General features: G+C 59.2%; 43 protein-coding genes and 3 pseudogenes (2 of these 46 running past the window's edge). 15 read left to right on the top strand and 31 right to left on the bottom strand.

The features are described 5' to 3' along the window. Positions 1-432, top strand: partial view of a ferritin-like domain-containing protein gene (locus tag HCN50_RS07130; RefSeq protein WP_171708909.1) — the 3' portion only. 69 nt of this gene lie to the left of the window's left edge; 432 of the gene's 501 nt are visible here — the last part of the coding sequence; its start codon lies beyond the left edge, outside the window; its stop codon occupies positions 430-432. Between the two features lie 583 nt (positions 433-1015). Here the strand turns inward: HCN50_RS07130 and HCN50_RS07125 are convergent. The 8 genes and pseudogenes from HCN50_RS07125 to HCN50_RS07090 form a co-directional block, all read right to left on the bottom strand. Continuing rightward, positions 1016-1279, bottom strand: a complete 264-nt coding sequence (locus HCN50_RS07125; RefSeq protein WP_171708450.1) for a hypothetical protein — start codon at positions 1277-1279, stop codon at positions 1016-1018. 88 nt (positions 1280-1367) lie between these two features. Next, positions 1368-1502 (bottom strand): annotated as a pseudogene (locus tag HCN50_RS33490) (DUF3606 domain-containing protein); the annotation flags it as partial. A 402-nt stretch (positions 1503-1904) separates the two neighbouring features. Beyond that, positions 1905-2987: an alpha/beta fold hydrolase gene (locus HCN50_RS07115; protein WP_171708907.1), complete on the bottom strand. Its 1083-nt coding sequence runs from the start codon at positions 2985-2987 to the stop codon at positions 1905-1907. Positions 2988-4009: 1022 nt separating this feature from the next. Further along, complete coding sequence (locus HCN50_RS07110) at positions 4010-4573, bottom strand: hypothetical protein (RefSeq protein ID WP_171708906.1); 564 nt, start codon at positions 4571-4573, stop codon at positions 4010-4012. Positions 4574-5867: 1294 nt separating this feature from the next. After that, a complete protein-coding gene (locus HCN50_RS07105; RefSeq protein ID WP_311967347.1) occupies positions 5868-7091 on the bottom strand; it encodes an NAD(P)/FAD-dependent oxidoreductase in 1224 nt (407 codons plus the stop codon). 787 nt (positions 7092-7878) lie between these two features. Then, positions 7879-8841, bottom strand: a complete 963-nt coding sequence (locus tag HCN50_RS07100) for a TIGR03885 family FMN-dependent LLM class oxidoreductase (RefSeq protein WP_171708904.1) — start codon at positions 8839-8841, stop codon at positions 7879-7881. A 109-nt stretch (positions 8842-8950) separates the two neighbouring features. Continuing rightward, positions 8951-9727 (bottom strand): succinate dehydrogenase iron-sulfur subunit, encoded by a 777-nt coding sequence (locus tag HCN50_RS07095; RefSeq protein ID WP_171708903.1) that lies wholly within the window; start codon positions 9725-9727, stop codon positions 8951-8953. Between the two features lie 600 nt (positions 9728-10327). Continuing rightward, positions 10328-11392, bottom strand: a pseudogene (locus HCN50_RS07090) (IS110 family RNA-guided transposase). Between the two features lie 514 nt (positions 11393-11906). Here HCN50_RS07090 and HCN50_RS07085 point away from each other — a divergent pair. The 3 genes from HCN50_RS07085 (at position 11907) to HCN50_RS07075 (ending at position 14846) form a co-directional block, all read left to right on the top strand. Then, a complete protein-coding gene (locus HCN50_RS07085) occupies positions 11907-14087 on the top strand; it encodes a PAS domain-containing sensor histidine kinase (protein WP_171708902.1) in 2181 nt (726 codons plus the stop codon). Beyond that, entirely contained in the window at positions 14080-14475 is a 396-nt protein-coding gene (locus tag HCN50_RS07080; RefSeq protein WP_171708901.1) for a response regulator, read from the top strand. The genes HCN50_RS07085 and HCN50_RS07080 overlap by 8 nt, the downstream gene beginning before the upstream one ends. Before the next feature lie 167 nt (positions 14476-14642). Continuing rightward, entirely contained in the window at positions 14643-14846 is a 204-nt protein-coding gene (locus HCN50_RS07075) for a hypothetical protein (protein WP_171708900.1), read from the top strand. Between the two features lie 95 nt (positions 14847-14941). Here the strand turns inward: HCN50_RS07075 and HCN50_RS07070 are convergent, their stop codons facing one another. From HCN50_RS07070 to HCN50_RS07060, 3 genes are all read right to left on the bottom strand, one after another. Next, positions 14942-16120 (bottom strand): PAS domain-containing sensor histidine kinase, encoded by a 1179-nt coding sequence (locus HCN50_RS07070; protein ID WP_171709205.1) that lies wholly within the window; start codon positions 16118-16120, stop codon positions 14942-14944. After that, positions 16113-16901 carry an alpha/beta fold hydrolase gene (locus HCN50_RS07065; RefSeq protein ID WP_171708899.1) on the bottom strand — a complete coding sequence of 263 codons (789 nt, stop codon included), beginning with the start codon at positions 16899-16901 and terminating at the stop codon, positions 16113-16115. The genes HCN50_RS07070 and HCN50_RS07065 overlap by 8 nt, the downstream gene beginning before the upstream one ends. 219 nt (positions 16902-17120) lie before the next feature. Then, positions 17121-18185 carry an alpha/beta fold hydrolase gene (locus HCN50_RS07060; protein WP_171708898.1) on the bottom strand — a complete coding sequence of 355 codons (1065 nt, stop codon included), beginning with the start codon at positions 18183-18185 and terminating at the stop codon, positions 17121-17123. Positions 18186-18435: 250 nt separating this feature from the next. Between HCN50_RS07060 and HCN50_RS07055 the strand changes: the two genes are divergently transcribed. After that, positions 18436-19023: an AAA-type ATPase lid domain-containing protein gene (locus HCN50_RS07055; protein WP_311967342.1), complete on the top strand. Its 588-nt coding sequence runs from the start codon at positions 18436-18438 to the stop codon at positions 19021-19023. A gap of 995 nt (positions 19024-20018) precedes the next feature. On the opposite strand, the gene HCN50_RS07050 is transcribed toward HCN50_RS07055, so the two are convergent. From HCN50_RS07050 to HCN50_RS07005, 10 genes are all read right to left on the bottom strand, one after another. Beyond that, entirely contained in the window at positions 20019-20771 is a 753-nt protein-coding gene (locus HCN50_RS07050; RefSeq protein WP_171708897.1) for an ABC transporter ATP-binding protein, read from the bottom strand. After that, positions 20765-21832 carry a FecCD family ABC transporter permease gene (locus HCN50_RS07045; protein WP_171708896.1) on the bottom strand — a complete coding sequence of 356 codons (1068 nt, stop codon included), beginning with the start codon at positions 21830-21832 and terminating at the stop codon, positions 20765-20767. The genes HCN50_RS07050 and HCN50_RS07045 overlap by 7 nt, the downstream gene beginning before the upstream one ends. Then, a complete protein-coding gene (locus tag HCN50_RS07040; protein WP_171708895.1) occupies positions 21829-23001 on the bottom strand; it encodes an ABC transporter substrate-binding protein in 1173 nt (390 codons plus the stop codon). The genes HCN50_RS07045 and HCN50_RS07040 overlap by 4 nt, the downstream gene beginning before the upstream one ends. Then, on the bottom strand, positions 22998-24227 hold the full coding sequence (locus tag HCN50_RS07035; protein WP_171708894.1) for an MFS transporter: 1230 nt from the start codon (positions 24225-24227) through the stop codon (positions 22998-23000). Before HCN50_RS07035 ends, HCN50_RS07040 begins: the two co-directional genes overlap by 4 nt. Beyond that, positions 24224-26113 carry an IucA/IucC family protein gene (locus tag HCN50_RS07030; RefSeq protein WP_171708893.1) on the bottom strand — a complete coding sequence of 630 codons (1890 nt, stop codon included), beginning with the start codon at positions 26111-26113 and terminating at the stop codon, positions 24224-24226. The genes HCN50_RS07035 and HCN50_RS07030 overlap by 4 nt, the downstream gene beginning before the upstream one ends. Further along, positions 26113-27252 (bottom strand): NAD/NADP octopine/nopaline dehydrogenase family protein, encoded by a 1140-nt coding sequence (locus tag HCN50_RS07025; RefSeq protein ID WP_171708892.1) that lies wholly within the window; start codon positions 27250-27252, stop codon positions 26113-26115. Before HCN50_RS07025 ends, HCN50_RS07030 begins: the two co-directional genes overlap by 1 nt. Then, the gene (locus HCN50_RS07020) at positions 27249-28259 is read right to left on the bottom strand and encodes a PLP-dependent cysteine synthase family protein (protein ID WP_171708891.1); all 1011 of its coding nucleotides are present in this window, start codon (positions 28257-28259) and stop codon (positions 27249-27251) included. The genes HCN50_RS07025 and HCN50_RS07020 overlap by 4 nt, the downstream gene beginning before the upstream one ends. Before the next feature lie 10 nt (positions 28260-28269). Next, entirely contained in the window at positions 28270-29634 is a 1365-nt protein-coding gene (locus HCN50_RS07015) for a Y4yA family PLP-dependent enzyme (protein ID WP_171708890.1), read from the bottom strand. After that, complete coding sequence (locus HCN50_RS07010) at positions 29631-30062, bottom strand: ParB N-terminal domain-containing protein (RefSeq protein ID WP_171709202.1); 432 nt, start codon at positions 30060-30062, stop codon at positions 29631-29633. The genes HCN50_RS07015 and HCN50_RS07010 overlap by 4 nt, the downstream gene beginning before the upstream one ends. 249 nt (positions 30063-30311) lie before the next feature. Continuing rightward, positions 30312-32594 (bottom strand): TonB-dependent receptor, encoded by a 2283-nt coding sequence (locus HCN50_RS07005; RefSeq protein ID WP_171708889.1) that lies wholly within the window; start codon positions 32592-32594, stop codon positions 30312-30314. 1377 nt (positions 32595-33971) lie between these two features. Here HCN50_RS07005 and HCN50_RS07000 point away from each other — a divergent pair. Then, a complete protein-coding gene (locus tag HCN50_RS07000; RefSeq protein ID WP_171708888.1) occupies positions 33972-34265 on the top strand; it encodes a hypothetical protein in 294 nt (97 codons plus the stop codon). A gap of 86 nt (positions 34266-34351) precedes the next feature. Here HCN50_RS07000 and HCN50_RS06995 read toward each other — a convergent pair. The 3 genes and pseudogenes from HCN50_RS06995 to HCN50_RS06985 all read right to left on the bottom strand — a co-directional run bounded on the left by HCN50_RS06995 (position 34352) and on the right by HCN50_RS06985 (position 37748). Continuing rightward, a pseudogene (locus HCN50_RS06995) lies at positions 34352-35697 on the bottom strand (IS5 family transposase). Between the two features lie 255 nt (positions 35698-35952). Further along, complete coding sequence (locus HCN50_RS06990; protein WP_171708887.1) at positions 35953-36753, bottom strand: class I SAM-dependent methyltransferase; 801 nt, start codon at positions 36751-36753, stop codon at positions 35953-35955. A 29-nt stretch (positions 36754-36782) separates the two neighbouring features. Continuing rightward, complete coding sequence (locus HCN50_RS06985) at positions 36783-37748, bottom strand: Bug family tripartite tricarboxylate transporter substrate binding protein (RefSeq protein ID WP_171708886.1); 966 nt, start codon at positions 37746-37748, stop codon at positions 36783-36785. Between the two features lie 131 nt (positions 37749-37879). On the opposite strand from HCN50_RS06985, the gene HCN50_RS06980 reads away from it, so the two are divergent. Then, positions 37880-38857: a LysR family transcriptional regulator gene (locus HCN50_RS06980; protein ID WP_171708885.1), complete on the top strand. Its 978-nt coding sequence runs from the start codon at positions 37880-37882 to the stop codon at positions 38855-38857. Positions 38858-39050: 193 nt separating this feature from the next. On the opposite strand, the gene HCN50_RS06975 is transcribed toward HCN50_RS06980, so the two are convergent. Beyond that, a complete protein-coding gene (locus HCN50_RS06975) occupies positions 39051-39524 on the bottom strand; it encodes a cupin domain-containing protein (protein WP_235976808.1) in 474 nt (157 codons plus the stop codon). A gap of 2247 nt (positions 39525-41771) precedes the next feature. Between HCN50_RS06975 and HCN50_RS06970 the strand changes: the two genes are divergently transcribed. Then, positions 41772-42698 (top strand): alpha/beta hydrolase, encoded by a 927-nt coding sequence (locus tag HCN50_RS06970; RefSeq protein WP_235976807.1) that lies wholly within the window; start codon positions 41772-41774, stop codon positions 42696-42698. A gap of 373 nt (positions 42699-43071) precedes the next feature. Continuing rightward, positions 43072-44841 carry an adenylate/guanylate cyclase domain-containing protein gene (locus HCN50_RS06965; protein ID WP_210264801.1) on the top strand — a complete coding sequence of 590 codons (1770 nt, stop codon included), beginning with the start codon at positions 43072-43074 and terminating at the stop codon, positions 44839-44841. Positions 44842-44943: 102 nt separating this feature from the next. Here the strand turns inward: HCN50_RS06965 and HCN50_RS06960 are convergent, their stop codons facing one another. Both HCN50_RS06960 and HCN50_RS06955 read right to left on the bottom strand, forming a co-directional pair. Next, a complete protein-coding gene (locus HCN50_RS06960) occupies positions 44944-46368 on the bottom strand; it encodes an IS1182 family transposase (RefSeq protein ID WP_171708884.1) in 1425 nt (474 codons plus the stop codon). A gap of 247 nt (positions 46369-46615) precedes the next feature. Then, positions 46616-48169: a winged helix-turn-helix domain-containing tetratricopeptide repeat protein gene (locus tag HCN50_RS06955; RefSeq protein WP_171708883.1), complete on the bottom strand. Its 1554-nt coding sequence runs from the start codon at positions 48167-48169 to the stop codon at positions 46616-46618. A 149-nt stretch (positions 48170-48318) separates the two neighbouring features. Between HCN50_RS06955 and HCN50_RS34195 the strand changes: the two genes are divergently transcribed. Further along, on the top strand, positions 48319-48558 hold the full coding sequence (locus tag HCN50_RS34195) for a DUF1127 domain-containing protein (RefSeq protein WP_171708882.1): 240 nt from the start codon (positions 48319-48321) through the stop codon (positions 48556-48558). 612 nt (positions 48559-49170) lie between these two features. Here the strand turns inward: HCN50_RS34195 and HCN50_RS06945 are convergent. Beyond that, a complete protein-coding gene (locus HCN50_RS06945) occupies positions 49171-49968 on the bottom strand; it encodes an IclR family transcriptional regulator domain-containing protein (protein WP_171708881.1) in 798 nt (265 codons plus the stop codon). Positions 49969-50122: 154 nt separating this feature from the next. On the opposite strand from HCN50_RS06945, the gene HCN50_RS06940 reads away from it, so the two are divergent. The 3 genes from HCN50_RS06940 (at position 50123) to HCN50_RS06930 (ending at position 53283) form a co-directional block, all read left to right on the top strand. Further along, on the top strand, positions 50123-51109 hold the full coding sequence (locus HCN50_RS06940) for a Bug family tripartite tricarboxylate transporter substrate binding protein (RefSeq protein WP_171708880.1): 987 nt from the start codon (positions 50123-50125) through the stop codon (positions 51107-51109). Beyond that, positions 51109-52002, top strand: coding sequence for an MBL fold metallo-hydrolase (locus HCN50_RS06935; RefSeq protein ID WP_171708879.1), 894 nt, complete (start codon positions 51109-51111; stop codon positions 52000-52002). Before HCN50_RS06940 ends, HCN50_RS06935 begins: the two co-directional genes overlap by 1 nt. Positions 52003-52134: 132 nt before the next feature. Continuing rightward, on the top strand, positions 52135-53283 hold the full coding sequence (locus HCN50_RS06930; protein ID WP_235976806.1) for an IS110 family RNA-guided transposase: 1149 nt from the start codon (positions 52135-52137) through the stop codon (positions 53281-53283). Positions 53284-53836: 553 nt separating this feature from the next. Here HCN50_RS06930 and HCN50_RS06925 read toward each other — a convergent pair. Further along, a complete protein-coding gene (locus HCN50_RS06925; RefSeq protein WP_171708878.1) occupies positions 53837-54529 on the bottom strand; it encodes a Crp/Fnr family transcriptional regulator in 693 nt (230 codons plus the stop codon). A 414-nt stretch (positions 54530-54943) separates the two neighbouring features. Here HCN50_RS06925 and HCN50_RS06920 point away from each other — a divergent pair, with 414 nt between their 5' ends. Continuing rightward, the gene (locus HCN50_RS06920) at positions 54944-55189 is read left to right on the top strand and encodes a hypothetical protein (RefSeq protein ID WP_210264800.1); all 246 of its coding nucleotides are present in this window, start codon (positions 54944-54946) and stop codon (positions 55187-55189) included. A gap of 164 nt (positions 55190-55353) precedes the next feature. Here the strand turns inward: HCN50_RS06920 and HCN50_RS34990 are convergent, their stop codons facing one another. After that, positions 55354-55683: a DUF7674 family protein gene (locus HCN50_RS34990; protein ID WP_446471641.1), complete on the bottom strand. Its 330-nt coding sequence runs from the start codon at positions 55681-55683 to the stop codon at positions 55354-55356. 374 nt (positions 55684-56057) lie between these two features. Between HCN50_RS34990 and HCN50_RS06915 the strand changes: the two genes are divergently transcribed. Continuing rightward, positions 56058-56861 carry a class I SAM-dependent methyltransferase gene (locus tag HCN50_RS06915; protein ID WP_171708877.1) on the top strand — a complete coding sequence of 268 codons (804 nt, stop codon included), beginning with the start codon at positions 56058-56060 and terminating at the stop codon, positions 56859-56861. A gap of 198 nt (positions 56862-57059) precedes the next feature. Here the strand turns inward: HCN50_RS06915 and HCN50_RS06910 are convergent, their stop codons facing one another. Beyond that, positions 57060-57671, bottom strand: partial view of a class I SAM-dependent methyltransferase gene (locus HCN50_RS06910; protein WP_171708876.1) — the 3' portion only. It continues 249 nt past the right edge of the window; only the last 612 of its 861 coding nucleotides appear in the window; the start codon falls outside the window, past its right edge — the gene reads right to left on this strand; it ends in the stop codon at positions 57060-57062.

The following is a 57671-nucleotide window of genomic DNA, read 5'->3' as shown; positions in this document are numbered from 1 at the left end:
CGAGAACTTATGGAAAGGCAGTTTGAGCGCCTGGATGAATATCCGGACGTACAAGCCAAAGTGAGAGATCATCTGGCCGAGACTAACGAGCAGCTCAAGAGACTGGAGCAATGCCTCGAAGCGTGCGGTGAGACGTCTTCAACGATAAAGGATACTACCTCATCGGTGATGGCCAACACGACAGCCATGGCCAATGCGATGGCCGGTGACGAGATCCTGAAAAACACCTTCGCAAACGACGCCTTCGAGCATTTTGAAATCGCTGCTTACAAATCGTTGCTGACGTTGTGCAGCCCGGCGAGCCAGGAGAGTGCACGTCCCCTCCTAGAAGCGAACCTCCAGGAAAAAGAGCGGATGGCAGCCTGGCTCGATGCCAATGTGGGCAAGGTGACGCAAGATTATCTCGCGGTCGAGCAGCGCAAGGCCGCCTAGATTTCATAGGCTCCGTCGGGATGGCTCTGCAGAAGCCCTGCATCGTGCTGAGGAACGGTCCCGGCGCGCGGCGAGCTCTCGTCGGAGCCGTCTGACCAGGCTTCCCGCCGGGCAGGGTTCGCCTGAGTTGAGGCATGGCTCGGCCACAGAAATCTCCTTCGGCGAAATGCGCGAATCTGGCGCTCGCCCCATCGTTATCTTTTGCTCAGACTACAAATGCGGCCACTCGGCCCTGATGGATGCTGACTGCTGGCCGGCTAACCTCAGGCTGTCCGACATTGAACAGTTGTTCGTTTGCCAGGTTTGCGGAAAACGCGGCGCCGACGTACGGCCGAGCTTTCCTAACGCTCGCATGGGCCACTAGCGGCGCATGAGATTCGCCGCCAGTGGTGGTCGCTTCTGACCGCATCAGCTGCATAGCTATTTGGCGAAGGAGAAAAGGTTGGAGGCAAATTCTTCTCACAAGTAGTTGGGCCATAAAAATGGCCCCGCGCGAGCCATGCGCCGAGGCAATTCAAGCGGCGTCCTTCTCAGCCAGATAAATGAGCCTATCGGCAAAACAACGTCTCAGAGCCTCCTGAACTCAGGAGTTGCGTTTCTCCCGCGCGTAGAGGTCTTTTGTTGCCTCTTCGGTGATCTGCTTTTCGGCGCGCGTTCTACGCCTGTTCCGCATGATGCCGTAGGCCAACGCCAAGCCCAGAACAGCCGCTCCGATGAACCACAACGCCACCGGCAGGTGAGAGGCGGTTTCGACAGGCTGTCCTTGCGCCGCCAGCTTGCCCGGAAAGAGCGTGAGCAGCATCAAAATGGCGGGAAGTTTCCGTTCAACGTACGAAATCGAAGACATGTCATGATCCTCGCGCACTCTTGAGGATCAATTTCGGCCTTCAGCTATCGTTCCTACCTTCCTAGCGGGCCGCAGGACGCCTAGCCTTCTAGAGTCCGAGCCCGCGCTCGATCCGCTTGCGGCTGGTGCCGACTTTCTTGACGGCCTTCTTCACCGCAAACGCCGACCTTCCCGTCTTCTTCGCCTCGTACCGCACCTCGTAGTTTTGCCTGCCTGTCGCCCGAGGCCAGTGTTCACATGCGAAATGGCCAAGTCGATCGGTGCGCCAACGCTTCTGTGGCGAGCGAAGTCCCAAATTCTTCTATCGAATTGTCGACCAGCTAGAGACCTGCCTACCAAACCGCGAGAGGATCATCATTGCCGGAACTTCGCACACCGTGCCTGCAGAAGCTCCTGACGCGTACGATCAGGCTGTCCTTACGTTTATGGGCAAACATTAACGCCGTAAGTCCGCTTGGGGGTCACAAGCTGCTCTCGAAGGATCACTGATGCGAAGTCCGGACTTTCCTCAGTATGAGACGGCGACGAAGTTAGTCGGCTTGGGGCCCTGACACAGCCAAGACCATAAGCGGAAACTTGATGGAAAAATGTGTGCACCAGAAATTGGCCGACGGGTGACCTCTACTTAACCAGGAATCCCGTCTACGTTTACCGGGTCATTAGACTGCATTTCGCGCGATAAGCCTCGTTGAAGCTTAATACTGTTCACGTCGTTTGCCACTTCGTTGATCGCAGACACGACCCGGGTCGCAGTCTGATGGACCATGTGACCTGCTCCGCGAACGCGGTGAAAACTGCTTTGGGGAATGTCGAGATGCAACCGTGTAGATTGCGCATTGATATCAACAAGTCGGTCTTCATTACCAGCGACGATGACAACCGGCATCGTCAATTTTGCGTATTCATTGCGGAGGTGGACTGCATCCGGAATCAAAAGTGCCGACTCCGCCGCTGACGCGCGAATCTGAGAAGGACGGAGGGCCATCTCTTTCGGAAAGGCGTCAAACTTCTTCGGTACGGACCGCGGGTCGAAGATCTCCTCTACTAAGAGTGGCCATATCACCCGACCTATAATCGGTGCGAGCGTATGGCCCAAGACATCACCCACTATAGGTACTGCTGGGACGGAGAAAGCGACCACGTCAGCGCGCCAAGTCGGATAGTAATATCCCGAGGCAAGCACCAGACCCTGGACCAGTTTCGGGTATTTGAGTGCCAATGCGACCGCGACAGAAGCACCCCATGAGTGCCCCAAGACTATTGCTTGTGAGACGCCCAGGCGACGGAGAGCGCTGTTAATCAGCTCAGCCTGTGCTGCCGGCGTCCAGACAACGTTGCGTGGCCGCTCACTATGGCCGAAGCCAGGACGATCGAAAACAATAACGCGGTGGTTCTTGGCGGCTAAATCGATCAGACCGCTGGACTCGAAATCTTGGATCATGCTGCCATTGCCGTGCAGCAGGACCAATGGCGTGCCTGATCCGCGTTCGACATAGTGGAGCCGCAAGCCGTTCACTTCCAGGAACAGACCAGAGGGGGGATTGCGGGTCTCGGCTTTCTTGGCGAGGTAGCGATTTATCAGGGCTGATATGGCCAAAGCTCCGACGGCGACGGCCGCGGCCACTAAGTAAGGATGCGCTCCGGCCATCGTATGGCCTTTACCGTGGTGGGATGTAGGCGACCGTGTTTTGAGATGAGCTGCGGACATTCTACGCACTCCAGGTGGCATGCAAGAAATCCGGACAACCCAGGAAGTGTTGCAGCGCAGAATGAACGACCAAAACCGTCACCCGTTCCTAAAGCAAATCATAGCACCATGTCCGAAATGGGCGCAGGAAGGCGGCTTCATGGCCATCGCCAAGCCAATCTGGAATGAGACGGCATACCATTGCCTGTAGGCAGACTACCAGTATGGGTCAAAAAGCGCCGTTCGGAAGATTTTCGGCTGCTTCCGGTTTGCCCTGATAAGCCCGTCAATCAAAGAACCCGACCGGACTTCGTTTTTGGGGCCAGACTTTGGGCAAAGCGCCTCTTGGTCCTAAAGCCAAATAGTCGCTCCCTAATCCTGTTCGATCACCCGTCGGCGCGGCGAAACACGCCGCGAGGTTCTTGGTTGGATCCAATCCGCCGATTTTGGAGCGCGACGTCTGGATGCGCGCGCCGTGGGATGAGGCCAAGGCACTTCCGCGGCCTTTGCCCGACAATGCCATCAGGATTGTCGCCCGCCGCGCTGATAAGGAAGACAAGATCGCGGCATGAAATACGCCAGCGCACGCCCCTACGCTGACCCGGAAAAAGCTGCGCGCCGGATCCTCGAAATCGCAAACGCCGTCGAGCCGGTGCAGGGCTCACATCTACATCGAAAAAGTCAACGGGCCCTTTCTGTTTCGCGATGGCGCCTGTCCGGCGGAATACGGCGCCGGCTTAGACCTCGCTCTTTCGCTTGGCTGGCTGGAATTGCACGAGAGCGGAACGTTCGTGAAGTTAACACAGAGCGGAGCTGATCTATTTGCGTAGTGCGTGGACTCGTAAATCCGCGAGGTCCGCTTATCCCCCGACAGCGGCGGAGAAGCGGACATTGCCCGAGGTACGAGAAGGGCCACTACGAGACATCCCTAGAAATGAAAGAGGCCGCCAATAGAGACGGCCTTCAGCTCTCCATCATGATCGGCCTTTTGCTTGTCGTCCCGGACCACCCCGCTTGACCACACTCCGCGTCCAGTGGTGAGTTTACTGCACGTCAGCGATAATAGCGGCCACGCGCCGGGAGTTCCGATCAACGACAATCAGGTTGCTGCCGGCGATCATGTACTGGCTGCCTGCGTGACCGTTGAGCACCTGGGCGGCCTGCGGCGGCAGATCCGCCAGTTCGGTCTGGCGAGGGACCGATGTTCCGATCATCATCTCGAAGTTTGGATGATCTGTCTTCGGTCCTCTTGCGGCGGAGAATATGGTCCGCAGCTCATCGCGCTGCTCTTTGCTGAGTGAGAGCGACTGAGAGCTCTCCTTAATTTTCCGCGCCCGGCCTCCGGTGCTGTCTTCGGCGCCGCTGGGGTCATTCTTTGCATGCGCGCTCTCGGCTTCACGCTGCGTTGGCACGCCGGTGCCCACCGTCGTGCTGGCTGTTCCCTTGTCGGCGCCTGTTGGGGGACGGCCTAAATAATCGGTTATGCCGGTGAGTTGCGGCACCGCAAACCAGGCGAACAGCCCTATGAACAATACGCCCGCGATCACCGAGCTGATCATGAACAGCTTCCGGGTGCCCGCTCTCTCTTCCTCACGAGATAGATTCATCTGCACTCCCCCGTGTTCTTCGCTGCGAGCACTTTAGTTCGTTCTTGCTGTCTTCCTCTTCGCCGGTCCCCTCGCCCCCAAAATCGCAGTCGGGCTCTTGCTCGGCGCTTCCGTCGTCTCGCGCCAGTGTCGCCGTTTTCGCAGCTGTCAAACTGATTGGTTTGAGCCTTATCGCCTACAGTCGTGCCGGCGACACCACGCACTGCCCGGGTCACCTTGGTCTCCGCCGGCTGTCGTCCGCCCCTCGAGCTTTGGGCGACCGCGAAAGAGTAGCTGCCCATCAACAGACCGACGATCACCGCAGCGAGCTCCATGGTGCCTCTGTCAAGAAAACCGACAAAGCACGATCTGCGCGATCGTTCCTATTGGCGTGCGTACAGCAAGCGCGAGTCACCGCTCGACGTCAGCTGATCTGAACTGGCTGGGTTCTGGCATCACATTGCTCCAAGCTGGAGAACGGCCGGAATTTCAAGGGCGCCCGCGCTCAGCCAGCTTCCTCGGGTTTTGAATGAGTGGAGGCAACGTTTGCGGCCTGCCGCAGCTGAAAGTTAGCGCCGGGGCCCGTCAATTGATGCCCTTGTACCACCGCCGCCTTCCCTAGTAGGCACCGGTGGCTTACCAGCCCCGTTGTCGCCTTTTCCACAGCGTGTTTGGTCCACCAGAGATCGCCTGCAAATGTCCTGCCACGCCCGGATGAATGATCCTCTTTGTGACTATGCGGCCGACCGAAACTTTCGCGCCGTGCCTTGGTTGTCACGTATGGGTAACAGCAATTACAACAATCGCGCATCGAGCTCTTCTCCCTCGGCACCTGCTGAGTTCAGCGCAAAGGCTCCTATTGAAACCACCGAGCAGCTCCGCATTGCAATCGATCAGGGGCACGCAGGTGATAAGGTCGACGCTGGGGACCCAGCGGCCGCTCCGCTGGGAACTGACGACGAGGCTGGCGGGAATCCGAACAGTACTGTCCAGGTTCGACTAGCAGCCGCCGAAGAGGTACGTGCGCGCACTACCAAAAATAGACAAAGAAGGCGGGGGATCGGACAAGCGTGGTGGCTAATTGGTTTGTCCCTGGTCCTGGGTATCATGATCGTAGCGTCTGCGCTTTGGGTGCTGCCATAGGCGTGGAACGGAGCAGGTTCGTTGCTTACAAGCATCGCGAATCCTCACCCGGCAATCGAGCGGCACGCGATCTCTCTCGGGCGGCATGGTTGGAGAGCGGCAAGTCACAACGGCGGAATCCGACTTTATGTTAGCTGCGCCGAACGAACAGCCAGACCGTTCGTCGATCCGACTAGCTGATCAGGCGAGCTCCGCGTTGGAATGTGATATATTCCCAAACCCAGTTGATCGCCACGACCGCGCGGTTTCGTGCCCCGATTAAGAAGTAGATATGAGCGACGCTCCAAACGAGCCATCCAAGAAAGCCCCTTAGTTTCGTCCTGCTGAACGCAACAACAGCGGCCTTACGGCCGATTGTGGCCAAATCGCCCTGATGGCGATAGACGAACGATTGGCGGGGCTTGGCGCCCGCCACGATGGCGGTAATATGCCTTCCGACATGTCGGCCCATTTGCTTTGCCGCGGGCGCCAGGCCGGGCACAGGCTCGCCCCCGCCGCGAACTGATGCGGTGTCTCCGATGACAAACACGTTTGAAGACCCGGGAATCAGAAGGAATTCATTCACGGGGACCCTGCCGGCTCGATCGCCTTCAACGCCCAGCCATTCCGCCGCCGGCGACGCCTTGACTCCGGCAGCCCACAGCACGCAAGCCGTTTCGATCCGCTCGCCGCCAGCGAGCGAGACGCCCTGCTCGTCGCAGCTAGTAACCGCGCGTCCCGTTATCACTTCGACGCCGACATCCGTGAGGGTCTTTTCGGTGTAGTCAGACAGATCGGTCGGAAAGGTGGACAGAATACGAGGGCCGGCCTCGGCCAGCACAATCCTCGCCGATTGCGGGTTGATCCTCCTGAAATCCCGAACCAGCACGCTTCGCGCGATCTCCGCAATCGAACCGGCCAATTCAACCCCGGTTGGACCACCTCCGACCACGACGAATGTCATGAACTTCTGGATCTCGGCTTCAGAAGTGCCCTTTTCGGCACGCTCAAAGCCGATCAGAATTTTTGCGCGGATCCGCGTGGCATCCTCGATCGTCTTGAGCCCCGGCGCATATTGCGCCCATTCGGGATGGTTGAAGTAAGAGCTGTAGGCGCCCGTTGCGATCACGAGATAATCGTAATGAAAACTATCGCCCTCCTTCGTCCTGACGATCTTCGAGGTGGTATCCACCGCGCAGACGTCTGCCATAATGACAATGACATTGTCCTGGTCCGAGACGATGGACCGAATCGGCCACGCCACATCGGCCGGCGAAAGTGCGGCGGTTGCTACCTGATACAGAAGCGGCTGAAAGCAATGATGGTTCTTCCTGTCGAGCAGGACCACGTCCACCTCGGCCCCTGACAGAGCTCGAGCCGTTTCGAGACCGGCGAATCCCGCACCGATGATGACCACCCTCGGGCGAGTTTCCCCCGATGTAATCTGCTTATGGTTTGCTGGATTGGCAGCAATGTTGGTCGGGACCGACGCCCGCAACATGGCCTTCCGCGGCGCCGGCCGGCGTTTGGTCCTGTAGTAGGAGTACATGCAAACTGAATGAGCTGTAAGCGTACTGGTTCCTACGGAATTCCTATGATGACGAAGCGCAAACTGGCCTTTATGGTTCTCAGCTTCTCTGGCGCGAACCGCAGCTCCACGCTGAGGCTGGCCGCTCACCTTCACACCTGGAGGTGATCTACGACCTCACCTTTCAAGCCGGCTCCTTAGTGTCTGGAGAGCACATCGCCCGAGCCAGTTGCAGGCTCTTGTGAAAGCCCGTTCCCCGCGCTTAACTTACGTTGGCGGTATGCTGGTTCAGGGCGGCACTTCCTTGTAGGAACATTTTAGATTCGCTGTCGTTTTCGCCGGATGAGTGACAACGAACTTTTTGAGCAATCCTTCACCATTGCTTGGAATGTCCTCGAAAGGACAGGTGAACTGGGTGAACCAATCGACACTTCGCGAATCCTGTCAGATACTATAATCGGCATGATGAGGCGCGGCGAGAAGCGCAGGCTGCTGCTTTCAAATGTCGCAATAGACGAGTACAGGCGTCGTCCGATCAGACCTGTGCAATGACTGACCCGCCTATCCCTCAACACCGTTGCATGACACTGGTCCTCAATCGATCTCGGCGGTACGCCAGCATCGCTGAACGATATGCCCGCTGAATGCGAGCGGCCGTTTCCAGCAGCTTGGCTTTCTACGATCTCAGGGACGGCAGCACTTCTTGGCCGAATGCTTCGATGAACTCGCTTTGGTTGACGCCGACCTGATGCAGGTACAGTTCGTCGAAGCCAAGCTCGACGTATTCCTGCAGCCATGCTGCGTGCCTGCTCAGGTCAGCCGAGATCAACAGCGATTGTCGCATGTCTTCCGGACGAACGAACCTCGTTGCGGTTTCGAAATCCTGCGGGGACCGCAACTCCCAATTCACCTCGCCACCGAGTACGTTGTAGTGCCACTGCTCGTACGCTCCTCGAAGCGCATCCTGCTCGGTTCTGGACCAGTTCAAGCCGACCTGCATCAACAGCGGCTTTCCCTGCCCGCCTCCGCGATGGAACGCCTCAATAACTTTGCTGACCTGGTCGGGTGGTCCATTCACCGTCAGCAGTCCGTCCGCCCACGCTCCGGCGAGTTCAGCCGTGGCTTCCGTCACTGCTGCTGCAAGCAGCCGAGGCGGCTGTTTGGGCAAAGAGTAGAGCCGCGCGTCGACAACGACGACCCTCCCGCGATGAGAAACGGTTTCGCCGCGGAACAATGCCCTGATGATGTCAGCACATTCCCGCATACGAGCGTTCCGCTCGGCTTTCTCCGGCCAAGGCAGGCCAGTGATGTCTTCATTCAGCCGTTGCCCGCTTCCAAGCGCGAGCCACAACCGCTCGGGAAACATCTCAGACAGGGTTGCAGCCGCCTGGGCAAGGATGGCCGGATGATAGCGGTAGCCTGGGGCGGAGATGATGCCGAAAGGGAGCGTCGTTGCTTGGAGCGCAGCCCCGAGCCATGCCCAGGCGAATCCGGATTGCCCCTGCGATCCTCCCCAAGGTCGGAAATGGTCAGATGACATTGCACAATCGAAGCCGGCAGACTCAACCTGATGCACCAGACTGAGAAGTTCAGAGGGGGCAAACTGCTCATGCGATGCATGAAATCCTATTCTTGGCATGAAGATTCTCCTCGGGCGTGCGATTGAACCAACGCGACCGAGAGGCGGTTCTATCAGGGGTCGCTACGGAACTGGTGGAAGCCATTCGATCCGACCGCGGGACTACCGCTTATATTTTCCGTCCCAGCAGCTTCAGTCTTATTTCGGCAATAGCCTGCGATGGATTCAGTCCTTTCGGGCACGCCTTTGCGCAATTCAGAATGATATGGCAGCGGTATAGCCGAAACGGGTCCTCCAGAATATCGAGGCGCTCGCCGGTCGCTTCGTCCCGGCTATCGTTGATCCATCTTGCTGCCTGCAGCAGCGCGGCTGGGCCCAAAAAGCGCTCGCTGTTCCACCAGTAGCTCGGGCACGACGTCGAGCAACAGGCGCAAAGGATGCATTCGTACAGCCCGTTCAGCTTCTCCCGGTCCTCGTGGCTTTGCCGCCATTCCTTTTGCGGCGTCGGTGTCTTGGTCTGCAGCCACGGTTCGATAATCGCGAGCTGCGCATAAAAGTTCGATAGATCAGGTACTAGGTCCTTGATGACGGGCTGGTGTGGCAGCGGATTTATCCGCACCAGATCGTCGTCCAGATCCATAGCCCTGGTACAGGCGAGCGTATTCTGCCCGTTGATGTTCATCGCGCAGGATCCGCAGATCCCTTCGCGACAAGATCGACGGAAAGTCAGTGTGGGATCGATGTTGTTCTTGATCCAGATCAGTCCATCGAGCACCATCGGGCCGCAATCAGTTGCGTCGACAAAGTAAGTGTCGGTCCGAGGATTTCTGCCGTCGTCCGGATTCCAGCGATAAATCCGAAACTCCCGCAAGGCTGCTGACTCCGGTCTGGGCCAAGTCCTTCCGGTTCCAACCTTCGAGTTTCGCGGAAGCGCGAATTGCACCATCTAATATCCTTGTCGAGCCCCGAGGCCATTGGGGCCGCTCGGCACCTGAATGCCCGCCGGTAATCATCGTTCCTATTTGCCGTGATGTTCAGAGCTTGCCGGCAGGTCTCAGGGTAGACCGGAAGCGGCGGCTTGGCCGCCAAAACGGCGCTCATAACCCGTATGTATGGTCCGGCCGTGCGGTGCAAGAAGATTTCGACGATCCGGTAGATACGGTCTTGCATCAATGTATCCGGCCTCTGATTGGAGCGTGTTGTGCTCCGGGCCATCATGGTTATCAGCGCACATGCGATCTGGTTAGCGGACAGGGCTCGTACGGGCCATTTGGGTCACCAGTGTTCGCATGCGCCGGGAAGACCGATCCTCCATCGTCGTTTCATCCTCTCGCAGACCTCGGCGGGTAAGGGTGTTGTTAGGTCATCGATGGCTCCTCATTTAGCGCTGTTCCTTTGTTCGTGCCTGGCGGTCGTTCCTTCGTCCCGGCCTGCGCGCGCCGACGCGCCGCGCGCAGGGATCGTCAAGGCCGGCCGTCGTGTGTCCTGACGTCTTGCTCTCCTGCCGCCAGGCCGCGCCTTGACGGCCCCGCGCACGGCGCGAGGATCAAGCAGGTCGGGACGCCGTCTTCTCCGTCTTGACGCACGCGAAGGCGCGTCCCTTGTTGAGGACCGTCCAGGCGATCCGCGCGAGCTTGTTGGCGAGCGCAATCGCCAGCACGTTGTGGTGCAATCGCTTCTTGGCGGCTTCGATTTAAGAGTTGAGGCCATAGCGCGCTCCCAACACTTGACCTTGACCAGCACAACCCATGCGGCTTGCACGAACAGCGCGCGCAGGTAGCGATTGCCGCGCCTCGATGTGCTGCCGAGGATCGTGCGATCGCCGGTCGATATCTGCTTCGGCACCAGTCCAAGCCAGGCGCCGAAGTCGCGGCCTTTCGAGAACACGTCTCCAGTGCCAATCGCAGCTACCATTGCGCTCGAAATGATCGGGCCAATGCCGGGCACCGTCATCAGTCGCTCGCAAGCCTTATCTTGACGGGCCAGCGTTTCGATCTCGCTAGATAGCCCCTCGATCCGTTCATCCAGCCGGCGCCAGTCTTCCGCCAGACCCTCGATGATGGGCAACATGCGAGGCGAGAGCACATCGGTGCGTGTCGCCAAGATATCCGGCAGCTCGAACCGCAGGGAATGCAGGCCTTGCCGCACGCGATGCCCCGCTCCAGCAGGAACGCGCGGATCTGATTGATGACGCCGGTACGCTGACCAACCAATCGATCGCGGACGCGGTGCGTGCCTGAAGGTCAAGCTGATCGGCGGTCTTGGTCGCGACGAACTTCATGGTCGGGCGTTGGACAGCCTCGGCGACGGCTTCCGCATCCCGGAAGTCATTTTTCTGTCCCTTCGAGTACGGGCGCACGTATTTCGCCGGCATCAGGCGGGCGTCGTGGCCAAGCATTTGAAGTTTGCGGCTGAGATGATGGGCGCCGACGCAGGCCTCCATACCGATCAAGCACGGCGGCAGGTTGGCGAGCCGCGTTTCCACCTGGTCGCGTGACCACTTCTGCCGCAGCACGATGACACCGCGGTGATCATGACCGACGATGTGGAACGAGTTCTTGCCGATATCGATGCCGATTACGGCGATCGCTGCGTTGAGTTTCTGAGACATGGCGTGCTCCTTGTCTTGAGCGCCCCTTGCCAGCTTCTCGTGCTGGCAGGGCCGGAGCACGGCGGGACCATCCCATTAGCGGACCTCAGCTCTCTCCTGCGATCTCATGCGCAACCATCCGGAGGAGAAGCGAAACCGCCGCGTGTGCGATCCTAGACTGTTGCAGCCTCGAACTGCTGCAGTGCCTCGATCAGGAGTTCTGGCGCTTCCTGAGCCTGATTTGCCAGATAGAGCGAGCGCCTGTTGCAACGCCGCCGATTCCTAGTCCCGGCCCAGGAATGCCTAAACCGCTATGCCTCTTGTGAGAGGACGAGGGCTGGGTCTGTGAACCCCACCGGGACCAGCTGGGGCCGCCCGCCGGCCGCTGCGGCGCCGCGGGGAATACGCTAGGAACACAGGGTCATTTTTCGCGTTAGAGGCTTTTGGCGGAGCTTTGTGCCTCATCCGATACTTTCGCACCCGGACCGTCGTCACCTGCTGGCAAGCCGTGCCGACCGTCCAAAGGGAAATACAGATGTCAAATGTGGAAGAATTCCCTCTTTCCGCGCGTAAATTAACGGAATATCAAGCATTTTTGGCCGCCGGACCGGCTGCTTTCGACGCGATCCCAGGCGCCGTCTACCTTTGCGATCGCGACGGTCGGCTAGTCGGTTACAACAGCGAAGCTGCGGTCCTTTGGGGCCGAAAGCCCGATCTGGAAGCACACGAACTCTTCTGCGGTTCGCATCGCTTGTTTCTGCCCGATGGAAAGGCCCTCGCCCACGCCGACTGCCCGATGGCCACCGCGGTAAAGTTGGGCATACCCACCCGAAATGCCGAAGTCGTCATTGAGCGCCCAGACGGATCCAGGCTTACCGCCCTCGTCAACATTCGGCCCCTTCGCGACCACGCCGGCCGTATCGAAGGCGCAATAAACTGCTTCCAGGACATTACTAGCCGTAAGCAGATCGAAGCCGAGGTCCAGCGCAAGACCAGGGAACTTGAGGACTTCTTCGAAAACAGCGCGATCGGTCTTCATATCGTCAGCGGCGAGGGCATCATCCAGCGCGCCAATAAGGCAGAACTCGATTTGCTTGGATACCGGCCCGACGAATACATTGGACACCATATCGCAGAATTTCATGCCGACGCCCCGGTGATCGGCGACATCCTTCAACGCCTGTCCTGCGGTGAGAAACTTAACCGCTATCGCGCGCGCCTGCGCGCCAAGGACGGCTCGATCAAGCACGTTCTCATCACCTCGAATAGTCGCATTGAGGATGGAAAATTCATAAATACACGCTGTTTTACCACTGACATCACCGAGTTGCGTGCAGCGGAAGTGGCTCGGGAGTCCAGCGAGGTCCGCCTTGCCGCAACCTACGAAGCCGCCAGCGTCGGAATAGCTGAAGCTGACGAGAGCGGGAAGCTGCTGCGCGTCAATGACGCATTGTGTAGAATTACTGGTCGCTCTCACAAAGAGCTAATTGGCCTGAATTTCAATGATTATACTCATCCTGAAGATCGCTCCAGGGACGCCGAACTTTATGCAAGACAGGTAAGCGGCGAGATTCAAAACTATTCTTATCGCAAGCGCGCAGTACGGCCCGACGGCACAGTTCGCTATCTCGATATCTTCAGCTCATCAGTGCGCGACGCGGCCGGACACTTTCAGTATGGAGTCCGTGTTAGCCAAGATGTCACTGAAGCCAAACAACTGCAGGATCGCATCCGAGAAAGCGAGCAGCGGATGCGTGATTTGCTAGAAGCCCTGCCTGCCGCCGTTTACACGACCGATGCCGCGGGCCGCATCAATTTCTTCAACAAGGCTGCGGTAGAGATGGCCGGCAGAACTCCCCTGCCTGATGATCAATGGTGCGTGACTTGGAAGCTCTATTGGCCAGACGGCACCCCCTTGCCTCACAACGAATGCCCCATGGCAGTCACGCTCAGAGAAAACCGTCCGGTTCGCGGCGCAGAAGCCACGGCCGAGCGTCCGGACGGCACGCGTGTGCCATTCATTCCTTATCCTACACCTCTACGAGACGCTGACGGCAACCTGGTAGGTGCCATCAACATGCTGGTGGACATCACCGAACGCAAGCGGGCCGAGAATGCACAGAAAGTGCTAATCGATGAACTTAATCACCGCGTCAAAAATACCCTCGCAACCGTTCAGTCCTTGGCAAACCAGACGGCACGCCATTCCAAGAGCCTGAGCGAATTCACCAAGACTTTTGAAGGAAGGATTCTGGCACTCGCTCATGCCCACGACCTGCTTTCTAAACGAAACTGGCAGGACGCACCTTTGGAGACGCTCATTCACGACATCATCGCGCCGGTGGCGGGCGAAGGCCGGGTTCTCACGGCCGGCCCTCACGTCGAACTCAGTCCTCGAATAGCGCTGAATGTCACAATGGTTTTGAACGAGCTTCTGACGAACGCCAGCAAGTACGGGGCTCTGTCTTCGTCGCAAGGGTCAGTTTCAGTACGATGGAACCTTCGCAATGAGCCGTCACGCATGATCCTCGAGTGCGATTGGCGCGAAAGCGGTGGGCCGGAGGTCCGGCCGCCCAAGCGCCGCGGATTTGGCAGCCGCTTGATGGAGCGCTGCATCGAGCGTGATCTCAGCGGTGAATTCGACTTGGTGTTAGAACCCGACGGGGCCCGATGCCACATGGTGATCCCGCTCCAAGGTGCCGCGGGTGATGCCTGAACTTCATGGCTTGAATGCACTACTAGTTGAAGACGAAGGCGCGGTGGCCCTGCTCATAGAGGATATGCTGGTCGAACTTGGCGTGAATATTGTAGCGTCGGTCGGGCGCCTTAGAGACGCCTGCGAAGTAGCACGGACAGCCGCGCTGGATTTCGCATTGTTAGACGTGAACCTCGGCGGCGAGATGGTTTTTCCAGCGGCGGATATTCTTCGCGAACGACAGATTCCATTCATCTTCAGTACTGGATATGGGGGCGCCGGCCCGACCAAACAGTTCGATGACGTCCCCGTAATCGGCAAACCCTTCGCCATTAGAGACTTAGATCTGACCCTTCGAACACTCCTCAAAGGAGAGCCCGGCGGAACAACCCCCAGAACGCCGGGATAGCGTTCTTCGGAGTGCGCGCCCAAATTAAACGCGAACTGGCGACAATTGCCGCCGATTCAGCTCGATATCTAAAATAGTGAAGTCGTGTCGTTGGTGACCGGTCAGCTTGCCGGCTGAGCCGGAAACAGCCGGGCAAGCCGAGACCGGAAAAAGCGCGCATCGCCACGGTGTCCAACCTGAAACGCCACGATGAGACGATCGCGCCAGCGCTGCTATATATGGAACGGCATGGCGAAGATCTGACCATGCTCGACGTCGTCAAGGTCGCGCTGTACTACACCGGCAAGATCAGCGAGGCGATCCGTTTTGGCCAGCGCGCGCTGGACCTCCACGATGCCGAGGCGGCAGCAATGCACCGCTGGTCGTTCTGACCGGTTCCGGCCGCCCGCCCTCGGGACCGAACATCAAATGAACGACGACACGGATCGAACCACCGTGCGCCTCGACTATCTCGCGCGCGTATTCTCTATAAAACCGGCGGTGCCAACGGCATCCTGAACGTAAAGCGTGTTTCATCCTGTACAGACGTCACCGCGAGCGTGCCGCCATGTGCTTTCGCGATCTCCGACGCAATATACAGTCCCAAGCCGAGCCCCTGCTGGGCCGGACGAACCTCCCCGCGATAGAAAGGCTGAAACAGCCGCTCCATGGCCTTTTCCGAGATTGGCTGACCGGCGTTCGCAACGGACAATTGAAAGCTTTGATTCCGCACCTGACCCTCGACCCGGATAGGCGCATCCGGGGCGCCGTGGCTAATGGCATTGCCGAGCAGGTTTGAGAACAACTGCGCGATGCGTGGGGCGTCGCAGTAGACCGGCGTTCCAAGCTCAAAATGCGTTTCGATGGCGCGCTCCGGATGCGCTGAGGCCAACTCGGCTACCACTTGGTCGAGCACAGGTTCGAGGGCCTGGAACACGCGTTCGCCAAGAGTGAGGCCGCCACCCAAGCGGCCCCGTGCAAAATCCATCACGCTGTCGATCAATTTTGCCATTCGCGCGACGCTGTTTTGCATCATGGCTTCGAATTTGACCGCCTCCTCTGGCGATTTGACCTTCAACATCATGCGAGCCCCTGCCGACAGCGAGGCAAGCGGGTTACGAAGGTCATGGCCCAGTACGGCAATGAACTGTTCGCGCAGTTCGGCCGTTTCACGCTCGGCCTTGAGGCTTGCTTCCGTCAGCACTCTGAGCTGTTCGCTCTGCTGACGCGCGGCTTCAGCAGCGGCGCGTGCGTTCAGCAACTCGCGTTCGAAACGTCGCCTATCGATCGCCCGGAAAATCGTGAGACGCGTGAAGAGAGCTCCGCCCGCTTCGTCGCGCCTTTCAACCGCATTGGCAAGCACAGGAATGCGATTTCCCGTTTTCGTCATCATGTCGATGGCAAATTCGTTGAAGAAGCCTTGCATGCGCAGCAGGGGGCGGACGTGAGTTTCGAAGAAGATGCGTCCTGCCATGCTGAGCAGATCGGTCATCAGCTTGCCGGGTAGTTCCGCCGGCTCATACTCCAGCCATGTCGCCAGGGTCCGGTTGGCCTTGGCGATCCGCGCGTCGGGAAGCAGGGAAAGGTAGCCGCAGGGCGCGTTCTCGTAGAGGTCGTTGAGGTCTTCGACCGGAATTATTGAGCGATTGTGGCTCGGATCAGACAAATGCACGGATCGCAGCGACAACTTCGTCAGGGGCGCTCAGGTTCGGGCAATGTCCGGTTGCGTTGAGTAACACCAGTTCGCTGCGCGGGATGTGTTTATGCACGTATTCGCCAACCTGTTGGCAGGCGATGACGTCCTCTCTGCACTGAAGCACAAGGGTTCTCGCCGATACTCTCGGCAGATCGGCACGGTTATCGGACATGAAGGTCACGCGGGCGAAGGCCCTGGCAATCTCTGGATCGGTGCGGCAAAAACTGTTAGTCAGTTCCTCGCCGAGCTCCGGGCGGTCAGGATTTCCCATGATCATCGGCGCCATCTGTGCGGACCAGCCCATATAGTTTTCCTCCAGGAAGGACAGTAATTCTTCGATCTGTTGCGCGCTAAACCCACCCTTGTAAGTGTCGTCGTCGATGTAGCGGGGAGAAGGTCCCACCATGATGAGGCTTTCGAACATGGCAGGATGCTGGAGCGAAGCCAGAGCGCCGATCATCGCACTCACCGAATGGCCAACGAATACTGCGTTCTCTAGACGCAGTTCGCGACCAATTTCGAGCAAATCGTCCGCATACCCCTGCAGACTTGCGTATTTGACGGGATCGTAGGCGTTCAAGTCGGAATGCCCGGCCCCGACATGATCGAACAGAACGGTTCTATAGTCGCGCTCAAATTCCGGAGCGACGAAGCGCCACATGTTCTGGTCGCATCCAAAGCCATGAGCAAACACCATAGCTCTTGGACCGCTACCGCGAACCTGGACGTTGTTTCGCTTTGCAACAGACATGGATGTTCCTAGCTAGGAGCCCCGGCGGTGCTGGATGAATGTTTTTGGACAAGATGTCGAACGTGATCTGATTTTCGTCCTTCGAAACTTCCCATAGGTCCTAAGCGCTTCATCCATGGTGATGACGTCAGTGTCAACGTTCCAAGACCACAAAGCCACGCCTGCAGCGCGGATTGCGGCCCGCAAGTGCTTTCGCACCACGCCGGCATGGAAACGTCGTCAGAAGACATCCGGCTTTGCTTCATTTGCTTCCTCACGGTTTCTGTCAGCCGACGCGGACCTCGCGATCGCCACTTCGTCGATTGCAGACATGACTACATCGGCTGCGGTCTGATGGATCATGTGGCCGGTTCCCGGAACGCGGTGAAAACTGCTTCGGGGAATATCGCGGTGCAACCGCGCCGATTGCGCATCAATGTCAACCAATCGGTCTCCCTCCCCTGCGACGATGACCACGGGCATCTTCAAATTTGCGTACTCGTCGTGAAAGTAAAATGCGTCTGGAATCATAAGCGCTGACTCCGCAGCCGATGCGCGAATCTGAGAAGGACGAAGGGCCATCTCTTTCGGAAAGCCCTGAAACTTCTTAGGCACAGACCGTGGACCAAAGATTTTTGCCATCAAGAGCGGCCACATAACCCGGCTTAGAATCGGTGAGATAGTGTGCCCCAGGACATCGCCCACTAAAGGCACCGCTGGAGCGGATAACGCAACCACGTCAGGACGCAACGTCGGATAGTAATATCCCGAGGCAAGAACCAGGCCTTGGACCAGGTCCGGATATTTGAGCGCCAGCGCGACTGCGACAGAAGCGCCCCACGAGTGCCCCAATACGATTGCATCTGAGACGCCCAGCCGTCGGAGGGCGCCGTTAACCAGTTCAGCCTGTGCCGCTGGAGTCCAGACAACATTGCGCGGCCGATCGCTATGACCGAAGCCGGGACGATCGAAAACGATGACGCGATAGTTCTTGGCGGCTAAATCGATCAAACCGCTGGACTCGAAATCCTGTATCATGCTGCCATTGCCATGCAGCAGGACCAGCGGCGTGCCTGAGCCACGTTCGACATAGTGTAGCCGGACGCCGTTTACCTCAAGGAATTGGCCAGCGGGGCGATTGTCGTTTTCAGCATTATTGGCCAGGCGGCGGTTCACCAAGGCCAATATAGCCAAAGCTCCTGCGGTCGCGGCTGCAGCTGCTACATAAGGATGCGCCTGCGCGATCATGCGGCCTTTATGGGCAAGGGATCTTAGCGAGCGTGTCTGAAGGTAGGCGGCGGTCATCGTATGCACTCAAAGGGGCGTGCACGAAATCCGGGAGAATCCAAGAAGTGTTGCAGCGCAGAATGAACAGTCAACACTCAGGTTCGTTCCTCGCCACCAGGGCTAATCTGATGCCGGATTGAGCAACTAACAACACCGCAGCTCATTGACCGGGGACATGGCCCCACGGCCTGAATTGGGTTGTGAGCGGACGTCTTGCGGCTCACCCGCTACGGCCGGTGCTGCAGAGCGGGTCGACGAGCCGACGGTAGTGCCGGGACTGGTATTGGCAGTGCGAGCATCGTTCCTCTCCACGGAGCCCGTCGCCGCGACCAACCGCGATCTGCAAGCGGAGGTGGACGCACAACGTTTCCACAAGGACCTGTTCTACCGGCTGGCTGTCGTCCCCGTCGACATACCGCCGCTGCGGGAGCGCTGCGAGGACATTCCGCTGCTGGTCGATCACTTCGTCGCCCAGGCAGCGGCGCGCTATGGTCTTGCCGATCGCCGTTTTGCGTCAGAGACGCTCGCGCACCTCCAGCGCCATGACTGGCCCGGCAACGTCCGCGGACTGCGCAATCTGGTCGAGAGTCTCATGCTGACCGGCAACGGCGACACGATCGAACCTTCGGACCTGCCCGAGACCATCCGGGGGACAGAACGACTAAGCGAGCGCGATCCGGGTCTGTCTCTCGCCGAGTCTTCCGAACGTGACTTGATCTCGCGTACGCTGCGGTCTTGCAACGGCAACGTGACAGCCACCGCCTCCGCGCTCGGTCTTGCCAAGAGCACCGTCTATGCGAAGCTGCATCGTTATGACATTCACGTCGACTTGGGCTCCGTAAGATCTTCTCGATGAGATCGGGTCGCCCCTCTCCGGTACCGAAGGAGAAGGCACTTGGGCCGGATTGTTGCAGCAGCACAGTTTCTCTTAGATGAAACTTCAAAGCTCAGGAGTTCCAATCATCCCTGAACCTACCGGCTGCTTTTCGTTGCTAGTCTTAGCAGCGGCCTCCCGCTCGTTTGGCATCGTCACCATTTCCGGAACCTCACGGCCGCTTGGGCATGGCCTAGGTCTGCGGTGGCGGGAAAGCAATGAAGCTAATCCAATATTCTGCCGCTTATAACGGTCTGGATGCAGCATTGGGCTAACACGATCGTAAGCAGGCTGGCGTACAGAATCGTAGGTTTGGTAGCGGGGGAGCACTCGCCCCCGACATCAGTATTTTTCATGACACGCTGACCAACAGTCCCTACCCCACCAGCGTCCCAACGCGGGTCCGCCATGGGCGGTGGGTTCGGTAAAACTCTGTAGATCGGCGCGCCGGCGGCGAGGTGGCTCACGGCGAATCGGCGCCTGGCGTGGTCGTCGTGGTGCCGGCATGGATGCTTGATCCGGCCGTATGCGCAGGGATGGCGCTTGGGGAGCCGCGCGTGTCCCTATCAGCGCTGGCTGAGCTGCATCAGCTACTGATCGAGCACGGATTTGGCGAAGCTTCCTGAGCCATTTGACCATCGTCCAGGAGGCGCAAAATGGGACGCCAGTCGTTACTCCGACCCTGCCGCTGGCAGCGTCGCGTCAACTCATCATTCCGTTCGAATCCGGAAGGCTTCGGGGGTCAGCGCCTCGGGCCGATGGACGGCCCTCCTTGTTAACCACCTCCTGCTGGAGGCCAACGGCGTAGCGGCGGAGGAGCGTGACAATGACGAGCGCTGATCCCTGCCCGCTTCGCTGCTGAAGCGCAAAGCGCTATGTTCGGCAATCCACTCCGGCCCAGGTCCTGAACAATAGCGAGAAGCAGCGCGCCAGTGACATCAACATAAGAGCCCGCTTAGCCCCTGGCGCGTCGGGCGTCAGATCGCGTCGTCGACGATCAAATGTGGCTTGCCCTGCGAGCAGGGTTCGACACGTGCCCTAATGCGAAATGTTGCGGCGAGGTTTTCTGGCGTCAGGACATCAGCCGCCGTGCCGAAATCGTGCAACGTTCCATCATGGAGGATGGCGACCTTGTCGGCGAATTTCAGTGCCAGGTCGAGATGGTGCAGCGCGATCAGCACGAGCATACCGTCGTCATGCGCAAGGCTGCGCACCTGCCGCATCGCTTCCAACTGGCGGTGCATGTCGAGCGCGCTGGTCGGCTCGTCCAACAGCAGCACCTGCGGTTCGCGCACGAGACATTGGGCAAGCCCGACGAGCTGGCGCTGTCCACCGCTGAGCTCGGAAAGGATTTCACTGGCAAGATCACCCATATCGAGTGCTGCCAGCGCCTGGTCGACCGCCATCAGATCAGACCTCTCCAGACGCCAGCCGCTGACCTGCTTGCGCGCAAGAAGGACGGATTCGAATACAGTCAGCACTGCGCTTGCCGTTGGGTCCTGAGGCATGTAGGCGATGGCGCGATCTGCGTCCCGCACATCTTCCAACCGGCACTCGCCGGGCCCCGGAAGAATGGCTGCCAGGCGCCGGAACAGCGTCGACTTGCCCGCAGCATTCGGCCCAATGACCGCCACCACCTCGCCGCTATGACAGGGCGGTAGCGTCACATCACGTAGTACCTGGCGTGATCCGAAACGGGCGCCGAGGCGATGCGTGCTCAGCACTACCATATGTCTCGTCCGCTTCTCAGGATCAAATAGAGGAAGACCGGCAATCCGATCGCTGAGGTGACGATGCCGATCGGCAGGACGGCGCCGGGTACCGCGATTTTGGTCAGGATCGAGCTCAACGACATGATCAGCGCGCCAGTCAGCGCGCTCGCGGGCAGCAGGAAGCGCTGGTCTTCGCCGACCATCATGCGGGCGATGTGCGGACCTACCAGGCCGATAAAACCGATCGTGCCGACAAACGCGACGGGGATCGCCGACAAAAGGGAGACGAGGATCAGGGTTTCGAGCCGGAGACGCCGCACGGGAATGCCGAAGCTCGCCGCGCGCGCCTCGCCAAGACGTAAGGCCGTCAATTGCCACCGGCGACGCAGAAAGACTGGCAGGGTTACAGCTACGACGAGCGCGGTGATGGCAAGCTTGGGCCATGTTGCCTTGGTGAGGCTGCCCATGGTCCAGAAGACGATGGCCGCGACCGCCTGCTCGGCAGCGAAATATTGGGTGATAGCGAGCGCCGTATTGAAACTGAAAACCAGCGCTATGCCCAAAAGCACGATCATCTGGATCGAGGCGCCGCGCCTGAGGCTGGCCAGATGGATCAGGAAGGCGGTCGCCATGGCGACGACGAAAGCATTGGCCGCGACGATGTAGTCGCCTGCCATCGGAATCAGCGCGACACCGAAGGCGAGCGCCAGGGCCGCGCCGAAGCTTGCACCGGCGGAAATTCCCAGCGTGAACGGGCTCGCCAGCGGATTGTTCAAGATGGTCTGCATTTGAGCGCCGCCGATGGCGAGCGCCATACCAACCACGACGCCCATGAGGGCCGAGGGCATGCGGATCGACCAGACGATGACGCGCATCTGCGCATCCGCCTCTGCCGGCAGGGCGAGCGTCCGCACAACGTCTCTAAGCCCGTAGCTCGCCGGTCCAGTCGAAAGGTCGCCGACCAATGCGACGCAAACCCCGACCACCAGCACAAGGAGAACGATCCACCGCCTGACGCTGAGCGCCTGATAGGCATCGCGTCCGGCCAAGGTCAGTGCTTCGGTATGGAGATCTGTCATCGCTGGCTGTCGGAAAGGCTGATGCTGTAGCCGGGCCGGTAATCTATCGGCAGGAAGCGACGATGGTATTCAGCAAACGTTGCATTGGGATCCAGATCGGCAAACAGGTCAGGGTGGAACCACTTCGCCATTTGTTGGACGGCAAAAAATTCATATGGGCTATTGTAGAACTGGTGCCAAATGCCGTGAAAATTTCGCGCCTTCTTTGCCGCGATACCGGTATAGGCATCGCGCGTCGTGAACCATTCGAGCTTCTTGCGCGTCAGGCGAGGATCCGCCCCTGGCCCGAGCGGAATCCAGTGGCCGCCGGGCACATAGGCCTGCCAGTCGGCGCTGGTAACCACCACATGCGCGGGATTGGCGACGATGACCTGTTCGGGGCTGATCTGCCCGAAGGTCGAAGGAATGATATCGCTGCCGATGTTATGGCCGCCGGCGAGTTCGACATATTTGCCGAAATTATCTGCGCCGAAGGACAGGCAGCAATCTTGCGAGTAGCCGCCGATCCGCTCGACGAACACATTGGGACGTTTCGGTTGTTTGGCGGCAAGGACGTCGGTAACCGCGGCCATGGCCTGGCGGCGGAACGCGATGATCTCCTCCGCACGCGTCTCGCGCCCCATGATCCTGCCCAGGAGACGAATGGTCGGCTCGGTGTTTTCCAGGGGGCGGTGGCGGAAATCGATATAAAGAACCGGTATGTTCAGTGCCGCGAGCTTCTCGATGTAGTTGGCGTCCTTGTTGGCCTGCATGGCTTCAAGATTGAGCAGCACCACATCAGGCTTCTGGATGATCGCCGATTCGATATCGATCAAGCTGTCCTCCTGGCCCTTGAAGGCAGGAAGCTTCGCCAATTCGGGAAACGCTTTGAGATACTGCGCATAAGTGGCCGGGTCGGCCGCGATCAGATCGGTGCGCCAGGCAACGACATGGGCGAGAGGATCTTTGGGTTCGAGCGATGCGACGAGATACAGCTGTCGGCCTTCGCCAAGAAGCATGCGCTTGACCGGCGCGTTAAGCGTTACCTGGCGGCCCGCGATATCAGTGAGGGTGAGCGGCCCCGATGTCTGTGCCGGTTTCGGGTCGACGGCAAATGCTGCTGGCGGAAGCAAAGCGAACAGAACAAGAGCCGTCACCGTGGCATGCAGCAGCGATCGGCGTTCCGTCATGGCCGGCTTCCTTTTTGAGTGGCGCGCGCAGTTTTGAGCCATATGCCGAGGGCCGACACAAATGACAAGGCGTAAAGCGCGGCAACCAGCGGGAAAGCGGCTTCGAGACCAAAGAGCTGGGTCACCGCGACGCCCGCAATGATGCCGCTCGCGGAAGCACCTTGCTGGGAAGCTTGCGCAACGCCCAGAACCGAACCTTGCCGATCATTGGCCGCGGCTGCCGAAATGAGGGCAAGAAGGACCGGCGTCGTTCCCCCGAGAAGCGCGCCCCAGATAAAATACAGGAACGCGAACACGGCAGCGGAGCCCGTGCTTCCCGCCAGATGCGTAACCAAAACGCACGCGGCCGAAATCAGCACGTTCCCGCCCAGCACATAGGATGGCGTTCGATTCTCGAACAGCCGCGCCCATAGCGGCGCGGCCACGACAAAGCCGCACGCCAGCAGCCCGTAAGTGAGGCCGGCGACCCAATGACGGGCGCCAAATACCTGGGTCATGTACAACGAGAAAGGAACCTGCAGGACCATGCGGCTGGCAAGCAGCATCCCCATCAAGACAAGAAGAGCTGCGATCGGAGCACCTGTCGGTGCCCTGGGCTTTGCGGCACCCGCATTTTCGAAATTGGGTGCAACAGCGCCTAACATCGGTACGGGCAGGCTCAACCAGGCAGCGGCAGCGCACAGCGCACAAATGGCCCCGGCGGTCAGATTGATTGCGGCAAATGGAAAGCTATCGAGAATGAGCCCGCCCAGGAAGGCGCCGCCCAGCGAGCCCACATTGGTAGCGACCTGAAGCCACGCGAACAGGCTGGCGCGATCCTTGCCGCCGGTAATCTGCACGCCGTAGGCCTGCGCCGGGGCGATATAACCGGCGCAGGCGCCCTGCACGAAACGCAGCGCCATGATTGTCCAGACGTCCTGGGCAACAGCCACAAACAGCTGCGTGACGGCAAGACCGCCGAGCGCCCGGACCATCATCAGCCGATTGCCATAGCGATCGCCCATTCGTCCCCAAAAGGTGCTGGTCAGCGACATGCCGATCATCGGACACACGTAGACACCAACACCTGCGAGCCCAAAAATGCTGTCGGATGGGCTCAGCGCTTTGATCTGGATCGGCCAGAACGGACCACTCATTTCCATGGCCCCCATGGAAATGAATTGCAGGGCGAACAGCAGAACGAAAACAGGTCCGAAGCCGCGAACCGCGGCAGCCGCGTGTGTCATTCCGCTACCGCCATTGGATTTGGCAGCTTATGCTCAAGGCGATAGTCGCGATACCGCTCCAGATGCATCCGTAGCACCGAGCGGGTCGGCCAAGGTTTCTCAAGAAAGGCCTGGCGTTCTTCCAGCCAGAACGCGTCTGACAACATGCGCGGCCTGAGCGCGCCGAAAACCGCCTCGGTCTCTTCCCGCAGGATGCGCCAAAGGCTTGTGCCCGGCAGAGCATAATGTTCGTGAACGCACAGCGCGACCTCATGAAGGTGGCAGAAGAAGCAGGCATCGATGACGAATGAACGTACGAGACTGATATCGTCATCAAATGTAGTGGGCAAGATTCCCGCGCGACTGAACGGCTTGAGGTGGTGTCCGCGCTCCCTGAACAGCGGCGCAAAACTGCGGCTGTCGCCGAAATCACGGATCAACAGCTTTCGCGGGCTGCCGGTTTCATCGAACAGGATCGTGCTGTTCTGCTGATGCGCTTCAAAGGCGATCCCGTAAAGCAGATACGTCGCAAGCGTTGGCCCGATGACGGTCTGCGCATAGGCACGGAAGAACGCCGATACCGCTGCTTCGCTTTCATCGTGGTTTCTCGCAATCAATTCGCAAATGAGCGGGCGGCCATCGATCGGGCTTGCCGTCAAGAGCGCCGCAACGGTAACCGGCAACAATCCATCGTTTCGCGCGAGGGCGTCGGAATTGCGGTAGACAACCGAAAGAAAGCGGCCCGGATGCTCGTCGCCCGTTGCGGGGTGGTGCAGGATGGCGCCCAGCTCTTCGGTGAAGATCTCCAATCTGTCAGAAATATCCCTCTCCTCTGACAGAATATCGGAAATCAGGGTGCTGAGACGCGGCCCCATGTGAATCGACTTCGCCTGCAGCGTGCGCTGTTCGCTGGTCATCCAGATCGCCACCGGCAGTTTGATAAAGGGCCGCGGCTCCTGTGTGTCCGGCAGCATGGTGCGGAACGACATTGACGGCAGCGTCACGACCTCCGGGCCGTCCGGGTCGAGAACTCCGGAAGCGATCTCGGACGCGAATTCACGGCGCACGAAGTTGTCAAGGTGCCAGATATGGATAGGCAGAGGCAGCCAGTCCTCCGGAGACTTACCACGTTTATTCAATCCTTTGGCCCAGTCGCGCCAGAGCTCGGGAAAGTTTTGTGAGAACCATTCCGAATAGCTGCCGACATGCGGCATCTTCTCCACGTAAGACCATTCTTTGCGCAGCGCCGCTAGCCGGACGCGCACGCGAGCACCGAATTCAGGCGACAAAGCCGTGACATCCTCGGGCGACAGGTCGGGTTTGGCCTTCCATGTCGGATAAAAGGGGTGACCTTCCAACGCGCCCCATTGATCGAGAGTCATGGCCGCCAGATGCGGCGGCAGGCTCTCTTCGAGATATGCGAGGAATCCCTGTGCGCCTGCTTCGGCTACTTTCCCTCGCAGCTCGGCGCTCCAGTGCTCCCGGTGACGGCGCGCCAAGACGTCGTTGCGCATGCTGTCCTCGATATCGCGTATGAGATGCTCAACGCCATCAGATGCGGGCGCTATCGCCAGGGCGGGTGCGATCTGTCGGATGAGGTCGGAGGGATCATCGATCCGATGCCGGCCGCCGGTCTCGTCCAGTACTTCGATAGAACCACGATTTTGCAATGTTGCGGCAGGCGCACGGCACAGGTCGGTGAAATGCAGGACCCGGCGTGACTGCCAAAGGGGAAGCCATGCCTGGTTGCGGTCGCGTGTCCACAATAACGCATCCGGCTCAAGAAGCCGCTCGGCAAACAGACAGCGGACCAACCGGTTCAGCGCGTTGCGCGATGCGGCCGACCGAAGCCGTTCCGCACGCGCCTGAGTTTCGGCATCTGCCGACGAAGACATCCGCGTGTCCATTACGCTTCCTCCGGCCAGTTGGCGGGCAAACAGGCCGGCGCGTCTGCTGTGAACCCGCCGTGGTAGTTGAGTGCCCAGTTGTAGGTCTTCGTGATGGTGGGAGTTGCCACTTCAAGCCGCGCGGCCAATTCCACCAGCAGCGCCTGCCCGAAGGCTATGTCTTCGTGGAAAGCGCGGCTTGCGCGATCGATGACAAGGCCGGGCCCGTCCGGATTGGGAACAAGTGGCGCGTGAATGCCCGCGTAAGCACGGTTTGTCCGCAACAGCGTATACATGGTCCGGTTGTCCTCGATCTGGCTCCCATAAGCCTCGATCAATTCCTGTCGGAGCGGCTTCACCGAACTCAGGTCAATGCGAAGGCGCGACTCGGCCGCATGGCGGATGGCCTGGTTTTCCGCATCGCAGGCCTCCAGCAATTCGGCGCCGGCGCGCGGGCAATCGCTCCACCAGCAAAAGGGGCGGTCAAATGGCTTGTTTTCCCAGGGCGCGCCAGGGCCGATCAAGGCATAGAGCACCGCTGGATGCATCAGTGCGTTGCCCGGCGTCAGCGTGATTTCCAGATAGTCCTGCAGCAGGGTGACGGGAGCATCATAAAGATGACTCAGCATCGCCTGGAGCTCGGCGCGGCTCGCTGCGGTCCCGCGGCGATGAAGCGCCGCGAAGAGCTGAGCCTTGGCGCCCCCCATGCGCACCCGCTCGCCCGGGACCAGGTCAAATGCCGTATGGGGCACGTCCTTCATGCCCCAGATCACCACATTGTCCATGCCCGAAAAGCTTTTGGCTGCAAGCCAGTTGAAGCCGCAAAAGCCAGGAATCGCGCCGACATAGACGCGCCAATCCCGGGGGAGATGCCGCGCGAGGTTGTGTAGAAGCGCGGGCCGCGCGTTGGCCGGCTGCGTCACGATCACCATGTCCGTGTTTATGAGTGCCTCGCTCGGATCGGTGCCGACATAGTCGGGTCGCCCGCTCAAAACATGGCCGTCCGGCGTCTGGGCCCGCCAAACACCGTCTCCGCTCCTCCACCAATCGACAACGGCAACCGCTCCCGTCAGCACGGCAACCGTGATGCCTGGACGCTGCTTGAAGAGCACGGCATTCAAATGCCCAGTGCGCCCTGCCCCGCAGATCGTCACCTTCATGCTGCGCGCGCCCTTCCGGGCAGCCAGGCGTCGAGCTGTGCGGCGATTGTCGGATCCAACAAGTCCCGCTTAGCCATCCATTCATCGTCGAAGACTGAGCTGAGATATTTCTCGCCGCCGTCGGCAACGGGCGTGACCACCGTGCCGGACAGCTTGCCGGCCGCAATGAATTCCAGCGCTTTGTAGATGGTGCCCCCGGTCGAGCCCCCGACCAGAACCCCATAGCGCCGCGCGATAAAACGTGCTGTTTCGAAGGCCTGGGTATCGGTGACCTGTACCCCTTCATCGATGCATCCATAATCGAGCACCTTGCCGATCTCATCGCCGGCAGGCGTTCCCGTGCCCGACTGGTAGTAGGGGTGGCCGGGTTTGCCGAAGACGATCGAGCCGGCCGGTTCCACGGCGATAGTTCGAACAGCAGGATTGATCCGCTTCAGACGTTGGGCGATACCGGTCATTGACCCGCCAGTGCCGACACAGCCGACATAGGCGTCGACGCCGTCTGGAAGTTGTGCCAGGAGCTCCTCGACGAAACCGGCATAGCCTTCCGGGTTTGCGGGATTGTCGGACTGGTTCATGAACAACGCATCAGGAAGCTGGGCACCGAGTTGGGCGGCCAGCCGTTGGCGCTCCACCACCGCCACCTCATCCTCTCGATAATCGCCTTCGACATAACGAATTTCCGCGCCCAGCGCGCGCATCATGCGGATCTTGTCCGGCGCGGCGTGATGATCGACCACGGCAATGAAGCGCAGGCCCAATTCCAATGCGACCAGCGCCAGTCCGATCCCGGTATTTCCGGACGACGATTCGACGATCGTGCCGCCCGGCGGGAGCCGCCCGTCCTCAAGCGCCGCAAGCACCATGCTGCGCGCCATGCGGTCCTTCATGGAGCCACCCGGATTGTTCTTTTCAAGCTTCAATACCAGCGTGGCATCGCTGTTGGGTACGGCAATCGGCATCACCGGCGTTTGGCCGATCAACTGGCTTACGGTCGTGCAGAGCATTGTGCCTCTCCTATGTGTCGGGAACGAGCGTTGGCTGTCCTTTTGCATCCTGAACCACGCAAAGGCGGCTCGGCATCGGGTGGCGATGGAATTCGTTTTCAAGGAGATCCATCTGGTAACCGCCGGTGTTGGCGTAAACCAGAAGGTCTCCCGCTCGCGGAGCGATCGGAAAGGTGAGCCATCGATTGCAAAGGACGTCCTCGTCCAGGCAGCTATGGCCCGCCAGATAAGCTCGGATCGGTTTTGCGGCGACCGGCGGCGATATGGCCGGAACCAGGATGGGATCGACCAGGAATTCGGAGCCAAACCAGGTTTCGCACGCGCTGAAGCTAGAGCCTTCGACGAAGACGACATGGGCATCAGGGCCAACGGCTTTCACGCGCAACACCCGGAAGACGGAAATCGCGGCCTGATCGGCCAGTGCTCGCCCGGGCTCCATCCCCAGCACCAGTCCCTCATGGACGAGATAGTTTGCGAAGCTGCGGCCATCGGCCATCGGCGCACGCAGCAGGCAGCGCAACCACTCGGCCGCGGAAAGCCCTCCCCCGTAGGGATAGAAGGAGGCCGGCACCTTCCCGGTGCGATAGTCCTCAGGCATCTGTGAGTCGAGATGCACCTGATAGGCGCGCTGATCGACATATTGGATCGGCAGCCCGCCGCCAATGTCGATCATGCATGGCGCAAAACCTTGTGCGCGGGATTCACTGATCAAGCCCGCGGCTTCTCCAACCGCTTGCGCGCGAGATTCCCAACTATAGCCACTCAGATGGAAGTGCAGGCCGTCAAAGCGCAACCTGCTTTCGCCAGCAATGCGCGACAGACAATGCCGGATGGCCGCCGCCGGCATACCGAAGCGACTGCGCGCCTGGTTGGTGGGGCGCAAACGCAGCAGCACGGCCTGAACCGGTCCGCCGCCTGCTGGCAGCAAGCGGATCAGATCCTCGAGCTCTTCCGGTGAATCCACCGATATCAGCGCATTGCAGTCGATGAGCTCGATGTGGAACGCCGCCGTCTTCGCCGGTCCTGTCGCCACAAGTTGCGTGCCGTCGGCGCCAAGCCGTCGGGCATCTCGCAACTCATAAAGGCTCGAGACGTCAATGCCGGCCCCAGCGCACAGAGCTGCGGCCAACAGCCCGGGCGACTTGTTGACCTTGGCTCCGTAGTAGAGCGCGTGCGCAACACCGCTCTCCCGCAAGACGCCTGTGAGTACCGCAAGATTCCTCTGCAGCTCATCGGGCCAGATCAGATTGACCGGAGACCCATGTCGGGCAACCCACTCGATCAGCAGCGGGCCCTTGCCAGCCACGAGCTCCGCCGTGCCTGGCCGCAGAATCGGTGAAAGGGCCGCGCCAGGCTTGTGGCAATGCATGGTCATGACCTCGCCCTCGCAGCAGAGGCTATGGCGCGTCCTGTCGGAGCAAGGTAGCGCAAGCTGTCCAACGGCAGATTGCAATTGGGCAGGCCTTGATCAAAAATATGCCGCGTCGTCTTGCAGGGAAATTTTCGACCACTGCGCGCCATCGCGAGGATGCACGCAGGCGTAATCGTCTGCCCCGGGCGCCAGCTCTCCACCCGCACGGTGGTGTAGTCCAGGAGAATTACCGGCACGACCGGCAGTTGCAGGCGGTGCGCAACGGTCAGCCGATGATGGCCGTCCATCACGAAGAGAGCGTCTTTCTCCACCGTGATCGGAACAGTCCAGCAGCCAGCGCAAAGGATTTGCGCGTGCAGCTCCGCTACCCTGTCGGGATCCACCTCTTCGGTCGGGATCAAGCATGTTGGCGAAAGAAGGCAAACTTGCATATCGAACAGCCTGATTTTTGTCAGCAGGAACGGTTCGTGAAGCGCCTTCAGGGTGGAACTGCTGCGTCGCTCCCGATCCACCAAGGAGAACAGAGCGTTTGCCGAAACGCGTGCTGCTGCAGAGTGAACGGCGCGGTCAGCGCCGCCGGCTGCGCGGCCAGCGCTCGAACAAATGCACCGACCATGCTTCCAGGAACCGAACTGTCACAAGCATTCATGACGCGTCTCACCGAACTGGAAGAGCAGCGGCTACATGTCGACGGTCATCGACAAGAGATATGTGCGCGGCGCCCCCAGGAAGAATGTTCCGAACGAGGCCACGCTGGACCAGTAATTCTCACCGGTCACATTCTGAATGTTGGCGCGGAAGACCGTCTTCCTGCCGTTGATCGCCGTGGTGTAGCGGGCGCCGAGATCGAGCCGGGTCCAATCCGGAATCGGCTGCTTGTTATCCGCATCGACGAACTGCCGGCCCGTGTAGATGACGGCTCCATTCAGCGTGAGCCCGCTTACCCATGGCAGATCCCACTCGGCGCCGATATTGGCCTGCACGTTCGGAACGCCGATAGGCGTATTACCCACGCGTGACGCGATGGCTGATTTCGTCAGGGTGCCATCCAGCAGTGAAACGCCTCCGAGGATGCGAACGTCGGGCCTGAGTTCGCCGAAGACGTTGAACTCGAGGCCACGGACCTGTGTTTCGGCGGTCGCACCGAAGCGTCCGCCCAACGTTTCGCCGCTCGGCTTGGATATCTCGAAGGCGCTGAAGGTGGTCGCGATCCGGCCGAAGTCCACCTTGATGCCGGCCTCGTACTGCTTGGCGATGTAGGGCGCGAGCACTTCGCCGACATTGGAAGTGCCCTGCGGCGCGACGTCGCCGCGGCTCAGACCTTCGACGTAGTTCGCGTACAGCGAGACGTTGTCCCACGGCCGGACGACGAGGCCGACAACGGGAGTGGTTGCGCTCTTGTCGTAGGAGTTCAGCAGGGTTCCGACATTGGAGACATAGTTGTTCGCCTCGACGCCCTGGCGCCGGACACCCAGCGTCAACAGGACACGCTCATCGAGCACGGACAAAGTGTCGGCAATCGAGAGCCCAGTGAGTTGACTGTCCGAGAGCCGGGGGCGCCCAGGGATCTCGTTTGCGAACTGAGTTGGCGCCACGGTCGGGCTATAGATGTTCGATGAGACCGGACTGCCATTGGTGAGCCGCCGGTACAGCGCGTCATGATAGACCGAAGCCTGGAAAGTGACGGCATGACGAACGAAGCCGGTATCGAAGCGGGCGCGGACGCCACCATCATACGTATGCCGATCGATGCTGAGCCCAAAGAATTGCGGCGTCGAGGTGGTGTTGCCGCTGGCGCTGGTAATCGTCGGAAGACCGAAGAACCGCTCGACATTGGTATGCGATCCGCCGACATCGGCGAACAGCGTCACCTGATCGGTGAGATCATACTCGTTGCGCCACAGGACGGATTGATCGTTGATGCGCGACCATTCCCATGGCTGCATCACATTGAGCCGTCCGTCCGGCGCCTTTGGCACTTGCAGCCCGGGGGCCATGAGGAACGGCCGTTGCGGCGCGGTAAACCGGTCGGTCTGCGCGAGGAGGTAGAGCCAGGACCGGTACCGTTCGCCCTGATAGTCGAGGGCCAGAGCCCCCACGCCTGTCGTCTCCGACTGGCGATCGATCGGCGTATCGCCGCCGCGCACGCTGCCGCTGGCGCGCACGCCCCATTCCCTGCCCTCGCCGTAGCGCCGCGCGACGTCCCAATGACCGCCGAACCGCGCGGTCGAACCGTAACTCGCGGTGAGGCGGGTCAAGTCCTCCCCTGCACGCTTGGGCACGACATTGATGACGCCGCCGACGCCGCCATTGGGCGCGATGCCCGACAGCGCGGCCGAGGGACCCTTGAGCACCTCGATGCGCTCGACGTAATCGGTGAAGATGCGGTAGCTCGGCGCGATCCCGTAAAGGCCCTCGAAGGCGAACTCGCCATTGTTGCCTTCGTTGATCGGGAAGCCGCGAATGTTGAAGGAATCAACGATGCCGCCCGTCGGATGGGAACTGCGCACGGAAGGATCCAGGATCAAGGCATCCGCACCGGTCGCGGCCTGCTGGTCCCGGATGAACTTGTCCGTGTAACCAGTCACATTGAACGGCGACTTCATTGAGTTGGCGTTGCCGAGCATTCCCAATCGCGCGCCTTGAGCGACCTGGCCACCCGCAAAGGCAGGCACGACACCCGGCGGCGACGGCGGCGGTTGGGCCGCGACAGTTTCGGCTGGCGGGGCAGCAGGCACCGTGGCGCGCCGCGAGGCCGATCGGACCCTGGCGTCACTTCGTTTGGTTGACGCGCGGCGGACCGACTGTTGCGCTGGAGCATCGACCGTAACAGGTGGAAGGGAGTTGCCGCCCGGCGATGTTTGGGATCTAGCGGGCGATTCGAGCAACGCCAGCAACGCCACTCCACCCAGCAGCTTCGTAGCAGAACGAGCCACCGTCCCAACCGCACCTGCACGTCGCATTTCCAGAACGTCCCTTAACAACAGCACGTCGCCCGACGTGACATGACTCTACGCCCGGCCCGGCAAGGACCACGGATCAACGATCCGCACTCCCGGTCCGAGTTCCACCGACACGTGTTGCCCTGTGAATCAGTTCTCCGCAGACCCGCATTTGCGGCTGATTGCCTGCGCCTTTGTCAGCAACCTCCGAGCGATAGCGATCTGCACCGCTTCTTAGAGAGACGCTTTGCCAATCGCAACGCAAATGCGCGCGCAGCAACTTAGAATGCTTCGATAATCGACAACTCGGCTCAAATGACGACGTGCTTAGAAAAATTCCAAACGTGCTTGGACGATTCCAAGTGCTCTTGAAACTTTCAGGAAAAATGGAGAGAGCAAGTGCGAGCTGATATCGCGACGGATGATGACGAGGGCTGAAGTCGCGCACTTCTGAAGCGGAGCCTTTCCGCCTCGTGACATTGCCAATGCGGCGGGTAGATTTTGTCGTCGGTCCAGTCCGCGCAAATTCGCATACGTCTTCACGGAGGATGGACAATTGCATCGATGAGACGTTATCGCTGGAGAGATTGATGGATCGCCACGAGTAACCGAGCCCTATTCCATGGGCGGTCATTGGAATGATCCGCGACCGCGGTTGGCAGTCGCTGATGACAAAATCGTAGTCACTGATCCGTCAAGAGGCGTCGTTGTCGATGCAACGAGCCTCACGAAAACAGCGTCAAGTGCGAATGAGTCGACAAGAGAGATGATCCGTTGCGGTCGAGATTGCACCTTCTGAAGATCGCCGGCCTCGGCATCATAACCATCTTGTCCAGTTCAGGCCCGGCTTTTGCGGCGGAGCAATCGCCGACCCAGCGCGCTTTATCTGAAAAAAGTGCGTGATGGTGCGGTCAGAAGTCGCTGCTACTTCGCCATCGATGCCACGCGGCCCAATTATGCAAGTGAAGGCACATTGGGGCGCCGGTTTTACATTATCTGCGAAGCCGACCGGCCGTTCCGGGCAATTTTGCGGGTCACGGCAGCGGTCACGATTTGAAAGGCATCGTGGATTTTGCAAATGGGAGGCGCTGCGCGAAGAACCTCGGCAATGCGATCGATTCCAATCTGACCGCCGGTAGTGCGTATGTGACGGTCGAGACGAAAACATCCTTCAAAGGATATTACCGGGTTTCGACAAGGCGAGACGCCGCTTTGGTATGCTCGTTCGTTCGCTATACTTACCTTTTTGTATTTCGCATTCATCCGCACTAAGGCGCCACGGAGCAGCGAACGAAGCATCGCAGACTTTCGCAAAATGATCACTTCACCCATCATATCGATGACCAATAAGTGACTTCGGACCTACCAACTGTGCGCGAGGGAGTAAGGGAGTAACCAATGATAACGGACCGAAACGCGCGGTCGGTTCGGATTGAATACGTTTTCGATCAAACCGGCAAAAAAACAGTCCTAGTTGTAGAAACAGATTTGCAACTTGATCCCGCTGAAATTGATTTTGCACCCGATCAGGTAGAGGCACTCTGCACAGAACTAGAACGGCACCGGGAGAGCATTGCGTATGTTGATGCCGTTCGCTTGGTGCGCAGGTGCAATGCACCGACAAACGAGCCCGTCGAGATGACGGGGACGTTCGGTGCCGCTCAAATGAAAATTCCCCTGAAACCGACCTAGTTTTGGCGCCCTAGGTCAGAATCTGTTTTGGGTCAAAACGCGAAAAGCTCAGCGTGAGCAAATCTAGTGCGCTAGGGTGTCGTCCGTTAAGAAGCCCGATTGAGCGTGGCTTGGCGGGCGAGGTCGGGCCATAGCGGGAACAGGAGTAAGCACAAGAGTTCTCTGAGCCAGGCGAGGATGCGGCGGAAGTTGTGGCCCACAGCTGAGAGGAGGACGTTGCAGCATCGCCGGCGCGGCCTTTTAGGTAGCAGCGGCCGAGGTGACCTTCGGCCTTCAGGTGTCCGATGATGGGCTCGATGGCGGAGCGGCGGCGCAGCTCGCGCTTGATGGCACCGAAGACGCCGCGTTTCTGGCCGGAGATATAGACGCGACGGGGATTTTGCGCGTCGTGGCCGCGGTATCCCCTGTCGACATAGGCCCGCTCGATCGCACAGCCGGTGAGGGTCTCGGTGCAGTCGATGACGTCCCGCAAGGTGTGGCCGTCGTACGGGTTATCGGGCAGCGCCCTGGCATGCAGCACGAACAGGCCGCCGGGAGCCCGGCGGTTGTTGGTGACGATGGAGGCCTTGACTCCGAACTCGTAAGGCGCGGCGGCCTTGCCCTTGCCAATGCACTCCACCTCCGGGGCATGGAAGGAATAAAGCTTCCAGCCGCGGTGGCGCTGCTGCTGCGAGCGGATCTGCGTGGCCCGGCCAAGCGGGAGGGCGAACGCCTCCTCCAGTGCTGGCTGGCCATCGATCTTGCGGCGGATATCGCGGATGATCCGGCCCAGCCGGGAGCGCAGGATGCGCAACTGCGCCGATGCCGCCTGAACTGTTTGGCATGGGCGTAGCGGCCCGCCATCATCGCGGCGACCTTGGCCACGCGGGAATAGGATTGCCGCAGCTTGAGGCCGTGCCTTCTCGCCAGGCGGTTGAGCCCCTTGATCGCCGCGTGCAGCAGCTTGGCATCGGTCGGAAAGGTGATGGCCCTCGGCTGCACCGTGGTGTCGACCGTGACCCGCTTGAGGTCCTGGCTGCGTAACGCGCCCGGCCTCGTGCGCCACCCGCAGGGTCTCGGCCAACAGCAGCTCCAGCTTGTCGCCGAGGCGCTTGCGCCAATGGCTCAGGTCCGAGCGCTCGTGCGGGAAGGCATGCTGGAAGAACTCTTCGCCAGTAAAGAACTGGAAATACGGGTCGTGGACCCAGCGCTCGCACACCGCCTCATCGGACAGCCCGTAAATGTGCTTGAGCAACAACAGCCCGATCATGAAGCGGGTCTCAATCCCCGGCCGGCCGTTCTCGCTATGGAGCGGTGCGATCTCGCCGTCGATCCAGTCCCAATCGACCTTCCCGGAAAGCAGAATCAGCTCGTGCTTCAGATTGATGATCTGGTCCAGCCGTGCCCGGAACAGATCGTTCGATCCCGTCGTCTTGTGCTTCTTCGGCCGCATGGTCCCCTCCGATGCACCACAGAATCATGATCCGCAGCGAAAGGGAATCCACAAACGAAATTGCAAGGTTTAGGGTCCTCAAGCTCCCAATCCCTGCAATCTCAAATGCCTCCGCATCCGAAAAACAGACTCTTGCTCAATCGCTTAGAGGCTTTTTCACGGACGACTAGGGTCCACTAAGCGGACCTCCATGGCAGGTCTCACCGCTTCTCTGATGGGCCAAGTGCGGAATTGAGAGGGCCCAAGACCAGTATGTCACCCCGGCACTTGTCCGCTGACTGCGTGCGCCCGCGCAGAGTACTCAACGGTGCCGTCGGCGAGAAGAACCTTAGCCCGAACAGCATCGATCAATCTCGTGCGCTCGCTCATCTCCAACTCGGCAATCTTCTTGGCAACGGGATTGAAGCTTGGGGTTTGCGTTGCCCAAAAATCATCAAAATTGGCGAACCGCATTGTCACGTCGATCGAGCTGGTTACGACCCCTTCCAATCCGGCACGCTCGAACAATGTCTTGAGCGCAGTGAGGCCGGTGTTTTCAGCGCCCGGCGTCGGGGCGACCGAAGCGCCGAGTTGGCGCAGTCCAAGGCGCAGCGGCCAGGACGGGGAACGTTCGGCAGCGAAATCCCAGACATAGCCGCCAACGGCCCCGCCTCTGCGCGCAACTCGTATCATTTCCGATAGGGCCCGGGCCGGATCCGGGATGAAGTTCAGAACAAGACCGGAGGCAACAATGTCGAACGTACAATCGGTAAAGGGCAGCACCCGGGCGTCTCCGACCTTGAAATGGGCTCGATCAGCCACACGGTCATTGCGCGCGTGATCGATCTGTGCCTGCTCTGGATCGATCGCAACGACCGACGCAGGCGAGCACGTATCGACGATCAATTTCGTGAAGCTGCCGGTGCCGCAACCAACGTCGAGCCAGCGCGCACCCGGAGGCGGCGCAATCCATTCGAGGAACACCTTACCCGCGGCACGACTCCACCGGCCCATGAAGCGCTCATAGCCGGCTCCATCGTCGAATCGATATGCAGCCTCTATCTCGGGTATGGTCAAACTTGCCTTCCGATCGCTGTCGTCGTTCCTTATTCAGCCTTGATGCCGATGGCTTTGACCAGCGTAGCATTGACCGCGATTTCCTTCCGGACATAGGCGTCGAACTCCGATGGCGTCATGGAGATCGGGTCGACTCCCAGTGCGGACAGCTTTGCGGCCACTTTTGAGCTCTGCAGCGCTGCGAGCGTCTCGGTGGACAATTTGTCAACGATGTCGCGCGGCGTATTCGCCGGCAGGAAAACGCCGATCCAGATCGGATATTCAGCATCGACAAAGCCGACTTCCAGCGTCGTTGGCACGTCTGGCAGCGCAGCCGATCGCTTGACACCATTCACTGCGAGCGCAGTGAGCTTGCCGTCCCGAACGAGCGGCAGCACAAGCCCGACCGGACCGAAAAAGAAGTCGACTCGACCGGCCATCACCTCAGACATGGCTTCCGCGCCGCCTCGGAACGGAATGTGCAATGCATCGACGCCCGCGCTGATACGGAACCGTTCGGCGCTAAGGTGGGTTGCGGTGCCAACACCCACCGACGAAAACGTCAAGGCGCCGGGCTTCGCTTTGGCGGCCGCCACGAGATCACCAGCTGTCTTGAAGCCCTTTTCCGGCGATACAACCAGCACGCCCGCCAAACTACCCAAGGAGATCACGGCAGCAAAATCGCGTGCCGGATCGTAGCTGAGGTTCGGATAAAGGGACGGTGCGATCGTGTGGGCGTTTGAGTTAACGAGCAGGGTGTAGCCGTCGGGATCAGCCTTGGCGACAAAACCGGCTCCGATCGTTCCTCCCGCGCCACTGCGGTTTTCGACGACGATCCCATGCCCGAGCTGAGAGGAGAGCTGCTCGAACACCACGCGCGGAATGATATCGGTCGTGCTGCCGGCACCGAAGGGGACAATGGCCCGCAATGGCTTGGTCGGCCAAGGCTGGGCATCGACAGCGGATACGAACGCCAAGCTCATTCCTGCAACGAGTACGGGCCAGATCGGCTTCATGCACCCCTCCGTAGGCGCGAGGATTAAGGGACGGCGTGACCGCGATCTGGTCACTGTGCCGAAAGACCTTGCCGGCCGTCCAATATTAGTTTCCACTAGCCATCTATGCCGAACCGGCATAAGCAGACGGAATGGATCTGCGACACGCACGAACCTTCGTAGTCGTCGCCGAGCTCGGCACCGTATCGAGAGCCGCGCTGCGGTTGCATATCGCCCAGCCCGCGCTCTCCCGGCAAATCACCGCCCTCGAACAGGAACTCGGCCTAAAGCTGTTTGACCGGGTCGGCCGCCGGCTGGTGTTGACCGGCGAAGGAGAACAGCTGCTCAGTGATTGCCGAGGTCTCCTGAACTACGCCAGTGCAATCGACGAGCGCGCCCAATTGCTCCAGCGCGGCGACACCGGCGTGCTCAAGGTTGGTGCCTCACCCCAGCACATCGAGAGTGTGCTATCGACGTTTCTGCATCTATATGCCCAGCGCTATCCGAACGTGCAAATCAAGCTGATCGAGGCTGCCGGCCTTGATACGATGAAAATGCTGGAGCGCGGCGAGATCCATCTCGGACAGAATCTCGCTTACATCGTCGACCCCAATGATCAACGGTTAGCCAGCCTGTCGCTGCAGCATGTTGATCTGCTCGCGGCATGCCATCCTTCGGTGATGCTAAGCGAGACGCGCACGATCGAGATCAGTAAACTTGCGCCCCATCCGTTGCTGCTTCTGGATTCGAGTTTCGTAGTCCGGAAATCCTTTGATGCTGCATGCCGCCTTGCCAATCTCAAACCAAACATATTCCTGGAAAGCCACACGCCACACACCTTGCTTGCGTTGGCCGAAGCCGGACACGGGGTCGCGATCATTCCGTCACAGTTGAGAATTCGGCACCACAAACTGCGGATCGTCAGCGTGACGTACCGGGGCAAACCACTACGTGAAGGAATGGTGATCGTATGGGACAGACGGCGTCCGCTTCCGGGATATGCCAAGGCCTATTGTGAGATGCTCGCAAACCATGTGCGGGAGATATTCCCGATTACGCGACCGTCCAATCCGCCTTCTGAAGCAAAGCATGTTCCAGTGTCACATAACACCAGGCGCAAGCCCCCCTGAAAATGATTGTCGGCGGAATGTCTGCCGTGGCTCAAATTCGGACGTATCTAGTCGTGTGAAATTCCATCCGCTTCTCCTCAAGGAGCTGACCTAGGCGCCGCTTCGCAGATGGACGGCTTAGGGCCAACAGGCGACATCGCGCCTGTGCCGGAATGAAGAAAGAGGCCGCCGATTGACTCGGCCTCTTAATCACTCATGCTTCGGCCGCTTCGTTTTTACTTCTTGCGCGGATCGTCGGCTCGATCGATGAACTCGATGCCCCCGGCCCAGTGAACACAATTTGGACGATCGTTTCTTCGTTTGTCGTCCAAACATAATGGGGGTGCTTCGCCGGCAGCGCGAAGACGGAGCCCGGCTTCAATGTCTCGCCTTTCGAGGGATCAAACTTTTCCCCCATGGCGTTCCCAAAGCTGCCACTCATCACGGTGACGACCTCGGAATAGGGATGAGTGTGCGGCGGAATTTTATAATTCGGCGGGAGTTTCACCCGCTGGACGATCGTCTCGGCTTTTGTTGGGTCGCCGATCAGGATGGCGGTTTGCGCGCCCCTGAAGACCGGATGCTCTTTCCACGTCAGCCCATCGGGCTTGACCACCTTCATCGCATCTTGAGCCATCGCAGAACTTGCCAACGCGATCAAAGTGGCGGCGACAAAGGACTTGTTCATCCTAACCTCCTCTCACATGTTGCGAAGAAGGCCCAATAGGATACAGCAAGAACTCAAACTGAGGCACTTAAATTCATTTTCGGGTCGCCTTGAACCGTCCATCGCAACCCGAGTCCGAATTGGGTCAATCGCGCCGGTTTAGGCTTCTGCCGGTCGCTTCCGATCCACCCTTAATTCCGGACATGCCGCTGCATCGCACCAAGTGAAGCGATGGGCCATATCCAGACATCAGCCGCGAGCCACTGACCTCACAAGCGCGACCTTCTCGACGCGATCAGCCTGTCAGAAGGTCAGTGCAATCTACTGACGCTCCAATTCGCATGCTGAGTTGGAGCAAGACAAGTCCGACGGCGAAGATGATCAGGATAGCTGTCAATAACTGCCAGGCCGAATTCGACGCGCTTTGTCGGCTCTCTCGGTGCTCTCCAGTCTATCGGCTGTCTCTTGGCTAGGCCCGAGGTGCGCTCTTTCTGGCGTGCGCACAGCCCGCCAGCCAAGCCCGCCATGCTTTGTCGATCGTGGGTTCGACATAGCCGTCGCCGAACTGCGACCAGCCTTCTTTTGTGATCGACTGCTGCTTCTCGATCCACCGCTCGAAGGCTTCGCGGTCTCGGAGCCGCATGCTGTTGTCAAAGTTTATTGGCATTGATCGGCATCGGGCGGCTCGTCGGATAGGCGAAGCCACCCGCGATAACGTGATGTGCGCGCATAACGGCTCCTTCGGTTGCGAATGCTCTGAATGCGGGTGCCAGCGGCATCCGCGATACAAATCCCTTTATCCTGCTGTTCTGGGAGCGGCCGCCCAACAGAGGCGGCCTTACTCTGGCTGGTCGATCCATGTTTGCTGGCCGCATTCGCATTTGTACATGCGTAGGCTGCCGCCGGTTCGGACATTCAGAATTTTGTGTACGAGTCGAGGCACGGCATTACATTGCCTGCACAGGGCTTCATGAGATTCTTTGCGGGGTTCGGCTTGTGCCTTGTTGAGGGCCATTGCTTCTCGCTCCGGCATTGGGCGGGAGCACAATAGCGTCTCTCTGCCACCGATGGATTACCAACTGGCCGCGCGGTGATTAGCGAACCTTAGACCTTTTGTCCGGTTCCCGACAGATCAAATTAGGCCATTGTTTATTACCGGATCAGGCCAGTACCCACCTTCGGACCTAGCGGCGTTTCCTGCCTGCCCCACCTCTATGTCGGCTACCTGAGGAGGACATGCCGTGAACCTTTGCCCAATTATGACGCTCCCAAATTCAAGTTACGAAACAGTACCGGCCGCGTAAAGGTTCTAAGATTGGCCATCCAGATGGTTTTCGACGCGGTCGGCAAGTGGCCAAAAGCAATTGCTTGACCATCATCAAGCGGCGGCAGGAACTCACATCCCGATCCAGCTACTTGTACGCGACCGAACCGCCCGACAGGCCCCTCAGTGAGCGGAATCTTACGATCACCGATCATGGTTGGGTACCCATTCCTCCGCGGTTGAGTCCCAACGGTGGGTGTCGTCGAATTGTTTCCAGAGTGGCCGCCTTAGTGTGCTTTCACCCTTCTGTCGTTTTGCATTAAGTGCGCTGAGTTGGACGACGAGCGCCCCAGCCATCATCACCCATTCGCGAGCGTTATATCGGGAGGTCCATTTGATTGTCGCGAGCATCGGATGCCTCCTTCAAAGCAAGAAGCCTTCTCCATCTTAGCCCAAGCCAAGAACACAGGGATGTAAAGTACTTCACAGTCAGCCACCATCTTCGATATAGCCGCGGGCAATCCTACGAGGGTATGCGTCTGGCGGAGACTCGGGGAAATCGAATTGCTAATATAGCAGATATGTGCGCCGATGTCCGGCTATGGCCATGTTCGAAATGCGTCATTAGATCACCTAGCGCTGTTTGCTGCCCGTCGAGGAAATGCCATCGCAAGATTTGGGCAGACATGCTGCCTTGTAACGGACCCAAACCTGACGGAGGGTTAATCGCTTCCGATATGATTTGACGGTCTGCGCGATATCGCGCGCCAGAGTGAAGGTAAATCGCCTGCATTTGGGGCCATATGGGCCGCGACTTCGCGAACGAACATCGACCGCCAAAATTCAAAACAGTGGGGGGCCTGCCACTTTTTTGGAGGCTCAGAACGATGTCTTACAGAGCACAAATCGTCACGTTGCTGACGGCCGCGGCTTTGGCCACGTTCGCAGCGCTCTCATCCGGCAGAGCGGCCGACCAGACTCCGAAACTCTTGACCGAGCACCTCATGATCGACGCAGTCGATCCGGGGATAAAGCTGTACGTCAGAAACAAGCGCCCGGAGGGCATGACGCAATTTACAGCACAGAAGACGTTGCTGTTTGTCCACGGTGCGACTTCGCCAAGCGAGGCGATATTCGATTATCCGCTTGAAGGACTATCCTGGATGGACTTCATCGCCCAGCGAGGCTGGGATGTCTATCTGGTCGACGTGCGCGGCTACGGTCGATCGACGCGGCCGCCCGAAATGGATCAGCCGGCCGCCAGCAATTCTCCCATCGTCACGACCGATGTCGCGATAAGGGATGTCCAATCCGCCATCGATTTCATCCTTCAGCGGCGAGGCGTCTCCAAGCTCAGTCTGCTCGGCTGGTCATGGGGGACCGTCATCATCAGCGCCTATACCGGCGACCACAATGACAAGGTTGATAACCTCGTGCTCTTTGCGCCTGTATGGCTGCAACCCCCTCCACAAACTGCGGCCCCGCCGCTGGGCGCTTATATTGCAGCCCCGCCCTTGCGGGCGCGCCTCCAGGCCGGTGCACCCGACGATCGAAAGAACGATTTGATGCCGCAATTCGAGACGTGGGCCGCGGCAGCAATAGCCACCGATCCGGTCGGGTCCAAGCAGGCGCCCCCAGTGCTGCGCAGTCCATCCGGCGTATTTCAGGACACCCGGAATTACTGGCAGGCGGGCAAGCCATATTATGATCCCGCGAACATCAAGGTCCCCACGCTGGTGATCGTCGCGGAATGGGATGCGCTTGCCCCTCCCGATTGCGCGCAAGCGGTTTTCCGCAAGCTGCCGAGCGGCCCCGACAAGCGATTTGTCATGCTTGGCGAGGGCACCCACATCGTCATGCTGGAGAAGAATCGGATTCAACTTTTTCATGAGGTGCAGCTCTTCCTTGATAGGGCGCGCCTGACAAACTGAAGCTCTTCGCCCTGTTCGCGGAGCAGTGTCGCATTTCGATCGCGACGGTTGCGGGCGTCGTTGGGGCACCGGCTACTTGGCGATGCGCCACTAACAAGCTGCGCAGACGAGAGTCCGATATGGGTCCAACAGCGCCATTCGATAGGTCGGCCAATCACTTCCGGTCCACCCCGATAAGCGGGCCATCTCACAGCCCGCCTGGACTTCGCAAAAGGGCCATAACCTAACCTGGGGTGATCCACCCTGACCTCACCCGCGGAGAAATGCCAGGCTTTCGCCAAATGTCAGCCCGATCACGTCCGAACCAATGGGCAAGCGCGGCTTACCCGGCGGGCCAGCTTCGGCTAGACTGGCCCGGTAGCGGGCCGGAAACATGAACGACCCTTCGATCACGAGGCGCTTGGCTGCGATCTTGGCGGCAGATGTTGTCGGCTACAGCCGCCTGATGTCAGCGGATGAAGAAGCGACGTTGCGAACTTTGGATGGGTATCGTCGCACGATCACCGATCTCATATCCGAACATGCGGGCAGGATTTTTGGGACCGCCGGCGACAGCGTGATTGCGGAGTTCAGCAGCGCGGTGCAGGCGGTGCGCGCCGCCGTGGCGATCCAGCGCTCTCTTGATCGCCACAATACCGATCTTCCTCGGGACCGCCGGATGGATTTTCGGATTGGTATCAATCTTGGCGACGTGATGGCTGACGGCAATAACCTGCTCGGCGATGGTGTAAATGTAGCTGCGCGGCTCGAAGGGGTTGCCGAACCAGGCGGAATTTGCATCTCAGGTGCGGTGCGTGAACAGATCGAGGGCAAGCTGAAATTTGCACTCACCCCACTGGGACAGCGCTCACTGAAGAATATTAGTCGTCCGGTCTCTGTTTACTCGGTGGATTGGCAACCGCAGCATCCGGTCACCACCGGCGTTCTGGGCGGTTCGCTCGCGCTTCCCGACAAGCCTTCCATAGCCGTACTTCCGTTCTCGAACATGAGCGGAGATCCAGAGCAGGAGTATTTCGCGGACGGCATCACAGAGGACATCATTACCGCTCTGTCGCATCACCGCTGGTTCTTCGTCATCGCCCGCAATTCTACATTTGTCTACAAGGGGCGAGCGGTTGACGTGAAACAAGTCGCTCGCGAACTTGGCGTACGATATGTCCTTGAGGGCAGTGTACGACGGGCGGGGCAACGCGTGCGGATTACGGGACAGCTAATCGAAGCAGAAACAGGAAACCACCTATGGGCCGAGAGATTCGACCGTGATTTGGCTGACATATTCGCTATTCAGGACGAGATCACGCAGAGCGTAGTCGGTGCAATCGAGCCTGAGATGCTGCTGATCGAAGGGAAACGAGCCTTTCGAAAAAATGTCGGCAATCTGGACGCCTTCGACTGCTGTATGCGCGCGATGTGGCACTTCTCGCAGCTCGCACCTGAAGAGCACGAACAGGCGGTAACTCTTATAAGACAGGCGCTAACGCTTGATCCGAACCTTGCCCAGGCGCACATGACACTTGCCCGGACACTGAATGCCCGCATTTGGTACGGTTGGAGCGGCGACCTCGTGCAAGATGTGTCAGATATCTATGCCGCGGCCGAGCGTTCAGTCTCGCTTGACGACCGCGATCCCTACTGCCACTACGCTTTTTGTTGGGCCAGCTTGTTACGGCAGAAGCACACCCAAGCGCTTGCCGAGGCGCAACGTTCAATTGATCTTAATCCAAACTTCGCATTGGGCTTTTTCTCCCTCGGCTTGGTTCGCGTCCATATTGGGCATTTCACCGAAGCTCTGGGCTCGTTATTTCGCAGCCTCCGCCTGAATCCGAACGATCCGCAGGCGGGAAGCTTTTTAAGCTTCGTTGCGCTGGCTCATTACCATCAGGAGAACTATGAGGAGGCGGTACATTACGGTGAACTAGCGATCCGCGCACGACGTCCTTATCTCGCCCTGAGAGCCCTCCTCGCGAGCCTAGGCCAACTTGGACGCGCCGAGGAAGCTCAGCCCTTGTTGCAGGAGTACATCGCCCGACAACCGAAGGACCCGCAACGGCATTTCGAAGTTACAACGCCCTACCTCGATTTGAGGTACCGCGAACACCTCGCCGATGGTTTACGTCGGGCGGGGGTGACGACCGTACTCTAAAGTGAGAACTCCATGATGGCGTGATGGCGTCAGCTTCGGGTCTTGGTCGTGTAAAAACACGGTTCCCTGGAAAGTCGGTGAAAAGCCGGGACCGGCTCGGTCTCAGGCCACGATCGCAGCCATCAGCTGCTTGCTCCCGACGATGTTCATGACTCGCGTCAGATTATAGGCGAGGACCGAGAGTGCCATCTCGGCGGCTACTTTTGGGAGCGTTTTGGTGAGGAAGTGTGTCGCTCCCATGCGAGCCTTCATCGTACCGAACGTATGCTCGACTATCTCGCGACGCTGGCGCATGGCTTGTGGGCTTGCATCAAGTCGCTGCTGCACGCCCTCGAGCAGATGCTGATGTTCCCATCGCGTAATCCGCCGCTCTGACCGGTCGTGCGAACAATTTTGACAGGCTGTGGTCCAGTAACGCCGCAGCATCTTGCCGTCTTCTTCGTTTGTGTAGCGATACGGCAATCGCTCCCCAGCTGGACAGCGATAGGCGTCCTCCCCTGGCAAATACGCAAAGTCCTGCTTACCGAAGCGCCCCTCGGATTTGGCGCCCGACGTCTGCGGCTTAGGCAGCGTTACCGTGATGCCGGCCTCGTGGCACGCGAGGATCTCCGGGCTGTTGAAGTAGCCGCGATCGGCTACAGCTTCGAGTGTCTCGGTCTTTACAACAGCCTTCGCCTGCTTGGCCATATTGGCGAGTTGTGCCCGATCTGAACCGCTGTTCGTCACCTCGTGCGTCACGATCAAATGATGTCCTGTGTCGACGGCGACCTGCACGTTGTAGCCGACAACGCCGGAGCCGCGGCCGCTCGTGGCTATCGAACGGCTGTCGGGATCAGTCAGGGAGATTTGCTGATCTGGCGAAGCAAGCATCTGCTTCTCGTAGACAGCAAGCTTGCCCATTTCTTCCTTCAGCTTCGTCAGCTTCTCGGTCAGCCTCGTCACCTTGGCGGCCAGCGCCTCCGTCGGCTCCTGCCGGTCGGCCGCGTCAAGTTGGCTCAGATAGCGCGCGACGCTCTCCTCCAGCTGGGCGCGCCGCCGCTCCACCTTCGCCCGTGTGAAGTTCTTGTCCCGGTTGTTCACCGCTTTGAACTTGCTGCCATCGATGGCGACGCTCGATGTCGCGAGGAGACCCACTTCACGGCAGAGTTCGACGAAGCGTGCACATACCTTGCGGAGCGCCAGGCCGTTGTCTTTGCGGAAGTCCGCGATCGTCTTGTGATCGGGAGTGAGCCGGCCCAGCAGCCACATGGCCTCGACGTTGCGTCCGGCCTCTCGTTCGAGCCGTCGGCTCGACTGCACCCGGTTCAGATAGCCGTAGATGTAAAGCTTCAGGAGAACCGAGGGATGGTATGACGGCCGACCGGTCGCCGCCGGCTCCAGCCCCTCGAAGCTTAACTCGGCCAAATCGAGCGCATCGACGAACACGTCGATCACCCGAACAGGGTTGCTCTCGTCAATGAAATCATCGAGGCATTCGGGCAATAACGTCGACTGCCCACGATCCGCCTCCGCAACGAAGCGCTTCATTCCAGCCCCCCGCAAATCGTGCGGGAAGCATATCGCGCGAATCACATCAAGCGCAGCGTTTTCACACAGCCAGGGTCATTCTCGACTGAGCCAACCGGCGCTGCCTGCCATCTGACGTCCGCTCCGCTCCGAAAGCGACCGAAGCGTTGCATGGACGCGAAATGACGCGATGGGCCAACAGCCGACTCATACGCCGCGGCAAATCGCGCCCCTATAGATCAGCCTGTCGATGCGGACGAGCACAGATTCATTCGGTCAATCCCGCTTTCCGAAAACCCTCAATCATCAGCTTCGCATTCTTTGATAGCCAACTCCGAGCGATCCACGCCGATATTGTGAAAGTGGGGTCGATCTCAAGCATACGAGCCGCCGCCTCACGGGCCTCAGCGTCGCGTCCGAGATGGGCGAAAGCGGACGCGAGGCAGCGGTATGGTCCTGGATAGGAAGGGTTCTGACGCAGGGCTTTCTTCCCTGCAACGATGGCCTCATCAAAGCGACGAAGCTCAATAAGGGCAAATCCCATCCCGGTTAAGGCTGAGTATTGATGCGGGTCTAACGGGCTCATTCGCATGGCACGTTCAAAGCTCCGGATCGCTTCCTCCGACTGCCCCGCAATCTTATAGACCCAGCCTCTGCGGCTCCATGCGTAATTTGAATTTGGGTTGAGCGCGACCGCCCGATCGGCCATATCGATCTCAGCCTCACAATCGCCGACTAACATAGCCGAGATTAATGCAGCAGTTGCTAACGTGTCTGGATCATGATCGTCGAGGCTCAATGCCAAGCGCATAAGCCGAGCGGCTTCCTTGCGTTCGAATTGTGGGTCGATCGCATAGCTCCTAATCACGTTTTCCATATGACAGGCACCTGCCAAAGCTGCCGCAGCAGCAAACCCAGGGTCAAGCTCCAAGGCGCGCTGGACCACTCGGAGTGCCTCGGCCAAGCTTTCGCGGGTCGATCGGACGGCTTGCTGTATAGCCCGGAGATAAAGATCATACGCGGTGAGGTCTTCCGGTCGCCGCCGCGTCGTCAGTGCAATTTCTGATTGAAATAACTTTGGCTGAATAGCTGATATAACGGCGAGCGTGACTTCGTCCTGCAGCGCGAAAATATCTGTCATGTCACGCTCGAACTTGTCCGCCCAAATGTGTGCGTCCGTAGCCGCTTCAATCAACTGGCCCGTGATGCGAACTTTGCCCGACGCTTTGCGCACCGCCCCCTGAAGGACATAGCGCACGCCAAGCCTGCGCCCGACTTCCTTGATGTCGACGGCTTTGCCCTTGAAGGTGAAACTCGAATTTCGAGCGATCACGAACAACCAACCGAACCGCGAAAGCGCGGTAGTGATCTCCTCAACCATCCCATCCGCGAAGTACTCCTGCTCGGGATCGCCAGACATGTTCGCGAACGGCAGCACGGCGATGGAGGGCTTGTCGGGAACTGCAGGAGCGCTCTCGGGCGCATCGCCCGGATTTGGGCCTGCAACTTCTCGCGCTTCCCGCACCTGTCCGACGAAGCGGAAGCCCTTGCGCGGTAGTGTTTTGATGAAGCGCTGTTCCTCGCCGGAATCGCCGATTGCACCCCGGGCGGCATTCAGACGCGTTGTCACCGCCGCGTCAGATACGCTGCGCCCATTCCAAATGGCTTTGATGAGGTCGTCCTTGCTGACAACCCGATCCTTGTTGCGGATCAGGTAATCGAGCAGGTCAAACACCTGCGGTGTGATCGACACCGCATCGGTCCCCCGATGCAGCTCGCGCCGGTCGGTGTCGAATGTGTAATCCTCGAAAAGATAGCGCAAGCTACCAGTCCTTCTCGGGGCGCCTCTGTAGTACCCCTAGCACGCGAAGAATAAGCCACCGGTAAGGGAAATGTAAGCCACCAGTTAAGCGCGCGGGCCCATCTTGCGGCAACTTCGCCTAGTGAACAGTCCAGACAGGACACACCGCAATGAACACGATCCATGGGACCACCGAGCCGGGACCGGCAACCGCAAGGCGACAGGTCTACAGTCCCCTCGAAACATATTGGAATGCATTTCAGGAGTGGCGCAAACGCCAGAGGTTACGAGCCAACTTGTCCGACCTAAGTGACAGGGAGCTAATGGATATCGGTACTACGCGCAGCGAAATCGACTACGTCGCCTTGCACCGAAGTAGCGAACCGCGAGGCATCCGATCCGTCGAATGAATGTGGATACCTGGCAGCGCTGGACGGTCGGAATTGGCACGACCAGACCAGACGCCTCGTGGCGCAGATGCCGACTTCCGGCATGGGTCACAACTGACGTCCTGTCCGCTAACTGCGGCCAGGCAAACCTTCGTTGAGTCCGCCATGTGAACTAGTTCACAGTAGTACATCCGTGGGCTAGGCTAACCTCGGGTCTAAACTGAAAATGAAATCCGCCAAAGCGCACGGCAACCCTCCTGCTTAGGGAGAGCTCAATGAGTGACGAACGTTGGCCGTACCTCGCTTCCATCGCATCAATCATCTTAGTGATATCCGTCGTCTATGTCGTTGAGCGCGAGTGCCAAAGAAAGCTTGCATTTCAACGTTCGTTTCCATCCGCTTTATCCGAGCTAATTGTGGGAAGTGAACCGATTAAGTGTTGGTTCAGTAATTAATTAACGTTGCCGTGTGGGTGCCGACTTCCGTTCTGGGGTCAAAACGCGAAGTCGCGGCAGGTATGGGCCGCTTCCGATCTGCCCCCGATACCTGACATTCCATGGCGCATTCGGCATGTCTCAGAAGGTCCATGATCGGAACAGCGGAGGGTCTGCGCCTCAGGAACTTATCCCTCGGTCAATGTCGCCTTTTGCGCAAACTAGTGACGATTTCCGCAGCTGCGGCTTGAAGCTCCGACAAGTAGCGCGCGGCGAATGCCTCAACCGTAGACGCCGTGCGAAGCCAGAGCATGTTGATGGCCCCGATCACCCGCCGGCCATCGCGCAGCGGAACCGCAATTGAGAGCAGGCCATCCGCATGCGGAGGGCCACCATAATAACCGCCCACATGCGCGGCGTCTCGCGTCGCATAGCCCAGTGCTCGCACCTCGGCCAGGATCGCGTTCAGACGCTCAGGTTCGCGTGCCAGCCTATCCTCCGGCTTGGTCGAATGAACCAACAGCCCAATGATGCGCTGACGCTCGCTGGCGGGACAGTAAGCCAGATAAGCTCTTCCCACCGCGGACCGCAGCCAATTGATCGGCAAACCTATCCGTTCCTGCTGCAGGAGAATCGGACTCCGTGTCCGGTTGGTTTCCCTGATTTCCATGTGATCGCCAGCCGGTACCATCAGATCGGATGGCCAGGATACCCGCGCACATAGCCGCTCCAGGACCGGCGCGGCGGCCTCAGCGATGCGATCACCGTGCTCCCGGCGGGAAGGCGCGTGCGAAAGTGTAGCACCGATCCTGTAGCATCCATCCCCAAGCCGCCTTGTCACGAGCCCCGCCCGCGCGAGCGTATGAAGAACTCGCAGCAAGCTAGGCTTCGAAATAGCCGTCAGCATATGCAGTTCGTGCAGCGAAGAGTCCGGCTGCATTTGCAGGGCCTGAAGCACCCTTAGCCCCCGCTCCAGAGCCTTGATGACCTGCGTCAATTCATTCGCTCCAGCATTCCGCAATCCGGAACCTAGCATTCCACAATGCGGAATGCACGTCGATTATTCTGGCAGTTACAATGATTGACTCAGAAGATGGCGACACATCAGCCGCGCTTTTGAAGCTGAGGGTCAGATTTCATGGAGAACTTTCATGTATAGGCAGAATATTGGCCACATAAGCCGCCACCTTGGCTTGATGATCGCGTTAATGACCCCTGGATTTTCTGCCCACGCGGAGACCGTGTTCCCGACGGGTACCATCCGCTTCGTAGCCCCCAACACCGGAGGTACGCCACCCGACATCATCAGCCGGATCATTGCGAAGGAGCTATCCGAAAGCGAGCAATGGCGCGTGATCGTGGAGAACCGGCCCGGTGGAATCACGACGATTGCCGCCAACGACGTGCTCACGCATCCAGCCGACGGGCACAGCTTGTTCAGCATGTCGGTCCCGTCCGTTGCCGCGCCCGCACTGGTGCCAGGCATTTCCTACGGCTTCGAAAACGATTTCGAACCGGTCATCAAGGCGTCGGTCTCTTATAATGTGCTGGTGGTCAATCCATCGGTACCCGCCGCCTCGGTTGCTGAACTTGTCGCGCTTCTCAAGAGCCAGCCGGACAAGCTAACCTTTTCATCCGGCGGATTTGGCACGCCGGCCCACCTGATTGGCGAACAGTTCAAACTGCAGACGGGCACGCGGGCGCAACATGTTCCTTACGCGCAATTTCCGCAGGCCATCGGCGACCTCCTCAATGGCACGAACGCATTCATGTTTGTAACGATGTTGCCGGTCGTCGATCTGATCAAGACGGGCAAGCTGCGTGCGCTTGCTGTCACAGGTCCAAAGCGTGTGGCGGCGCTTCCAGATGTTCCAACGATCGTCGAAGCCGGCTACCCGTCGCTTGTGGTGGAGGACTGGGTGGGATTCGAGGCCCGGCGCGGCGTATCGAAGGACACCATCGCGCGACTCAATGAGGCCATCAACAGAGCGCTACAAAAGCCGTCCGTGCGCGAGGCATTCGCCAAGCTTGGTGCGGAGCCGGTCGGCGGCCCGCCCGACGCGTTTGGCGAATTGGTCAAATCACAGGTTCAGCATTGGAAGAAGGTGGTCGCCGACGCCGGGATCAAAGTGCAGTGATGACCTCGCTTTTCCGCGTCACATTACTCGGGACCGGGGTTCCGATCCCCCGACCCGAGCGCTTCGGCCCCAGTACGCTGATCGAAGCGGGCGACCAAAGAGTCCTCATCGATGCGGGCCGTGGCGCGACAATTCGATTATTCCAGCTCGGCGTTCCCATGGGTCGAATTGATGCCCTGCTGCTGACCCACTTCCATTCCGACCATACGGTCGGAATTCCTGACCTCTGGTTGACCGGTTGGCTAAGCTCGTATTTTGCGGCTCGCAAACGGCCCTTCCACGTCATTGGTCCGATTGGCACCCAAACCCTGATGCGGCATCTCGAAGCCGCCTACGCCCGCGACATCGAAATTCGCATCGCGGATGAGAAGCTCGCCAGAGAACACGCCGCAATCACCGTCAAGGAATTCGCTGGTGATGGCCCCGTTTATGAAAGCGGCGACCTCCGCATCATTGCGTTCACGGTAGATCACGGCGACGCCATCAAGCCCGCCTACGGCTACCGGATCGAATATCAAGACCGCCTGGCGGTCGTGTCCGGCGACACCCGATATAACGAGAACGTGGTTCGCTACGGCGAGGGAGCCGATCTGCTGATTCATGAAGTGGCGATGGCACGACTGGAACTGCTCAAGGAGCCCCACATCCGGCGCATCGTGGACCATCATACGTCGCCGCAAGAAGCCGGACGGGTATTCGCCCGCACACGACCGAAGCTGGCCGTATTCACTCACCTGGTTATGTTGGCGAGCGAGACCGTCAGCCCGCCATCCGTCGAAGAATTGGTCGCGGCGACCAGAGAGACCTATGCTGGGCCATTGGAGGTTGGGGAAGACCTGATGACTCTCGAAATTGGCGACGAAATATTTGTGAAGCGCTTGCTTGGAGTTTAGCAGGCCGATGCGGGCTCAAACGAAGCGCGCTAAATCATCCATTCCGAGTCCGCTAATGGGATGGTCCGGCCGTGCTCCGGCCCTGCCAGCACGAGAAGCTGGCAAGGGGCGCCTCAAGACAAGGAGCACGCCATGTCTCAGAAACTCAACGCAGCGATCGCCGTAATCGGCATCGATATCGGCAAGAACTCGTTCCACATCGTGGGTCATGATCACCGCGGTGCCATCGTGCTGCGGCAGAAGTGGTCACGCGGCCAGGTGGAAACGCGGCTCGCCAACCTGCCGCCGTGCTTGATCGGTATGGAGGCCTGCGTCGGCGCCCATCATCTCAGCCGCAAACTTCAAATGCTTGGCCACGACGCCCGCCTGATGCCGGCGAAATACGTGCGCCCGTACTCGAAGGGACAGAAAAATGACTTCCGGGATGCGGAAGCCATCGCCGAGGCTGTCCAACGCCCGACCATGAAGTTCGTCGCGACCAAGACCGCCGATCAGCTTGACCTTCAGGCACGCACCGCGTCCGCGATCGATTGGTTGGTCAGCGTACCGGCGTCATCAATCAGATCCGTGCGTTCCTGCTGGAGCGGGGCATCGCCGTGCGGCGGCCTGCGTTCCCTGCGGTTCGAGTTGCCGGATATCTTGGCAACACGCACCGATGTGCTCTCGCCCCGCATGTTGCGCATCATCGAGGGTCTGGCGGAAGACTGGCGCCGGCTGGATGAACGGATCGAGGGGCTATCTAGCGAGATCGAAACGCTGGCCCTTCAAGATAAGGCTTGCGAGCGACTGATGACGGTGCCCGGCATTGGCCCGATCATCTCGAGCGCAATGGTGGCTGCGATTGGCACTGGAGACGTGTTCTCGAAAGGCCGCGACTTCGGCGCCTGGCTTGGACTTGTACCGAAGCAGATATCGACCGGCGATCGCACGATCCTCGGCAGCATATCAAGGCGCGGCAATCGCTACCTGCGCGCGCTGTTCGTGCAAGCTGCGTGGGTCGTTCTGGTCAAGGTCAGGTGTTGGGAGCGCTATGGCCTCAAATCTTGGATCAAGCCGCCAAGAAACGATTGCACCACAACGTGCTGGCGATTGCGCTCGCCAACAAGCTCGCCCGGATCGCCTGGGCGGTCCTCAACAAGGGACGCGCCTTCGCGTGCGTCAAGACGGAGGAGACGGCGTCCCGACCTGCTTGATCCTCGCGCTGTGCTCGGGGCCGTCAAGGCGCGGCCTGGCAGCAGGAGAGCAAGCAAGACGTCAGGACAGCACGACGGCCGGCCTTGACGACCCCTGCGCGCGGCGCGTCTGCGCGCGCAGGCCGGGACGAAGGAACGACCGCCAGGCACGAACAAAGGAACAGCGCTAAGTGAGGAGCCATCGATGACGTAAAAACACCCTTACCCGCCGAGGTCTGCGAGAGGATGAGACGACGATGGAGGATCGGTCTTCCCGGCGCATGCGAACACTGGTGACCCGAATGGCCCGTACGAGGCCTGTCCGCTAATCAGCTCGAATGCGCGCTGATATCCATGATGGCCCGGAGCACAACACGCTCCAATCAGAGGCCGGATACATTGATGCAAGACCGTATCTACCGGATCGTCGAAATCTTCTTGCACCGCACGGCCGGACCATACATTCGGGTCACAAGCGGCGGTCGAAGGATCGCTGATGCGAAGTCCGAACTGCCCTCAACACCAGACCAGCTGCAGGCGACGAAGTTGGTCGCCTGAGGGGCCAACAGGCGACACTCAAACTCGATAGAGACCCGCGACTGGCGTAGTGCCGATTTTAACATCGGGGCTGCTAGGGTGTGCCTCCTTTGAACGATGGCACTTTACGTGGCAGGACCCAACAGCCTCTCGTAATGGCGCTTAACCGTGCTGTAGCACTCACATGCGCCGTCTTGCAGACCATCCGCATCGAGAATTTGGATCTTTCCGCGAGCGTACTTTATTAGACCGGCAGATTGCAGGGTGTGCGCGACGATTGTCACGCTCGTTCGCTGGACCGCGAGCATTTCGGCCAGATATTCTTGCGTGAAAAGCAGGGTATCGCTGCCCGACAGATCCCTTGCCCGCAGTAGCCACCGGCAAAGGCGTGCTTGAACATGGTGTGCTGCAAGACAAGCCGCTGATTGTTGTGCCTGCGCATAGACCGTCTGCTCATGACGAATGAGCAGAGACAATAGTTTGGGGCTCTGCAATGCGGTTGATTTCAATCCGTCGATGCTACAGATGATGATGTCGCCGGCCAGTTGGACAATCCCGCGGCTAAGCGAAATGCGTCCGTCAAGCGCCGCCGAGGCCCCAACGACGCCGTCAGCGCCGACCATGGCAGCCTCGACCGTTTCCCCTGACGCGAGCGTCACGACCAAAGACACAACTGCGCCCGTCGGAAAGTAGACGTGCTTGATTTCCTGTTCTGCTTCGAACAACACCGAGTGCTGTTTGAAAGATGTGACCTTGAGATAAGGCTCAAGTCGTTTGAAGTCGCCTTGGCTGAGTTGGCTGAGTAAAAGGTTCATCATCGTGCGCTCCTGAGGACAGGCGGGAGCGCAAAGAACTCTCAGCTATCGGTGCCATAGTGGATATCCGATAATTTCAACATAGTACGTGTTTTACCCGACATAGCCAGCATTAAATGCCGTTATGTAAGGTATCATACAGACAGTATTCATGCGCGGACTTCACATTGGTCGGCCACCAGCCCGGATCAATGCCGCGCGATGAAACGTAATCGGCCAAAGCCGCACTCATTTGAAGATCAGCTTGCTGAAGCAGCAGCCAAGTTCAACGCGCAGGCCAGCAAGTTGCGGCCGGGAAAACAACGCGACGAATTGTTGCGGAAGGCTCGCCAAATAGACGCGGCTGCGCACCTAAATGCGTGGTTGAAATCTCCCGGCCTTCGACCACCGAAGTAAAGCGATGCAAAGGAGGATCATATGATCACTGATACCTTCAATTCCCGGACTTTAGCTAACATGGAAGTCGCCCTTGAGCGTGCGTGTTTACTGCTTCCAACGGGCGGCGAGAAACACCGTGCTCGTCGGATCATCGCGGGCAAAATAATTGAATGTGCCAACCGTGGTGAGATCACTCTGAGCAGGCTTACAGAGGTCGGATACGCCGCTGCGATGCAACTCGGTGCTCCCGCGCAGCCCGTCAGGGAGAAAGAGGCCGCGGACTAATGAGTTCTTACTCGGGCAACGGGCAGCCCACATTCAAGGCTCAATATCCGCTCGGGGTCACGAGCGGCGGTCGAACGATCGCTGATGCGAAGTCCGGACTACCCCAAATACCGGACTAGCGGCAGGCGACGAAGTTGGTCGGCTGCGGGGCCAAAAGCGGACCTCTACAAGCCGGTCGTGGTGGCTCTCCAAAACCTATCCATCGCTGAGCAATGCTCTCTGGACTTCGGCCCCAGGAAGCCTATCACCGACCTGAAATCGAATGCCTTTGTGCTATCTGCATGCTGTAGTGATTCAAGAAAGCCGATTGATAAAGCGGCACGTTCTTGAGCAGAGCCATTTTCGAGCGCTTGTTCGCAGAGTTCAAAGACGGAGTGTATTGTGCTGTTTGGTAGTCGATTGAAATGCTCGACAAGAGCCTCCGCCAATGCGGTACCCACGAGGGTTACAGGCACCATTTCAGGCGACCATTCGGCCTTTAGCTTAGCGAGCACCTCTTATTGAGGTGCAAGACCAGCAATTCTCTCAAGATGTCTCTCATCCCTGGGCATGCAGCCAATATGTCCGGCATTCGGTAGCAAAGACCACCAAACGACAGGTAAGTGTCTGAATAAAGGAGGGTCCTCCCGGCTGTGACTATGAGAATTTTGGTGTCAGTGGGTGTAAGCTGATGCCTCAGGTGACACCAGCCTGCCTATCAGCGTCGGGTTAGAACCATGCTGGAGCTTGGGCCATTCCCCTACTGTTCTGGTTCTCGGAAGCTCTGTGGGGGTGATCGAACCGTTCACGCTGCCAGGAAGCTACGCGATACGCGCTGCCCGCAAACCTGTGGTATGTTCCATTCCCGATCAAGGGAGGATGGCAAGCCATGGAAACCGCACTTCGATACAATTGGGCTGATCCCGACGTATACGAGACTTTCATGGGGCGTTGGAGCGAATATCTGGCAAGCCAACTTCTCACTTGTGTCAATATCGCTCCAGGCAGTCGCGTGCTCGATGTAGCCTGCGGGACAGGGGTGTTGACCAGAGCGCTGGCCCAAGCGGGTGCGCATGTGGTCGGTGTTGATGCATCGGAGGGATACCTGGAAGGAGCTCGTCTTCGTCGATCCCACCCCAACATCGCGTATGAACACGGTGACGTCCGGCAAATGCGGTTCGAGAATGCTGTATTCGATGCGGCCGTTTCCACGTTGGCCCTGGACGTTATTCCGGAAATTGAAGAGGTGGTTGCCGAGATGAAGCGCGTGACCCGTCCAGGCGGTGTGGTCGCGTCCGCTGTTACTCAGTTCCTTGGGGGCATGCCCGCCTGGGATCTCGTCATTAACACCGGTGCTGCACTTGAGGCCGACTTCGCCACGCTCAGGTCCATGCGGGCGGGGCGCCAAGTCTTCTGGCCTGACGGTCAGGCGGCGTTGTGGCGGAAGATTGGCCTCACCGACGTGACGGAGGTTCCCCTTGTCGTGGATTGCGAGTATTCGTCCTTCGCGGATTATTGGGCTACGTTCACCGATGGCCCGGGCAGCGTCACGGGCTTATTGATGGCACTTTCAGATGACGCCCGCGGTTCAATCGAACAGCATGTCCGTACCGGATATCTTGTTGGCTTGCCAGATGGACCCCGGTCATTTCCCATGGTGTTCCGTGTGGTGCGTGGCTTGGTCCCAGCTTGATCCTGGATAGCACGCAATGGAGCGGCATTCGGTAGAAAGAACCACCAGAATTTAAGTCGCTGAACTTCTGCGACCCCTGCGGTCCAGACCGCTGCAATCAGTTTCCGCTCCACACCCGACAGCCGACGCCCCACCGAGCATTCCGCTGGGCAGCGATGGGCCACAAGCGGCTCTTCAACATCCTAACTACGACGGGCCTCATCGATCAGCCAAGAGCGGACGTGGGTGCCGATAGGGCTTGGTCGCCCAAACGCCGACATGTCCTAAGTTAAAATATCCCACGACGCCGTCAGCTGGCGCATCGGCGATCATTCTTTCCTCCAGCGTATCGATCTGGATTTCAGCCTCTGTGGCTGCTCCACTCGCCACAATAGCCGGGATCTGGGATCGGACCACGGAAACAAGCGTGGTAAAAAGCGCACCATCCGGCCCCTCTTGGATGGGAACCAGCATTTCGATTTCAGTGGAGGGGGTCAGGCCGGCTTTGCGCATCAATCCAAACAATCGCATACCCATTCGTGAATGAACGCCTGCGTGTTTGAATCCGGCTCGGAACCACTCGGCGGCCCTAGCGGCTAAACAATCGAGCGGCTCGATGAATACCGGGCCCTCATAGTCGATGATCGATTCTTGGAGTGCAATTATGCCGCCCGATTTAAGATTTCGAAGAGCGCGCAGTATCGCGTCGAGTGGGTCTGCCGCATACATGAGAACGAGCCGGCCAACAATTGCGTCTACGGCCGGAGTGAATTCGATTTCCCGAAAATCGCCCGCGACAAAGTGAACGTTTGTGAGCCCTTGCGTCTTGGC

It is taken from the genome of Bradyrhizobium archetypum, from assembly GCF_013114835.1.
Lineage (GTDB): Bacteria > Pseudomonadota > Alphaproteobacteria > Rhizobiales > Xanthobacteraceae > Bradyrhizobium > Bradyrhizobium archetypum.
This window is presented reverse-complemented; position numbering and strand designations above follow the sequence as displayed.

Bases quoted from the DNA above. Each gene is read 5' to 3' on its own strand.
- HCN50_RS07125 (WP_171708450.1), bottom strand. From the start codon at position 1,279: ATGTCTTCGATTTCGTACGTTGAACGGAAACTTCCCGCCATTTTGATG.
- HCN50_RS07115 (WP_171708907.1), bottom strand. From the start codon at position 2,987: ATGTCCGCAGCTCATCTCAAAACACGGTCGCCTACATCCCACCACGGT.
- HCN50_RS07110 (WP_171708906.1), bottom strand. From the start codon at position 4,573: ATGAATCTATCTCGTGAGGAAGAGAGAGCGGGCACCCGGAAGCTGTTC.
- HCN50_RS07100 (WP_171708904.1), bottom strand. From the start codon at position 8,841: ATGCCAAGAATAGGATTTCATGCATCGCATGAGCAGTTTGCCCCCTCT.
- HCN50_RS07095 (WP_171708903.1), bottom strand. From the start codon at position 9,727: ATGGTGCAATTCGCGCTTCCGCGAAACTCGAAGGTTGGAACCGGAAGG.
- HCN50_RS07085 (WP_171708902.1), top strand. From the start codon at position 11,907: ATGTCAAATGTGGAAGAATTCCCTCTTTCCGCGCGTAAATTAACGGAA.
- HCN50_RS07080 (WP_171708901.1), top strand. From the start codon at position 14,080: ATGCCTGAACTTCATGGCTTGAATGCACTACTAGTTGAAGACGAAGGC.
- HCN50_RS07065 (WP_171708899.1), bottom strand. From the start codon at position 16,901: ATGTCTGTTGCAAAGCGAAACAACGTCCAGGTTCGCGGTAGCGGTCCA.
- HCN50_RS07060 (WP_171708898.1), bottom strand. From the start codon at position 18,185: ATGACCGCCGCCTACCTTCAGACACGCTCGCTAAGATCCCTTGCCCAT.
- HCN50_RS07050 (WP_171708897.1), bottom strand. From the start codon at position 20,771: ATGGTAGTGCTGAGCACGCATCGCCTCGGCGCCCGTTTCGGATCACGC.
- HCN50_RS07045 (WP_171708896.1), bottom strand. From the start codon at position 21,832: ATGACAGATCTCCATACCGAAGCACTGACCTTGGCCGGACGCGATGCC.
- HCN50_RS07040 (WP_171708895.1), bottom strand. From the start codon at position 23,001: ATGACGGAACGCCGATCGCTGCTGCATGCCACGGTGACGGCTCTTGTT.
- HCN50_RS07035 (WP_171708894.1), bottom strand. From the start codon at position 24,227: ATGACACACGCGGCTGCCGCGGTTCGCGGCTTCGGACCTGTTTTCGTT.
- HCN50_RS07030 (WP_171708893.1), bottom strand. From the start codon at position 26,113: ATGGACACGCGGATGTCTTCGTCGGCAGATGCCGAAACTCAGGCGCGT.
- HCN50_RS07025 (WP_171708892.1), bottom strand. From the start codon at position 27,252: ATGAAGGTGACGATCTGCGGGGCAGGGCGCACTGGGCATTTGAATGCC.
- HCN50_RS07020 (WP_171708891.1), bottom strand. From the start codon at position 28,259: ATGCTCTGCACGACCGTAAGCCAGTTGATCGGCCAAACGCCGGTGATG.
- HCN50_RS07015 (WP_171708890.1), bottom strand. From the start codon at position 29,634: ATGACCATGCATTGCCACAAGCCTGGCGCGGCCCTTTCACCGATTCTG.
- HCN50_RS07010 (WP_171709202.1), bottom strand. From the start codon at position 30,062: ATGCAAGTTTGCCTTCTTTCGCCAACATGCTTGATCCCGACCGAAGAG.
- HCN50_RS07005 (WP_171708889.1), bottom strand. From the start codon at position 32,594: ATGCGACGTGCAGGTGCGGTTGGGACGGTGGCTCGTTCTGCTACGAAG.
- HCN50_RS07000 (WP_171708888.1), top strand. From the start codon at position 33,972: ATGATAACGGACCGAAACGCGCGGTCGGTTCGGATTGAATACGTTTTC.
- HCN50_RS06985 (WP_171708886.1), bottom strand. From the start codon at position 37,748: ATGAAGCCGATCTGGCCCGTACTCGTTGCAGGAATGAGCTTGGCGTTC.
- HCN50_RS06980 (WP_171708885.1), top strand. From the start codon at position 37,880: ATGGATCTGCGACACGCACGAACCTTCGTAGTCGTCGCCGAGCTCGGC.
- HCN50_RS06975 (WP_235976808.1), bottom strand. From the start codon at position 39,524: ATGAACAAGTCCTTTGTCGCCGCCACTTTGATCGCGTTGGCAAGTTCT.
- HCN50_RS06970 (WP_235976807.1), top strand. From the start codon at position 41,772: ATGATCGACGCAGTCGATCCGGGGATAAAGCTGTACGTCAGAAACAAG.
- HCN50_RS06965 (WP_210264801.1), top strand. From the start codon at position 43,072: ATGAACGACCCTTCGATCACGAGGCGCTTGGCTGCGATCTTGGCGGCA.
- HCN50_RS06960 (WP_171708884.1), bottom strand. From the start codon at position 46,368: ATGAAGCGCTTCGTTGCGGAGGCGGATCGTGGGCAGTCGACGTTATTG.
- HCN50_RS34195 (WP_171708882.1), top strand. From the start codon at position 48,319: ATGAACACGATCCATGGGACCACCGAGCCGGGACCGGCAACCGCAAGG.
- HCN50_RS06940 (WP_171708880.1), top strand. From the start codon at position 50,123: ATGTATAGGCAGAATATTGGCCACATAAGCCGCCACCTTGGCTTGATG.
- HCN50_RS06935 (WP_171708879.1), top strand. From the start codon at position 51,109: ATGACCTCGCTTTTCCGCGTCACATTACTCGGGACCGGGGTTCCGATC.
- HCN50_RS06930 (WP_235976806.1), top strand. From the start codon at position 52,135: ATGTCTCAGAAACTCAACGCAGCGATCGCCGTAATCGGCATCGATATC.
- HCN50_RS06925 (WP_171708878.1), bottom strand. From the start codon at position 54,529: ATGATGAACCTTTTACTCAGCCAACTCAGCCAAGGCGACTTCAAACGA.
- HCN50_RS06920 (WP_210264800.1), top strand. From the start codon at position 54,944: ATGATCACTGATACCTTCAATTCCCGGACTTTAGCTAACATGGAAGTC.
- HCN50_RS06915 (WP_171708877.1), top strand. From the start codon at position 56,058: ATGGAAACCGCACTTCGATACAATTGGGCTGATCCCGACGTATACGAG.